Annotated in this window: 51 protein-coding genes and 1 pseudogene (2 of these 52 only partly in view); 21 read left to right on the forward strand and 31 right to left on the reverse strand. The window is 56.9% G+C overall.

What is annotated here, in order from left to right:
* The 4 genes from hxpB to C1N58_RS09150 all read left to right on the forward strand — a co-directional run.
* Positions 1-109, forward strand: partial view of a hexitol phosphatase HxpB gene (gene hxpB / locus C1N58_RS09135; RefSeq protein ID WP_394564815.1) — the final stretch only. 560 nt of this gene lie to the left of the window's left edge; the window shows 109 of its 669 coding nt (coding positions 561-669); its start codon lies beyond the left edge, outside the window; its stop codon occupies positions 107-109.
* Between the two features lie 130 nt (positions 110-239).
* A complete protein-coding gene (locus C1N58_RS09140; protein WP_394564816.1) occupies positions 240-830 on the forward strand; it encodes a metal-dependent hydrolase in 591 nt (196 codons plus the stop codon).
* A gap of 149 nt (positions 831-979) precedes the next feature.
* A complete protein-coding gene (locus C1N58_RS09145) occupies positions 980-2,371 on the forward strand; it encodes an L-cystine transporter (RefSeq protein ID WP_054687803.1) in 1,392 nt (463 codons plus the stop codon).
* Positions 2,372-2,564: 193 nt separating this feature from the next.
* Positions 2,565-2,975 carry a DUF6515 family protein gene (locus C1N58_RS09150; RefSeq protein WP_006118945.1) on the forward strand — a complete coding sequence of 137 codons (411 nt, stop codon included), beginning with the start codon at positions 2,565-2,567 and terminating at the stop codon, positions 2,973-2,975.
* Between the two features lie 53 nt (positions 2,976-3,028).
* On the opposite strand, the gene osmE is transcribed toward C1N58_RS09150, so the two are convergent.
* On the reverse strand, positions 3,029-3,364 hold the full coding sequence (gene osmE, locus C1N58_RS09155) for an osmotically-inducible lipoprotein OsmE (protein ID WP_006118944.1): 336 nt from the start codon (positions 3,362-3,364) through the stop codon (positions 3,029-3,031).
* A gap of 244 nt (positions 3,365-3,608) precedes the next feature.
* Between osmE and C1N58_RS09160 the strand changes: the two genes are divergently transcribed.
* From C1N58_RS09160 to cho, 4 genes and pseudogenes are all read left to right on the forward strand, one after another.
* Complete coding sequence (locus tag C1N58_RS09160) at positions 3,609-4,799, forward strand: multidrug effflux MFS transporter (protein ID WP_006118943.1); 1,191 nt, start codon at positions 3,609-3,611, stop codon at positions 4,797-4,799.
* Between the two features lie 128 nt (positions 4,800-4,927).
* Positions 4,928-5,752, forward strand: a complete 825-nt coding sequence (gene nadE / locus C1N58_RS09165; protein WP_033741113.1) for an ammonia-dependent NAD(+) synthetase — start codon at positions 4,928-4,930, stop codon at positions 5,750-5,752.
* 79 nt (positions 5,753-5,831) lie between these two features.
* Positions 5,832-6,408 (forward strand): annotated as a pseudogene (locus C1N58_RS09170) (EamA family transporter).
* A gap of 67 nt (positions 6,409-6,475) precedes the next feature.
* The gene (cho, locus tag C1N58_RS09175; RefSeq protein ID WP_006118941.1) at positions 6,476-7,339 is read left to right on the forward strand and encodes an excinuclease Cho; all 864 of its coding nucleotides are present in this window, start codon (positions 6,476-6,478) and stop codon (positions 7,337-7,339) included.
* Positions 7,340-7,538: 199 nt separating this feature from the next.
* Here cho and spy read toward each other — a convergent pair whose 3' ends face one another.
* From spy to C1N58_RS09205, 6 genes are all read right to left on the reverse strand, one after another.
* On the reverse strand, positions 7,539-8,027 hold the full coding sequence (gene spy, locus C1N58_RS09180) for an ATP-independent periplasmic protein-refolding chaperone Spy (protein ID WP_006118940.1): 489 nt from the start codon (positions 8,025-8,027) through the stop codon (positions 7,539-7,541).
* 290 nt (positions 8,028-8,317) lie between these two features.
* The gene (gene astE / locus C1N58_RS09185) at positions 8,318-9,313 is read right to left on the reverse strand and encodes a succinylglutamate desuccinylase (protein WP_283786984.1); all 996 of its coding nucleotides are present in this window, start codon (positions 9,311-9,313) and stop codon (positions 8,318-8,320) included.
* Between the two features lie 49 nt (positions 9,314-9,362).
* Positions 9,363-10,688, reverse strand: coding sequence for an N-succinylarginine dihydrolase (gene astB / locus C1N58_RS09190; RefSeq protein WP_058708706.1), 1,326 nt, complete (start codon positions 10,686-10,688; stop codon positions 9,363-9,365).
* Positions 10,685-12,154 (reverse strand): succinylglutamate-semialdehyde dehydrogenase, encoded by a 1,470-nt coding sequence (gene astD / locus C1N58_RS09195; protein WP_394549548.1) that lies wholly within the window; start codon positions 12,152-12,154, stop codon positions 10,685-10,687. The genes astB and astD overlap by 4 nt, the downstream gene beginning before the upstream one ends.
* Complete coding sequence (gene astA / locus C1N58_RS09200; protein ID WP_033741105.1) at positions 12,151-13,182, reverse strand: arginine N-succinyltransferase; 1,032 nt, start codon at positions 13,180-13,182, stop codon at positions 12,151-12,153. Before astA ends, astD begins: the two co-directional genes overlap by 4 nt.
* Complete coding sequence (locus C1N58_RS09205; protein ID WP_394564817.1) at positions 13,179-14,399, reverse strand: aspartate aminotransferase family protein; 1,221 nt, start codon at positions 14,397-14,399, stop codon at positions 13,179-13,181. The genes astA and C1N58_RS09205 overlap by 4 nt, the downstream gene beginning before the upstream one ends.
* Before the next feature lie 877 nt (positions 14,400-15,276).
* On the opposite strand from C1N58_RS09205, the gene C1N58_RS09210 reads away from it, so the two are divergent.
* Positions 15,277-16,368: a porin gene (locus C1N58_RS09210; protein WP_162285623.1), complete on the forward strand. Its 1,092-nt coding sequence runs from the start codon at positions 15,277-15,279 to the stop codon at positions 16,366-16,368.
* Between the two features lie 68 nt (positions 16,369-16,436).
* Here the strand turns inward: C1N58_RS09210 and C1N58_RS09215 are convergent, their stop codons facing one another.
* The 8 genes from C1N58_RS09215 to C1N58_RS09250 form a co-directional block, all read right to left on the reverse strand.
* Positions 16,437-17,342 (reverse strand): bestrophin family protein, encoded by a 906-nt coding sequence (locus tag C1N58_RS09215; RefSeq protein ID WP_033741099.1) that lies wholly within the window; start codon positions 17,340-17,342, stop codon positions 16,437-16,439.
* Positions 17,343-17,438: 96 nt separating this feature from the next.
* Positions 17,439-18,911: a YchO/YchP family invasin gene (locus C1N58_RS09220; protein WP_277284216.1), complete on the reverse strand. Its 1,473-nt coding sequence runs from the start codon at positions 18,909-18,911 to the stop codon at positions 17,439-17,441.
* Between the two features lie 164 nt (positions 18,912-19,075).
* Positions 19,076-19,870, reverse strand: a complete 795-nt coding sequence (locus C1N58_RS09225) for an SDR family oxidoreductase (RefSeq protein ID WP_283786991.1) — start codon at positions 19,868-19,870, stop codon at positions 19,076-19,078.
* Positions 19,871-19,882: 12 nt separating this feature from the next.
* Positions 19,883-20,950: an ABC transporter permease gene (locus C1N58_RS09230; protein WP_054633914.1), complete on the reverse strand. Its 1,068-nt coding sequence runs from the start codon at positions 20,948-20,950 to the stop codon at positions 19,883-19,885.
* A gap of 16 nt (positions 20,951-20,966) precedes the next feature.
* Entirely contained in the window at positions 20,967-22,493 is a 1,527-nt protein-coding gene (locus tag C1N58_RS09235) for a sugar ABC transporter ATP-binding protein (protein ID WP_058701713.1), read from the reverse strand.
* A gap of 10 nt (positions 22,494-22,503) precedes the next feature.
* Complete coding sequence (locus C1N58_RS09240; protein WP_058701712.1) at positions 22,504-23,115, reverse strand: DUF2291 family protein; 612 nt, start codon at positions 23,113-23,115, stop codon at positions 22,504-22,506.
* Between the two features lie 44 nt (positions 23,116-23,159).
* A complete protein-coding gene (locus tag C1N58_RS09245) occupies positions 23,160-24,095 on the reverse strand; it encodes a D-ribose ABC transporter substrate-binding protein (RefSeq protein ID WP_033741095.1) in 936 nt (311 codons plus the stop codon).
* A gap of 54 nt (positions 24,096-24,149) precedes the next feature.
* Entirely contained in the window at positions 24,150-24,947 is a 798-nt protein-coding gene (locus C1N58_RS09250; RefSeq protein ID WP_006118926.1) for a GolD/DthD family dehydrogenase, read from the reverse strand.
* Between the two features lie 343 nt (positions 24,948-25,290).
* On the opposite strand from C1N58_RS09250, the gene C1N58_RS09255 reads away from it, so the two are divergent.
* Complete coding sequence (locus tag C1N58_RS09255) at positions 25,291-26,103, forward strand: DeoR/GlpR family DNA-binding transcription regulator (protein WP_033741089.1); 813 nt, start codon at positions 25,291-25,293, stop codon at positions 26,101-26,103.
* Between the two features lie 34 nt (positions 26,104-26,137).
* On the opposite strand, the gene cobA is transcribed toward C1N58_RS09255, so the two are convergent.
* From cobA to C1N58_RS09295, 8 genes are all read right to left on the reverse strand, one after another.
* Positions 26,138-26,968, reverse strand: coding sequence for a uroporphyrinogen-III C-methyltransferase (gene cobA / locus C1N58_RS09260; protein WP_058701711.1), 831 nt, complete (start codon positions 26,966-26,968; stop codon positions 26,138-26,140).
* Positions 26,965-29,586, reverse strand: coding sequence for a nitrate reductase (locus C1N58_RS09265; protein ID WP_394564818.1), 2,622 nt, complete (start codon positions 29,584-29,586; stop codon positions 26,965-26,967). Before C1N58_RS09265 ends, cobA begins: the two co-directional genes overlap by 4 nt.
* Positions 29,583-33,656, reverse strand: coding sequence for a nitrite reductase large subunit NirB (gene nirB, locus C1N58_RS09270; protein WP_394564819.1), 4,074 nt, complete (start codon positions 33,654-33,656; stop codon positions 29,583-29,585). The genes C1N58_RS09265 and nirB overlap by 4 nt, the downstream gene beginning before the upstream one ends.
* Positions 33,657-33,666: 10 nt before the next feature.
* Positions 33,667-34,455 (reverse strand): ABC transporter ATP-binding protein, encoded by a 789-nt coding sequence (locus C1N58_RS09275; RefSeq protein ID WP_033741085.1) that lies wholly within the window; start codon positions 34,453-34,455, stop codon positions 33,667-33,669.
* 10 nt (positions 34,456-34,465) lie between these two features.
* The gene (gene ntrB / locus C1N58_RS09280) at positions 34,466-35,338 is read right to left on the reverse strand and encodes a nitrate ABC transporter permease (protein WP_006118920.1); all 873 of its coding nucleotides are present in this window, start codon (positions 35,336-35,338) and stop codon (positions 34,466-34,468) included.
* Positions 35,338-36,600, reverse strand: a complete 1,263-nt coding sequence (locus C1N58_RS09285; RefSeq protein ID WP_058701709.1) for a CmpA/NrtA family ABC transporter substrate-binding protein — start codon at positions 36,598-36,600, stop codon at positions 35,338-35,340. Before C1N58_RS09285 ends, ntrB begins: the two co-directional genes overlap by 1 nt.
* 260 nt (positions 36,601-36,860) lie before the next feature.
* Positions 36,861-38,084 (reverse strand): nitrate regulatory protein, encoded by a 1,224-nt coding sequence (locus C1N58_RS09290; RefSeq protein ID WP_039340692.1) that lies wholly within the window; start codon positions 38,082-38,084, stop codon positions 36,861-36,863.
* 645 nt (positions 38,085-38,729) lie between these two features.
* Entirely contained in the window at positions 38,730-38,927 is a 198-nt protein-coding gene (locus tag C1N58_RS09295; RefSeq protein ID WP_394549558.1) for a hypothetical protein, read from the reverse strand.
* Between the two features lie 109 nt (positions 38,928-39,036).
* On the opposite strand from C1N58_RS09295, the gene icmH reads away from it, so the two are divergent.
* From icmH to C1N58_RS09330, 7 genes are read left to right on the forward strand one after another with little or no spacing between them, the layout of a single operon-like run.
* The gene (gene icmH / locus C1N58_RS09300) at positions 39,037-40,254 is read left to right on the forward strand and encodes a type IVB secretion system protein IcmH/DotU (protein ID WP_033741082.1); all 1,218 of its coding nucleotides are present in this window, start codon (positions 39,037-39,039) and stop codon (positions 40,252-40,254) included.
* Positions 40,254-42,362: a type VI secretion system membrane subunit TssM gene (gene tssM, locus C1N58_RS09305; protein ID WP_033741079.1), complete on the forward strand. Its 2,109-nt coding sequence runs from the start codon at positions 40,254-40,256 to the stop codon at positions 42,360-42,362. Before icmH ends, tssM begins: the two co-directional genes overlap by 1 nt.
* A 13-nt stretch (positions 42,363-42,375) precedes the next feature.
* Positions 42,376-43,074, forward strand: coding sequence for a type VI secretion system-associated protein TagF (gene tagF / locus C1N58_RS09310; protein ID WP_394549559.1), 699 nt, complete (start codon positions 42,376-42,378; stop codon positions 43,072-43,074).
* Positions 43,075-43,108: 34 nt separating this feature from the next.
* Positions 43,109-44,236: a type VI secretion system-associated FHA domain protein TagH gene (gene tagH / locus C1N58_RS09315; protein ID WP_205951792.1), complete on the forward strand. Its 1,128-nt coding sequence runs from the start codon at positions 43,109-43,111 to the stop codon at positions 44,234-44,236.
* Positions 44,233-45,012 (forward strand): PP2C family protein-serine/threonine phosphatase, encoded by a 780-nt coding sequence (locus tag C1N58_RS09320; RefSeq protein WP_394564820.1) that lies wholly within the window; start codon positions 44,233-44,235, stop codon positions 45,010-45,012. Before tagH ends, C1N58_RS09320 begins: the two co-directional genes overlap by 4 nt.
* A 10-nt stretch (positions 45,013-45,022) precedes the next feature.
* Positions 45,023-45,964 carry a hypothetical protein gene (locus C1N58_RS09325; protein WP_394549560.1) on the forward strand — a complete coding sequence of 314 codons (942 nt, stop codon included), beginning with the start codon at positions 45,023-45,025 and terminating at the stop codon, positions 45,962-45,964.
* Between the two features lie 44 nt (positions 45,965-46,008).
* The gene (locus tag C1N58_RS09330; RefSeq protein ID WP_006118911.1) at positions 46,009-47,415 is read left to right on the forward strand and encodes a serine/threonine protein kinase; all 1,407 of its coding nucleotides are present in this window, start codon (positions 46,009-46,011) and stop codon (positions 47,413-47,415) included.
* 29 nt (positions 47,416-47,444) lie between these two features.
* Here the strand turns inward: C1N58_RS09330 and C1N58_RS09335 are convergent, their stop codons facing one another.
* A complete protein-coding gene (locus C1N58_RS09335; RefSeq protein ID WP_162835475.1) occupies positions 47,445-48,119 on the reverse strand; it encodes a gamma-glutamylcyclotransferase in 675 nt (224 codons plus the stop codon).
* A 427-nt stretch (positions 48,120-48,546) separates the two neighbouring features.
* Positions 48,547-48,777, reverse strand: coding sequence for a putative cation transport regulator ChaB (gene chaB, locus C1N58_RS09340; protein ID WP_006118909.1), 231 nt, complete (start codon positions 48,775-48,777; stop codon positions 48,547-48,549).
* Between the two features lie 365 nt (positions 48,778-49,142).
* On the opposite strand from chaB, the gene chaA reads away from it, so the two are divergent.
* Entirely contained in the window at positions 49,143-50,234 is a 1,092-nt protein-coding gene (gene chaA, locus C1N58_RS09345) for a sodium-potassium/proton antiporter ChaA (protein WP_394564821.1), read from the forward strand.
* A 65-nt stretch (positions 50,235-50,299) separates the two neighbouring features.
* On the opposite strand, the gene kdsA is transcribed toward chaA, so the two are convergent.
* The 6 genes from kdsA to hemA are packed head-to-tail and all read right to left on the reverse strand — an operon-like array spanning position 50,300 to position 55,638.
* Positions 50,300-51,154, reverse strand: a complete 855-nt coding sequence (gene kdsA / locus C1N58_RS09350; protein ID WP_054687807.1) for a 3-deoxy-8-phosphooctulonate synthase — start codon at positions 51,152-51,154, stop codon at positions 50,300-50,302.
* Between the two features lie 25 nt (positions 51,155-51,179).
* Positions 51,180-51,989, reverse strand: a complete 810-nt coding sequence (sirB1, locus tag C1N58_RS09355; protein ID WP_033741062.1) for an invasion regulator SirB1 — start codon at positions 51,987-51,989, stop codon at positions 51,180-51,182.
* Entirely contained in the window at positions 51,986-52,384 is a 399-nt protein-coding gene (locus C1N58_RS09360) for a SirB2 family protein (protein ID WP_039340706.1), read from the reverse strand. The genes sirB1 and C1N58_RS09360 overlap by 4 nt, the downstream gene beginning before the upstream one ends.
* A gap of 30 nt (positions 52,385-52,414) precedes the next feature.
* Positions 52,415-53,257, reverse strand: coding sequence for a peptide chain release factor N(5)-glutamine methyltransferase (prmC, locus tag C1N58_RS09365; protein WP_006118904.1), 843 nt, complete (start codon positions 53,255-53,257; stop codon positions 52,415-52,417).
* Complete coding sequence (gene prfA, locus C1N58_RS09370; protein ID WP_006118903.1) at positions 53,257-54,339, reverse strand: peptide chain release factor 1; 1,083 nt, start codon at positions 54,337-54,339, stop codon at positions 53,257-53,259. Before prfA ends, prmC begins: the two co-directional genes overlap by 1 nt.
* Positions 54,340-54,381: 42 nt before the next feature.
* Positions 54,382-55,638 (reverse strand): glutamyl-tRNA reductase, encoded by a 1,257-nt coding sequence (gene hemA / locus C1N58_RS09375; protein ID WP_033741057.1) that lies wholly within the window; start codon positions 55,636-55,638, stop codon positions 54,382-54,384.
* Positions 55,639-55,854: 216 nt separating this feature from the next.
* Here hemA and lolB point away from each other — a divergent pair, with 216 nt between their 5' ends.
* The 3 genes from lolB to prs form a co-directional block, all read left to right on the forward strand.
* Positions 55,855-56,481 carry a lipoprotein insertase outer membrane protein LolB gene (lolB, locus tag C1N58_RS09380; RefSeq protein WP_006118901.1) on the forward strand — a complete coding sequence of 209 codons (627 nt, stop codon included), beginning with the start codon at positions 55,855-55,857 and terminating at the stop codon, positions 56,479-56,481.
* Positions 56,478-57,335: a 4-(cytidine 5'-diphospho)-2-C-methyl-D-erythritol kinase gene (gene ispE / locus C1N58_RS09385; protein WP_324019882.1), complete on the forward strand. Its 858-nt coding sequence runs from the start codon at positions 56,478-56,480 to the stop codon at positions 57,333-57,335. The genes lolB and ispE overlap by 4 nt, the downstream gene beginning before the upstream one ends.
* A 136-nt stretch (positions 57,336-57,471) precedes the next feature.
* Positions 57,472-57,671 carry the 5' portion of a ribose-phosphate diphosphokinase gene (gene prs / locus C1N58_RS09390; protein WP_006118899.1) on the forward strand. The gene runs 748 nt beyond the window's last position, so the window shows 200 of its 948 coding nt (coding positions 1-200); the start codon lies at positions 57,472-57,474; its stop codon lies beyond the right edge, outside the window.

Here is a 57,671-nt window from a genome sequence, read left to right on the forward strand (position 1 = left end):
ATCAATTGTGATTCCGGCAGCCAGCCATCAGGATGATACCCGCTGGGCGCTTGCCGACGTGAAGCTGAGCAGCCTGACGCAGTTAACGCGGGAGCATTTGCAGGCTTAACCGCAAAGGCGCTGTAACCTGTTGCATCCCCTTAAAAATTAACGCTTCGTTACAGCGTCACAGGTTCTCATTTACTGGATAAATCCCTATACTGGATGCATTGACAGTTTCTTTTGCAGCCAGGTTTATCATGACGGCCGAAGGCCATATCTTTTTTGCAGTTGCCAGCGCCATTTTTGCGAAACGGGCCGAGCTCACCCCGGTGATGGCTCAGGCGGACTGGTGGCATTTAATTCCCGCCAGCCTGCTGACCTGCCTGCTGCCTGACATCGATCATCCTAAGTCCTTGCTGGGCCAGCGCCTGCGCTGGTTGTCGCATCCCATTGCCCGGGCATTTGGTCATCGCGGGTTCACCCACAGCCTGCTTGCCGTCGCGGCTGGCCTGTGGCTGTTCCAGATTAACGTGCCGAAAAGCTGGCCGGTGCCCGCCGATGTTCTGCAGGGCATGACGCTGGGTTACCTGAGCCACATTGTGGCCGATATGCTCACTCCGGCCGGCGTTCCTCTGCTCTGGCCCTGTCGCTGGCGTTTTCGTCTGCCCATTCTGAACAGCCAAAAAGGCAATCAACTGGAGCGCGCTCTGTGCCTGTGCCTGATGGCTTACGCGCTGTGGTTCCCGCTAGGGATGCCTGCGTTTGGCGAAAATGGCTGGCCCACTCAGGTATTTGATACCTTGCAAAACGGCGTCAGCCGCCTCCTGTCCGGGCATTCCGGCTCCTGAGCCACTGGCCGCTCAAGCAAAGTTATAAGCTATTCCATTTGGATATAAGATCGCACTAAATTCACCTGATACCATTTCCGGACACCTGTATGAACAATAACTACTTTTGCTTTCCTTACCAGGGGAATGCTGCATGATTCGGAGTTTCTATGGATATCCCTTTAACGCTTAATATCATTGCCTTTGTGGTGCTGCTGCTTCTGCTGTCACGCCTGAGCCGCGCCAACTGGAGTCTGTCAAAAAAAGTGCTGGTCGGGTTAGTGTTTGGCGTCGCGTTTGGCCTGGCGCTGCAGTTTATTTACGGCAGTAACAGCGATACGGTCAAAGCGTCAATTGGCTGGTTTAACGTGGTCGGTAACGGCTATGTCCAGCTGTTGCAGATGATCGTGATGCCGCTGGTCTTTGTCTCAATTCTGAGCGCGGTGGCGCGCCTGCATAACGCCTCTTCGCTGGGCAAAATCAGTTTCCTGACCATTGGGGTGCTGCTGTTTACGACCGCGATTGCGGCGCTGGTCGGGGTTTTCGTGACCGGGCTGTTCCATCTTAATGCAACCGGCCTGGTACAGGGTGCCCAGGAAACGGCGCGTCTGAGTGCCATCCAGAATAACTATGTAGGCAAAGTGGCCGATCTGACGGCGGCGCAGCTTATCCTGTCCTTTATCCCGAAAAACCCCTTTGCCGATTTAACCGGTGCCAGCCCCACCTCGATTATCAGTGTCGTCATCTTCGCAGCCTTTTTAGGCGTGGCGGCCCTGCACCTGCTTAAAGATGACGAAGTGAAAGGCCAGCGTGTCCTGACGGCGATCGATACGCTGCAGTCATGGGTGATGAAGCTGGTGCGCCTGATCATGAAACTGACGCCTTACGGCGTGCTGGCGCTGATGACTAAAGTAGTTGCCGGATCGAACCTGCAGGACATCATTAAGCTGGGTAGCTTCGTGGTCGCATCCTATCTGGGCCTGGGCATTATGTTTGTGGTACACGGTCTGCTGCTGTCCGTAAACGGCATCAACCCTATGCGCTTTTTCCGCAAAGTCTGGCCCGTGCTGACCTTTGCCTTCACCAGCCGCTCCAGTGCCGCCAGCATTCCGCTGAACGTGGAAGCGCAAACCCGTCGTCTGGGCGTGCCGGAATCCATTGCCAGTTTCTCGGCGTCGTTTGGCGCTACGATCGGGCAGAACGGTTGTGCCGGTCTTTATCCGACCATGCTGGCCGTGATGGTAGCGCCGACAGTGGGCATTAACCCGTTTGATCCGCTGTGGATTGCCACCCTGGTGGGCATTGTGACGTTGAGCTCAGCGGGCGTTGCCGGTGTCGGCGGTGGCGCGACTTTCGCGGCGTTAATCGTGCTGCCCGCGATGGGCCTGCCCGTCACGCTGGTCGCGCTGCTGATTTCGATCGAGCCGTTGATCGATATGGGCAGAACCGCGTTGAACGTGAATGGTGCAATGACCGCAGGTTCCCTGACCAGTCGCTGGCTGGGCCTGACAGACCGACGCGTTCTTGAGCAAGACGAACACCGTGAATTAGAGCACAGCTAATCACATCTGACCTGGCACCCGGTGCCAGGTCTTCTCCCTTTTCCCTGCCTGTTTCTCCTTATTTCCCCTCTCTCTTTACATTCACGTTAAGGAAACGTTAAGCGTGGTAAAGGGGCAATAATACGTGCGCTTTCTGCTTGTTTTTGGACGCTAAAAGGAGAATTCTGCAGCGAGTCACAGCAGGAGAATGCACATGAAAACGGTTATCGCTTCATTCCTCGCGTTAGCGATGATTACGCCCAGCGCAGTGTTTGCGCGCCCCGGCGACTGGGGGCCCGGCCCTCACTGGTACCGGCCCGGCCCAGGCTGGCATGGTCCTGCGCCACGCTGGCATGGTCCTGACCATTTCCACGTTCTGCCACTGGCGGCAACGGCGGTTCTGATTGGGGGATTAACCTACTATTTGCTGAATGGCAGTTATTATCAGCGACACGGTGATGAGTACGTGGTTGTTGAGCCGCCTGCTCCGACCTATGTCAGCAGCGTCGGCGGTATGCGGGTGCTGGATTTTAATGGCAGACGGTTCTACGTGCAGGACGGGCATTACTATCAGCGGGAGATTAACGGCAGCTACGTTGAAGTGCCGCGTCCGGCTGGACTGTAGAGATAAAAAAACGGCTCGCCATAAGCGAGCCGTTTTTTCAGGTCAGCGAAAATTTACTGCTTAACCTGCGGATCGGTATCGTATTCAGCACAGCTCTGGAAGCCGTAGTTCATCACGCGACCCATATCGTTATAGCTGACGAAGTAAGTCTGTGCTTTACCGTCACGCTCGCCAATCACATAGGTCTGACAGGTACCGCGCGCATGCACCATGGTGATTTCAGTTGAAGCAGGGCCAGCAATCTGACGGACCTGCTGGCGGGTCATGCCTTTTTTGACGTCCTTAACCACTGGCTTAGTCACGTAGCTTTCCGCACGATCGTAAGTCGTACAACCAGAGAGCGCAGCCAGCGTCAGCGCTGCAGCGATACATCCCATCACTTTATTCATCTTGTTGTTCCTCATTTTTTGTCCATGTGGTGAAAAGCCTGGAACATAAAACGGTTTTTATCAAGTTAATGACAGACTTAAACTCAATCTGTCTCGCGGGATTTGTTAAAATGCGCCAGAACAGACCAGGCATGCTGGCTCACTGCACCATTGCGTGTTGGCCAGTGCCGTTTTTACAGGCACAAAAGACGCGCTGAATGCACTTTTGTGACAACGTCACTTAAACATTATCATCAGAGGCCAAATGACGCTTTCCTCACCCAACCGGCTGGTTTACGCCATCACCCTGGGATTACTGGCTGCGCTGGGACCGTTGTGCATCGATCTGTATCTGCCCGCCCTGCCGCAGTTAGCCAGTGACCTGGCTACGCCAACGTCTACGGCACAGCTCAGCCTTACCGCCGGCCTGCTGGGACTGGGCGCCGGTCAGCTTCTGTTTGGTCCCATGAGCGACAAATTTGGTCGTCTGCGCCCTCTGACCCTGTCACTGACGTTGTTGTTTATCGCGTCGCTGGGCTGCGCCCTTGCCCAGACTATCGATCAACTGTTACTGGCTCGTCTGTTTCAGGGATTAGCGGGAGCGGGCGGTGCGGTGCTGTCACGGGCGGTAGCGCGCGATATGTACAATGGCCATGAACTGACGCGCTTTTTTGCGCTGCTGATGCTGGTTAACGGCCTTGCCCCTATTGGCGCCCCCGTACTGGGCGGAGCCCTGATGACCGTGCTGGACTGGCGCGGTATTTTTGTTGTGCTGAGCGGCATCGCCATTTTGCTCATCCTGCTGGCGCGCGGGAAACTGCATGAAAGTCTGCCCGTTGATCGGCGGAGTCAGGGCTCGGTTTTTGCTGCTTATGCTGCGCTGGGGCAGGTCATCACCCACCGTGCCTTTATGGGTTTCTGCCTGACGCAAGGGTTTATGATGTCGGGCATGTTCGCCTATATCGGCGCATCGCCGTTCGTGCTGCAGGAAATCTACGGTCTGTCGCCCCAGGCGTTCAGCTTTTGCTTTGCCGCCAACGGTATCGGTTTAGTGATTGCCTCGCAGACCAGCGCCCGTCTCTGCCCGCTGTGGGGTGAATATCGCGTCCTGAAAGGCGGCCTGATGCTGGCATTCGTGGCCTCCAGCGCGCTGCTGGCCGCCGGGTTAACGCACGCCCCGCTCCCGCTGCTGCTGGTTGCGCTGTTCTTTTCGATTGCCAGCAATGGTGTCATTGCCACCACCGCCGCCTCACTGGCGATGCAAAGTCAGGGGCAACGTGCCGGTAGCGCCTCGGCTGTCATTGGCGTGACGATGTTCACTCTGGGCGCACTCGCCGTGCCGGTAACCGGGATGGGCGGCACATCAGTAATCAGTATGACGTTGACGATATTTGGTTGCTTCATGCTGGCTATACTGACCTTTATCGTTTTGGCAAAAAAACCTCCGCTGAGGTAAAAATTGTCGGATTCAGACCAGCAAAAAGAAAACATCACCCGCTTTGGCTTGTTGTTTTCGGGGATGCGCGTTAGCTTTAAGACAGGCTTTGTATTGTGCCGGCTGGCTAAAGACTTAAGGAGATGTTGATGTCACTGCAGCAGGAAATCATTACCGCACTGGGTGTGAAACCCACTATCGATCCGCAGCAGGAAATTCGTACCAGCGTGGATTTCCTCAAAGCGTATTTAACGCGCCACAGCGGCCTGAAGGCGTTAATACTCGGTATCAGCGGCGGACAAGATTCTACCCTGACGGGCAAGCTGGCCCAGATGGCGATCACGGAGCTTCGCCAGGAAACAGGCGATAACGACTACACCTTTATCGCGGTGCGTCTGCCTTACGGCGTGCAGGCTGATGAGCAGGACTGCCAGGATGCGCTGGCCTTCATCCAGCCAGACCGCTCGCTGGTGGTCAATATTAAAGAAGCGGTGCTGGCCAGTGAGCGCGCGCTGAAAGACGCCGGCATTGTGCTGTCGGATTTCGTCCGCGGCAATGAGAAAGCCCGTGAGCGTATGAAAGCGCAGTACAGCATTGCCGGTATGACCAAAGGCGTGGTGGTGGGCACCGACCATGGCGCAGAAGCCGTCACGGGCTTCTTTACCAAGTACGGCGATGGCGGCAGCGATATTAACCCTATCTTCCGCCTCAATAAGCGCCAGGGCAAACTGCTGCTGAAAACGCTGGGTTGCCCGGAACATCTGTATCTGAAAAAACCGACCGCCGATTTAGAAGACGATCGCCCCGGTCTGCAGGATGAAGTCGCACTGGGCGTCACCTACGACATGATCGATGACTACCTTGAAGGGAAAACGATCGATCCGGACAGCGCGAAAATCATTGAAGGCTGGTATCTGAAAACCGAGCACAAACGTCGACCGCCTATCACTGTTTTTGACGATTTCTGGAAATAACGCCGCCGACCCTTGCCGCCCGGCAAGGGTTGCCTTAACTGCTGAAACCCCATGTCCGTAACGTTACACGAACGCCACCCTGACCGGGCTGAGCGCAATTTTACTCTGGAGTACGACCCTGGGTCTGCTGCGTAGCGTCAGTGAGGCTTTTGGCCCCACCGGCGGTGCCGCCCTGATCTATTCCATCACCGCCCTGCTGTTGTGCCTGACAAGAGGCCTGCCCGATCCGCGTGTCCTGCCCCGTCGCTATCTGCTGGTGGGCGGCAGCCCTGGCCTGGGCGCTTTATAACAATGTGACACGCCGTTATGCATGCGGTAGCAACGGTGTTTCACTGTTTTTTATCGTCACCGCGCTGGCGCGCTGGCTTAAATTTGCGTTCGGCACACAGCAGGAAGCGATACACGTCAGCGCAGCCGCGCTGGCGCAAGTGCTGTTCGTGGGTGCCTCTACCGCCGTGGCCTACTCTGCCTGGAACGACGGCATTCAGCAGGGAAATTTGCCCCTGCTGGCGACCGCCTCCTGTTTTACGCCCGTGCTGTCCGCCTTGCTGGCCACCTTATGGCTGGGCCTGACACCGCCCGCCAGCTTCTGGCAAGGTGTTGCCCTGATCACCGCAGGCTCGCTGATCGGCTGGCGGGCAACATACCGGTTATGAATCTGAGGCTGGCGATCATTTAACCTGCCTGTTATGCTGTATGGACAACCAGTATAGGGAGTTCGTTTTGGCAAGACGTGCAGCAACCCACCGCCTCGAATTTGATGCGGCAGCGATTTATGAATACCCGGAACATTTGCGTGAATGGCTGGAAGGCTTGCCCAACCTGCCCGGCGTGTATACCTTTCATGGCGAAAGCGACACGCTGCCGTTATACATTGGCAAAAGCGTTAACCTGCGTTCGCGCGTCATGTCTCATTTCCGAACACCTGATGAAGCCAAAATGTTGCGCCAGTCGCGACGCGTTAGCTGGATCCCCACGGCGGGCGATCTCGGCGCGTTGCTACTGGAAGCGCAGATGATTAAAACTCAGCAGCCGCTCTTCAATAAACGCCTGCGCAAAAATCGCCAGCTCTGCTCGCTGCAAATTACGCCCGAAGGGAAACCACAGGTCGTGTATGCGCGCGATGTCGATTTCAGTCAGTCGCCCAACCTGTTTGGTTTATACCGCAGTCGCTTCGCTGCCCTGGAACGGCTGAAACAGCTGGCCGATGAGTATCAGCTTTGCCACGGCTTATTAGGTCTGGAAGCACTGAGCCCCAGCCGGGGCTGTTTCCGCTCAGCGTTACGCCGCTGTGCGGGTGCCTGCTGTGGCAAAGAGTCCGTGAGCGATCATCAGGACCGACTGTTGGCGGCGCTGGAAAACGTCCGCGTCTTCTGCTGGCCCTGGCAGGGGGCGGTGGCGCTGGTGGAAGAAGGGAAACAGATGACGCAGATTCATGTCATTGACCACTGGTTCTATCTGGGCTCAGTTGACTCGCTTGAAGAAGCCAGACGGCTGAAACGGGGTAAAGGCGGGTTCGACCACGATGGTTATAAGATCCTGTGCCGTCCGGTGCTGTCCGGCCAGTATCCGGTCATTCCGCTCTGAACCGCCTGCTGACGGCACAAAAGGCGGACAGATGGCGACCTGCAGCGTAACCCTGAGTTGACCGCGTGACGCGACAGAACCGCCCTTTTCCTTAACCGCTTTCCCGCTGGCGCACGTGCATAAAAAAACCGCCGACACTGCCCACGCAACGTGGACAAGGCCGGCGGTCTCAGACCGGTTTTAGTGATTAACCCGAAGCTTATTCAGCAGGGGCCGGAGCCGCTTTGTCATGCATCGGGCGTTTTTCAGTCAGATGCTTTTCAAAATTCGCGTTGTACTGCTTTTTCTGCTCTGGCGTCAGTACGTTGTACAGTTTGTTCTGGGTTTCCATCATTGCCACTGCGTTCGCTTTGGCGTTGGCGGTCATTTTCTCCGCCTGGGCTTCGGCCTTCGCTTTGTCGAAGCTGTCAGAGGCGATAATCGCATGGTTAGCGCGACGCTCTTCGATTGACGGGCGCTGCATCTCGCCACGGCCCGCTTTCATAATTTCATGCATTTTTGTTTTTTGTTCTGGCGTCAGATTCAGTCCGCCAAACATCATGTCCATCCCACCCCGGTGCATCGGCTTGTGCATCGGTTTCTCACTGCCTGCTGGCGGTGGCGTCAGGTTATCCGCTTCGGCATGCACTACAGATGCCGCACCAAATGCCAGGGTAGAAGCCAGTAACAGAGAAGTCAGTTTACGCATAACAGTGTCCTTTTTTACTTGTTCACTTTCGTTACGACAGCGCGCTGTCGCGTCTTCGGAAACAAGCATACGACGTTGAACGTCAACTACTGCGAGTGAGCGTAAAAGCGTGAAAGCACAAAAGTCATATTTCAGCCGATCATGGAGGGAATAAGAAGAATGGCGTCAGGAATTGCAAAAGAGTATGAATAATCAGGAAATTTCGGATAAATCGTGGAGAATTGTAATGCCTTTAGCAGTAAAGCGGAAGGTCTCTTCCGCTCTTTTTTTAAACTGCGCGGTGAGACCGTTCAGAGAGGTAACGCCTGAGTCTGCTCGCTCTCTTCAATCAGCATTAAACCCGCCCGCAATCCCAGCGCGACATGGGGATTGGGAAAGAGCACGTATTCCCGCGCCTGCTGGACAAAGTAGCGCGTCTCGCCATCCTCAGCTAACAACGCCCCCTGCGGAAACGCGGTAAAATTTTTCGTGTCATCCGGCATATGCAGCTGAAACGCCTCACTTAAGCGCGTGATCTGCTGGCAGACCCGATAACGGCGCGGGCGACCGGCGGGCTCAGGCAATGTTTCACCATACAGCAGGGCAGCCAGCGCCTGAGACGCGGCGCTGAACTGCAACAGATCGTTTTCGCCAAACGGCCGCGCCTGCCCCAACTCCAGGGTACAGCTGGCTGCGCCAAAATGTTCACAGCTGAAATGGGTAAAGGTGCCCCCCGGCGAACGATGAAATACCAGCGCATCCAGGCCGGCTGCGCCCAGCCAGTGCAAAAACGCGTCCGGCCAGGGACGCGGATTATGCGGCAGTACGCCAAAGCGGGGATGGTAAGAGCCGCGCAGTGCCGTATGCATATCCAGGTGCCAGCGGGTTTCGTCACATGCCCCCCGCTGCCAGAAGTTTTCCAGCGTTTGTTCCAGCCGCAGCACCCGCCGCGCTTCATCGCCATCATCAATCTGCTGCCAGCGGCCACCAAACAGTCGGTTAATGTCACTGGTCACATAACGCTTCCCCGCGCGCAGTGCCGAAGGATTACCTAACACCACCAGCATACGCTGCTGAAGTGGTTTTTCGCCCCGGAGTAAAGGCGTGATGAGCTGATTAAGGATTTCAACCGGGGCGGTTTCATTTCCGTGAATGCCCGCAGAGAGTACCAGCGCCTGGTTAACCGGTGCCTTTGGCTCCATAAGCAAAAGACCATGGTATAACCACTGCCAGCGAAGATGCGCCGTCTCACCGCTACGCAAACGTGGCGCTTCACCCGACAGCGTTTGCTGCAAAAAGTCCTGCATCGTTTCTCCTTAAAAGCGGAAGCGGGCAACCCTGACGGCACCACCTGCTTCACTGCTGAAATGTATACACATTTCCTAAGTCTAGCAGCCTGGTCAATTCATCAAGGGCAACCCGCCCTTCTTCCAGTAATTGCGGATCGCCTAAATCGCTTTGCGTCAGCCTGTCGCGATAGTGCTTATCGACCCACCGGTTCAGCGTGGCGAACACGTGATCGTTCATCAGCACCGCCGGGTTAACGGCCTGGCGCTCCTCGGGGGTTAATACCACGCGCAAACGCAGGCAGGCGGGGCCGCCACCGTTGTGCATACTTTCCCGCAGGTCAAACACCTGCAGGGACTGTAACGGACCGCCGCCTTCCACCTGTTCACGCAGGTATTCCCAGACGCCGGGATGCTGGCGCGACTCTTCCGGCAGCACCAGCATCATGCTGCCATCCGGGCGCGTCAGCAGCTGGCTGTTAAACAGGTAGGTACTGACGGCATCCTGCACGGAGACCCGGGCTGTTGGCACCTCCAGGGCGACAAAACCCGGCACACGGTCGCGCAGTTGCGCCAGTAAACCGGGCTGATCAACAAAAGCCTGCTGATGGCAAAACAGCAGCTGCTGATTGCTCACGGCAATGACATCGTTATGGAAAACGCCCTGATCGATGACCGCCGGATTTTGCTGCGCAAAAATGACTTTTTCAGGCGAGAGCTGATGCAGGCGGGCGACCGCTTCACTGGCTTCACGGGTTTGCCGGGCCGGGTAGCGTCGGGGGGCCGTATCAGACTGGCCGTCGCGACCATAGATAAACAGTTGTACACCCGCGTCACCATAGTCGCCGCCCAGACGGTTATGGTTGGCCGCCCCTTCATCACCAAACCTGGCCACCTGCGGTAGCGCATCATGCACAACAAAATGTCGCGGATCGCGAAACAGCGCTCGCAGCAGAGCGGCCGTTTGCGGGGCTTCAATGGAACGGTGAAATTTGTTGTTGAGATTCGCGACGGTGAAATGCACCCGACGGTCAGCGCTGTCGGCTGAGGGTGATACCGTTGCCGCATTGGCCACCCACATCGCCGAGGCCGAGCTGGCGGCTGACAGTAACGCGGGGGCCGTTTTATGGGCTTTTTCCAGGACCTGCGCATCGCTGCCGCTAAAACCCAGCTGACGCAGCACGGCAATGCCGGGCCGCTCATGCGGCGGGATCACGCCCTGAACAAATCCCATGTCGGCCAGCGCTTTCATTTTCAGTAAGCCCTGCTTTGCCGCCAGCCGCGGATTCGACGGCTGGTGTTGATGGCGCGTCGAGGCTTCGTTACCGAATGACAACCCCGCGTAATGGTGCGTCAGTCCGACCAGCCCATCAAAGTTGGCTTCTGTGGCTTTCATGGGCGACCTCCTTGCGGTGAAAAATCCAGGCCCGGTGACAGTGTTGCCGGAAGCGTAAGCTGCGGCGATTCCAGCGAGGCCATCGGCCAGGCACAATAGTCTGCGGCATACCAGGCGCTGGCGCGATGGTTACCCGAGGCGCCAATCCCGCCAAACGGTGCCGTACTGGCAGCGCCAGTCAGCGGCTTATTCCAGTTCACAATACCGGCACGCGCTTCCAGCAACAGCTGGTCAAACTGCTCGCGGGAAGGTGAAATTAACCCGCACGCCAGGCCGTAACGCGTCTGGTTAGCCAGTTGAATCGCCTGCGGATAATCGTCGTAACGCATCACCGCCAGTAGCGGGCCAAATACTTCTTCATCCGGCAAATTGTCTACCGCGGTCACGTCAATAATGCCGGGCGTTAACAGCGCCTGTTGCCGGTTGGGCCAGCGCATTGCCAGCAGTATCTTGCCGCCCGCCGCGACGCGCTGCTGCCATTCGGCATAAATTTTTTTGGCAGCGGCGCAGGAGATCACGCTGCCCATAAAAGGTTGCGGATCGGCGTTCCAGGCGCCAGGTTGCAACCGCCCGGCTACCTCAACCAACCGTGTCAGGAAGGCATCACCGGCCGCGCCCCGTTTGACCAGTAAGCGGCGCGCGCAGGTACAACGCTGGCCTGCCGTGATAAAGGCCGACTGAATGGCGATATGCACCGCCCCGTCGGTATCCGCGGGATCGTCCACGATCAGTGCATTGTTACCGCCCATTTCCAGCGCCAGCATTTTTTCAGGCTGCCCGGCAAACTGGCGATGAAGCTGATAACCGGTATGTGCGCTACCGGTAAACAGCAGGCCGTCAATGCCCTGCTCAGCCGCCAGCGCCTGGCCGGTTTCACGTCCGCCCTGCAGCAGTCCCATGACGCCATCTGGCAGGCCCGCCTCCCGCCACAGCTGTACCGTTTTCTCAGCGGTGGCCGGCGTCAGCTCGCTGGGTTTGAACACCACACAGTTACCGGCGAGTAAGGCGGGCACAATGTGGCCATTCGGTAAATGGCCCGGGAAATTATACGGGCCGAATACCGCCAGCACGCCATGAGGACGATGACGCAGGGCATTTTCGCCCTGTTGCTGCTCCCCGGTGCGAGCGTGATAGGCTTTAACGGAAATCGCAATTTTGTTGATCATCGCGGTCACTTCCGTCAGCGCTTCCCAGCGCGGTTTCCCCGTTTCCTGCGCAATGCAGTCGGCCAGGGCGGTTTTGTGGTTCTCGAGCTGTACCGCGAAACGTTCAACGATGGCCTGACGGGCGGCAAAAGGCTGTCTTGCCCACGCCGGAAAGGCCGACCGGGCCGCCTGGCAGGCCGCTGTAACCTGCTCCGATGAAGCCGCGCACCCCTGCCACAGCGTGTCGCCGCTGACCGGGTCCTGTTTAGAAAAGTGATCTGACTCGCCAGCGAGCCACTGTCCGTTAATCAGGTGCGTCATGCCTTTTTCTCCTCACTACACAGCGTCACTACGCGCAGGCTGTCACCCGGCTGGCACTGCAACGCCTGTAACTGTTCGTCATTAAGCTGAATATGTTCAGCGCTCGGATCGACCGGTATAAGTGCGACACGAAACCGGTGATAATCGGTGTTGGCGACCAGACAAAGTGGCGCATCCTGCCGGGCCTCGCCTTTTCGTGCCGTCAGTAACCGGCTGTCCCGCACGGCGCGGATGTCATCAATGTCACATTCCAGCGTCGGCCCGCCATCAAAGATGTCAATATACTGGCGGTAGCGGAAACCCTCCGCCTCCAGTACCGCACGTGCGGGCGCGGTTTTAGGATGGACCTGACCAATGACGGCCTGCGCTTCCGGGGTTAAATAGTGCAGATAAAGCGGGTGCTTGGGCATGAGTTCCGCAATAAACGTTTTCTGCCCGGTACCGCTCAGAAAATCGGCTTTGCGAAATTCCATCGAGAAAAAGTGAATGCCCACGCTGTCCCAAAACGGGGAATGCCCCTGTTCATCGCTGACGCCGCGCATTTCGGCAACCACCCGCGCCATAAAGCAGTCGCGAAAGTTCGCCATAAACAGAAAACGGGACTTCGATAACAGATAACCGTTTTTACCGTCACGATAGTCGGGATCCAGAAACAGCGTGCAGAGTTCGCTACTGCCTGTATGGTCATTGCTTAATGACAGTGTCGGCAACGTGGCGTACACGTTCAGCTCTTTTGAGGCATGCACCTGTGTGCCGACCCGAAAGTTGTACCAGGGTTCCTGTAGACCTACAGCCACCTCAATGGCGCAGATCCCCACCGCGCGATTGTCCTGGCTGTCAGCCAGCACAAACACATAGCCCTGTTCAGCACGCGGCAGCGTGCCCTGCCAGGTATGCAGCGAGCGTTCAATTCGGGCCTGTAGCGTGGCGCTGTCAACCGGCAAGGAGGTCAGTCCGCCGCCTGTTTTTGCCGCCAGTGCCATCAGCTGACTCAAATCATCCCGCTCGACCGGACGAATCACCATCATGATGCCTGGCCCTTAAACAGCTGTTCACAGGCCTGGGCAAAGCGCGCCATACCGGTCTTTACTTCCTGTTCGCTGATATTCAGCGCCGGCGCAAAACGCACCACGTTAGCCCCGGCGATCAGTACCATAACGCCCTGTTCAGCGGCGGCGAGGTTGATCTGTTTGGCTTTCCCCGCAAAGTCGTCGTTCAGTACGGCCCCAATCAATAACCCTAACCCGCGCACCGTTTTAAACAGATGCAGACGTTGATTGAGGTCATTCAGCGCCGCCATAATCCAGTCATGGCGCATCTTCACGCCGTCCATCACTTCAGGCCGGTTAATCAGTTCCATGACTTTCCCTGCCACCGCGCCCGCCAGGGGATTACCGCCATAGGTTGTGCCATGTGTGCCCACGCCCATCACCTGCGCCAGGTCTTCACGCGTTAACATGGCACCAATGGGAAACCCACCGCCCAGCGCCTTGGCACTGGTCAGGACATCCGGCGTCACGCCATAGTGCATATAGGCGTACAGCGAGCCGGTCCGGCCAACGCCGCTCTGCACTTCATCGAAAATCAGCAAGGCCTGATGTTTATCGCACAGTTCACGCAGGCCGCGCAGAAACGCGGGCTCTGCCGGAACAACACCGCCTTCCCCCTGAACAGGTTCGACAATGACGGCACAGGTCTGATCGGAAATCAGTGCGGCAGCAGACGCAAGATCGTTAAATTCCGCGTGCTGAATATCTGCCGGAAGTGGCGCAAAATCTTTTGAATAGGCAGGCTGCCCTCCCGCAGAAACGGTAAACAGCGTGCGGCCATGAAAGGCATTTTTAAATGCGACGATGCCGCTTTTATGGTTACCAAACCGGTCATGTGCCACTTTTCGGGCCAGCTTCAGCGCCGCTTCGTTTGCCTCTGCCCCGGAGTTGCAAAAGAACACACGGTCAGCAAAGGTGGCATCGATCAGGTGTTTCGCCAGACGTAAAACGGGTTCATTGGTATATCCATTGCCTGTATGCCACAGACGTGAAGCCTGCTCCTGAAGCGCCTGCTGAAGCGCGGGATGCGCATGGCCCAGCGCATTAACGGCGATACCGCCGGCGAAATCGATATAGTCTTTTCCCTGCTGATCCCAGACGGTTGAGCCCTCTGCGCGGACCGGTACAAAACTGGCGGGTGCATAAACCGGCATCATCCAGTGATCAAAATCATGACGCGAAACCTGCAGTGGCATAGTCCTTCTCCTGTACCCCAGGGGTAATCTGTTTGTTTGTTAAATGTTAAGAATGTAAAGACTCGTCCTACGATAGATTGCAGATAGCGTGCCAGCCAAGGACTAAAATGCATAAAATGGAGCGCATAACCAATTATCAATAACTTACGAGTGGCGATCATTCATTTAAAATGCATAAATAGTGAATAACAGTCTGAGGGAGACGGGATAGTAGCGTTTTTTATAGCGGAATTATGCAAGGGCGATATGAAATATTGCTTTTGTGATCGCTGATAAATTATTTGTTTAAAAGCGTGCAAAGTGCGCCTCACAATGGGGCGCTTGCATGGTTGTTGTGCAAAACAAAAGAAAACTATTATGACCGGGATGAATTAACTCAAATAAAAGACAAAAGAATGAACTGGAATAAATCACTCCTGGTTTCATAATTTATAATTATTCATCTGTTTTTTTATTTTATTTCCAGGGTGACTATCAGGAATTTAATAACCTGTACCAGGCCAGAATTACAATTACTACGCAGACTAATGATATGAAATCTGTCCTTTTTAGATTATTTTTTAGTCATAAAAGGTTGATTATTTCACCACGGTCGCTAGCGCTTTCGTTTTTTTACTGGTCTGAACAGGTCACGTTAATGATATATATCAAATGACTGTTATATATGACATTTTCTTCTTTTTATTGCCAGATAATTCATAAGGAAAAACAATAACACCGGCCACAAGCCAGTCAGCAAAAGCGTTTTTATCGTTTAGTTCCCTGAAATACACATTTAGTTACACTTATTGCGCTAGGCTGAATTAACAATTTGTGTCATTTTCTTTTCACCCCACCAGAGGGGCAAATAATAAGACAACCACAGGGTAAATAATAAATGATGAAGCGCACTTTAGTGGCGGCATTAATGCCGTTACTGATCGGCCTGCCGACTGCTCAGGCCGCACAAATTTATAATAAAGACGGAAATAAGCTGGATTTAACAGGCAAGGTCAACGTCATGCGTCTTTTTTCTAAAGACGATTCGAATAATGGCGACTCCAGCTACACTCGTATCGGTTTCAAAGGTGAAACCGCCATCACCGATCAACTCACCGGTTATGGTTTCTGGCAGTATCAGTACAGTCTGTCTAACTCTGAAGGGTCAGATGCCAACAACACCAACAAAACCCGTCTGGGTTATGCCGGTCTGAAATTTGGTCAACTGGGTTCACTGGATTATGGTCGTAACTATGGCCTGGTCTATGATGCACTGGGCTATACAGACATGCTGCCGGTATTTGGTGGTGACTCCGCTAACACCGATGCCTTCCTGAGCCTGCGTTCAGGCGGTTTGCTGACCTGGCGCAATAAAGATTTCTTCGGTCTGGTTAAGGGCTGGAACGTCGCGGCGCAGTATGAAGGCAAAAACGACCGTACCAGCACCACGGATGCAGGTCTGGAAGTCCGTCGTTCGAATGGCGATGGTTATGCCCTGTCAACATCCTATGACTTTGACTTTGGTCTGAGCTTTGTCGGCTCCTTTGCCAGCCTGAACCGCATTACGGCACAGAACAGCGCGGCCTTTGGTCGCGGTGATAAAGCGCAGCTGTGGGCAACGGCCGCCAAGTACGATGCTAACCAGATTTACCTGGCCGCAATGTACGGTGAAACGCTCAACGCCACCCCAATCAAAGTGGGTAATTCTTCGGGCTTTGCGAATAAAACGCAAAATCTGGAACTCGTGGCTCAGTATCAGTTCCTGAACGGCTTCCGTCCTTCCGTGGGTTATGTCACATCGAAAGCGAAAGATGTCGAAGGGATTGGCGACGGCGATCTTTACAAGTACACCTCTGTGGGTGCCACCTACTACTTCAACAAAAACATGTCCGTCTATGCAGAGTACAAATTTAACCTGTTGAAGAAAAACAATGCGCTGGGCAGAGCAACAGACGATATTACTGGCGTCGGTCTGACCTACCAGTTCTAAGCGTTACCCCCTCATTGTTAAACGGCCCGGCCTGTGTCTGACGGGCCGTTTCTCTTTACCCCGTCCTCTCAGCTCAGGCGATAGTGACAGTCTGGCTGCATCGGTTGGGGCAGATCCTTCTCTCCCGACATTTCCCGCAAATTGATTTCTATGTTGATGCAGATAGCATCCATCGGCAGATGGTTATTCTTATAGCCAAACGGCATTTCCAGCTCTTCCGCCAGCGTATCGAGTGACAAAAAGGTGTAGGAAATAAACATCGACACCAGCGGCGTCATCGCATGCAGGTCCGGCGCCAGCGCAAACGGCAGCAACGCACAAAACAGATAAACGGTACGCCGTAGCAGCAAGCCATAGGCAAACGGCACCGGCATGCTGGCCAGCCGTTCACATCCTCCCAGTACTGCCGCAATCTGGTTGAGGTTGTTGTCAATCGTGCTCCAGACAATATCGCTGATTACCCCTATTTGTCGCTGCTTTGCCAGCCACTGCGACAATTGCAAATGCAGCATATTTGCCGCCGAGTGCTGGCCCAGCAGCACCTCGGCCTCGCTGCCCAGCAGGCGCGTCAGGTCGTCACGTGCATCCGTATGACGGAGTTGATGTTTCAGACTGGCACAGAATGCCAGCAGCATGGCCTGCACCCGCTCCGCATCTGCCGGACAGAAGGCAATAACCTGACGCAAAATATTACGGCAGGCAATCAGCAACGCCCCCAGTAACAGGCGGGCCTCGCTGAATCGCGCATAGCAAACGCTGTTACGGAAACCCAGAAAGATAGCGATGGAGACGCCCAACAGGCTGAACGGCGCCAGCGTGAGCTTAATGCCCAAAGTTTCATACCAGTCCAGCAACGCCAGGGCGAGCAGCGACATTAACAGGTTAAGAAACAGGCGGAACAGGATATCGGGCAGAACAGAGCCATGCCAGGCAAACAGGCGGATAAACCAATGGTTGGGTGGTCGAAGAATCATGGTGTGCAGATGAATGGATATTTTTGCCGATTCCTCGAGTGTGCATGTGCTTTTACCAGTGAAAAAGTGTGACAAAAATCACACTTTATTGTGACGTTAGTTACTGAAGCTCAGCGGATCGGTAACCGGCGAGCGCGCCTCCGCCTGTTCCGCGGGCGGCTCATCCAGCGACAACGGCGGCTGGACCCTGAGGGTGATCCAGTTGGACGTGACGCGCTGTTGTTTACTGTCTTCGACCGTAACCGACAGATGGTAAGTATTGCTGGCCCCCGGAGTGCTGTCCCACGGCGGCACAATCACGCTCCAGCCGTCCGTTGCACTGTTGTTCGGGGGAGCAGTCAGACTCAGCGCCGCCGTGTCGCCCTGCCAGCTCAGCCCCTTAATCGCATGACTGGCGCGTACCTGCAGCTTAAGTGGAACGCTCTCGCCCGGATTAAGCTGCCATGGCGGCGTCGCCAGAAACACGGAGAGGGTTTTGCGCTGCCGGTAAGCCATTACCGGCGTTTGGCTGCGCGTGACGGTATCGTAGCGACTGCCACGCAACGAACGCATCTCGGCGACGTTACTGGCATCCAGCTGGCGGCTTAAAGCCACGCCAAAACGATAATTCAGTTTCAGCCCAACCTGATCCTGGGTCTCGCCGGCACTGCTGGTTTTGTGGCTGGCCGTAAAGGTCACCAGCGGCACGGGCGTGTAAGACAGCCCGAGCGAGAGTGCCGCCGGATTGTGGTAGCGATTACCGCTGTTAAACAGATCAACCTTTTCACCCAGATACTGCTGATAACTGAATGACACGCCCAGCTGACGGTAAAAAGGCAGATAGCTTTGAGTGGTGATGTCGTAACCTTCGGCCATGCGGTATTGCTGGCTGCTGTCACGATTGCGCCATCCTGAAAGCGGATGATAGTAATTAGCGGAGAGCCGCAGGTTGTTGCTCCAGGCTTCCGTTCCCACCGATGCGCGCTGGAGGCCGCTGCGAAAACTGCGATCGATAAAACTGTTGTAGCCTAACAGCCAGTTGCCCAGATCCCAGCGCTGGCCCAGTCCCGCATTACCGACCACCCCTTCCACCGTATCGTGTAGACCAAGCTGACTAAACGTCAGATAGCGGTTTTCATCGGCCAGCGGACTAAACAGATTACCGCCGGTCCCGTCAAAATTGCCGTCCATGTCGACTTTCAGGTCGAACTCTGCATTGCCGTAGGGAGAGAGCAGCGACTGCCCTTCCGTTTCCACCCGCGTCGCAACTTCGTCACGCAGATGATTAAACGCCCACTGCCCGGCCTGCTGACCAAAGGTCACATCGCTGCTGCTTTCACTGGCTTCTGCAATGCTTTTCGCCGCCTTCGCCAGTTTTTCACTCCACTGATGATCCTCCTCGACATGCCCCAGCGACGGAAGATCGTCAAGCGACTGCCGAAAACGAGCGGGATCGCCAAATGGGGTGGCAGGAATCTGACTGTCGGCTTGCAGCGCACGAACAGGGGCGGCGGCGATGGCCGTCATGACAGTCAACGCGAGAAGAACAGGTCTGTAAATCACATCATCAGGTCCGGGCATAAACATTATCAGGTGGTTTCTCAACGAGAATGACAAAACCAGCGCAGACTATTTTAGCATAATGTGACCCAGATTAATGATTTGAAGCGATATTTGTGCTCAGAGAAGCGGCAAACCCCGCATGAAACGGGGTTAAGATAACCCCTCACCGACGTAACGCGCCGGGGAAAAGATCAGGAGAAAATCAATCCGCCGTCCACATTGATCGTTTGCCCGGTAATATAGCGCGCATCATCCGAGGCCAAAAACGCCACCAGCCCGGCCACATCCTGCGGCTGTCCGGCGCGCTTCAACGGAATCGTGTCGACCCACTCCGCCATCAGCTCGCCTTTGCCATAGGTTTTCTTATCGCTGCTGAGAATGGCTCCCCAGGCCCGATCGTTGTAATCCCACATTTCACTTTCAATAATGCCCGGGCAAAACGCATTCACGGTAATGTTCCAGCGCGCCAGTTCCAGTGCCAGACTTTGTGTAATACCGATTACCCCCATTTTACTGGCGGCGTAATGCGGCGTGTAGATAAAGCCTTTGCGTCCCTGGCCGGAGGACGTATTGATCAGGCTGCCGCCGTTTTGCTGCACCATGTATTTGGCCGCCTCACGACAGCACAGCCAGACACCGGTGGTATTGACGGCGAGCACGCGCTCGAAATCGCTTTTCGGCAACGCATCAAACGCATCAATGGTGATAACCCCTGCGTTTTGAATCGACACGTCAATGCCGCCAAAACGTTCTGCGGCCTGCCGGTACAGGCGTTGTACCTGCGCTTCATCCATGACATCCGCCTGCAGGGCCAGGATAGCGGCCCCGGTGGCGCGAAGACTGTCGGCCGTGGCAAATACCCGATCAGCGTTGGAGACCATCACAAGGTTTGCGCCGTCCTGGGCAAAGCGGGCGGCGATGCCGGCACCAATCCCGCGGCAGGCGCCGGTGATCACCACGGTTTTTCCACTAAAATTGCGGTTCATGCTGCTCCCCTGTTATCCATGACTGATATCAGCCCGTGGCGTGACCGGCTGCTTTTTTTCATGACGACGCAGCAGTATCACTTTGCTCTGCAGGCGCTGCTGGAACTGGTCAATCACCACGGCGGTCACTATCACCACGCCCTTGATCACCATTTGCCAGAAATCACTGACGCCCATCATGACCATGCCGTCGGCCAGAAAGACGATAACAAAGGCCCCGATGATTGAGCCGGAGAGACGACCGCGCCCCCCCGCCAGCGCGGTACCGCCCAGTACCGTGGCACCGATAGCATCCATTTCAAACATATTGCCGGTCATCGGATGCGCAGTCTGTAACTGGGAGGCAACGATCAGGCCGACCAGTGCAGCACACAGGCCCGAAAAGGCATAGACGAATACTTTCACTTTAATAATCGGCACACCGGCCAGCCTTGCGGCCGGTTCATTGCCGCCCGTCGCATAGATGTAGCGGCCAAGCGGCGTTTTACGGGTGAGATAAAGGCCAAGCAGCAGGAAGCCGATCATCAGCCAGATCGGAATGTACACGCCCAGGAAGGTGCCCGATCCTAACCACGCGAAGCCGGTGTTGCCCAACGCAGGCAGGCCCACCAGGTTGGCATAGGTCGCGCCATCGTTAAACAGCAGCGCCGCGCCGCGGGCGACATACATTACGCCCAGGGTACAGATGAAGGGGGCGACGCCCAACCGGGTAATTATCGCCCCGTTAAGGATGCCCACCAGCACACCAAACAGCGCTACCACCAGAATCACCTCCGGCACGTTCAGGAAGAGCCGGTTCCCGTCCCATAACGGGATGCCTGCGGTCAGCAACGCCCCCGCGACCATACCGCAGATACCGGCAACCGCGCCCACCGAGAGATCAATGCCGCCGGTCAGGATCACCAGCGTCATGCCAATCGCCAGCAGGCCGGTAATCGCCACATGCTGCGTCATGATCAGTACGTTAGAGGGCGTCAGAAAATTCGGCACCATGACGCTAAAGAAACCGACGACGATCAGTAAGGCAATAAAAGTACGCGCCTTGAGCAAATACATATAAAGCAGATATTTTTGGTTCATGGAGTTCTCCGGCACCTCAGGCTTGCGGGGTTGACGCGCTAATCAGTTTTTCGCGCGTGGCATCCGCGCGGGGAAGATCGGCAGTAATACGGCCGTCGGCCATCACCAGAATGCGATCGGCCAGCGCCATGACCTCATCCAGTTCAGACGACGAAAACATGACCGCCAGCCCCTGTTGCGCCAGCTGACCAATCAGGTGGTACACATCGGTTTTGGCGCCCACATCAATGCCGCGCGTGGGTTCATCGAGCAGGACGACCTGAGGACCGGTCATCAGCGCTTTGCCCAGCACCACTTTCTGTTGGTTGCCGCCGCTCAGCGAGGTGATGGGCAGTTCGCTGTCGCTGACTTTAATGGCCAGCTGCCGAATCATCTCATTCACCCGCTGCTGCTCCCGTTCAGGGTTTACGAGGCCCAGCGCGCGTCGAAACCCGCGCAGGCTGAGATCGGACAACGTCATGTTGGCGGTGATCGACATCAACCCCACGATGCCTTCGCCCTTGCGATCCTCCGGCACCAGCGCAATACCACGCCTGAGCCGCTGCTGAAAATTACAGGTATCCAGTCGCTGCTCACCCAGACAGATATGCCCGTCCTGACAGGGCTGTAGCCCGATCAGACCTTTAAACAGCTCCGTTCGCCCGGCACCCAGCAGACCATAAATCCCAATCACCTCGCCTTTGCGCAGACTAAAACTGACTGCATTCAGGCGGTAACCGCCGTTCTGATGCAGCGCCGTCAGCCCGTCGACTTTCAGTACCGTTTCGCCCTGTACGGCAGGCTGATAGTCGAAATGTTTTGTCTTGTCGCCCACCATTTGCGCAATGATCCAGGGCACGCTGGCCTCGCGCACCTCCCGTTCCGCAATAAAGCGCCCGTCCCGGAAAATGGTGATGTGGTCGCCAATTTCCATCAGTTCTTCCAGCCGATGGGAGATATAAATGATGGTGACGCCACGTCGCTTGAGTTGCTCAATCACGTTGAACAGCACTTTGACTTCCGACTGACTCAGGGCGCTGGTGGGTTCGTCCATGATCAGCACGCGCGTGTCCTTTGACAGCGCCCGGGCGATCTCTACCAGTTGTTGATGACCAATGCCCAACTCATCCAGCGGCGCACAGGGATCGACGTCCAGCTCCAGCCGCTCCAGCAGCGCCTGGGCCAGCTGATACTGGTACTTTTCATTGATGACGCCGCGCTGAAAGAATTCGTTGGCGATAAAGATGTTGTCCATCACGTTCATATTGGGGAACAGGTTCAGTTCCTGAAAAATAATGCTGATGCCCAACTTCTCAGCCTGATGAGTGGAACTGAGCGTAACCGGCTTGCCATCCAGCCAGATTTCACCTGATGAGGGCGTTTCAACCCCCGCCAGCATCTTCATCATGGTGGATTTGCCTGCGCCGTTCTCCCCGATCAGCACATTTACTTTGTTGCGATAGACCCGATAATTGACCTGATCCAGCGCGGTCACACCGGGATACACGCGTGACAGGCCACGCGTTTCAATAATGACGTCGTCTTGCGGTTGCGCTTCAGGCATGATCACCTCCTCACTGACGCGTAATCTGGGCTGGCGTGATAGCAGGAAGGGCGCGCGGAATATCCCAGCTACTGAACACCCCTACCACCTGGACGTGATCACCGGTTTTGATATGGCTGTCCTTCATCATGTTGACGGCCTGCTGATTAATGGCTTTGCCAAAATCACTGAACAGGTCCTGATTGTTGAAGTCCTGATAGCTGATGCCTTTATACGCATCCCGCAGCGCCGTACCACGAATAATCGGGCCCGTCTGAATAGTGACAGTGTCACCCGATGCATCTTTGACTTTCATTTTGCCGTTGCGCGAGGTGGTCTCCAGCGCCGTCACATCGCCGCTGACACTGACACTAAAGACACAGGGGTTTTCGCTTTGTGAGCGATAGCCGAGCGCCTTACAGGCGCTGTCCAGATCCTTCTCTGCCTGCAGCCGCTGCATCAACTCGCCCAGCGGTCTGGCCTGAGCGACGATCTGCGGAACCAGCTTCTGCTGCCAGAGGGCGTGGATGTTGGCCATGTGCGGATTGGGGGGATTCTTGAGATCGGCCAGTTCCTGCTGCGAGACAATACGGCAGCCACTCAGCGCGGCGACCACCACTATCAGACAGAGTCGGTTGTACATACATTCTCCCTGGCGCCCGTAAAGACGGGCGCAATACGCGTGAATTACGACTTGTAGTTAAAATCTTGTACGTTTTTGGCATTGTCTGGCGTGATCAAAATGCCGCGGAACATCACACGTTGTTTCTCCGGCTTGACGCCCTTCTGGATGTAGTTATCCAGGTCAGTCATGCCCTGCGCGGCAATCGCCTGGGCCTGCAGCATGACGGTGGCTTTTAAGGTCCCGGCTTTCACCGCATCACGCTCGTCATTGCTGCCGTCAATCCCGACCACGACCACATCGTTGCGGCCTGCCGCTTTTAGTGCGGCAATCGCGCCCAGCGCAACCGGACCATTACCGCAAATCACCCCTTTTACGTCCGGGTGGGCCTGTAAAATGCTGTCCATGATGCGTTTGCCGTCGATAAGCGTGCCTTTGGCATCCTGACGGGCGATGCTTTGCATATCGGGATACTGTTCCAGCACCTGGTGGAAGGATTTTGAACGGGTGACGCAGTTATTATCTGCGAGGTTACAGGTCAGCTCGGCATACTTGCCTTTCTCACCCATTTTCTCGACAAACACGTTGGCCACATCCGAACCGGCCTGAAAATTGTTATGGGTGATTTGTTCCAGCGCCACATCGTCTACCGGGATTTCGCGATTGATTAACACCACCGGTATCCCGGCGTCTTTCGCTTTCTTAATGGCTGCGACGCTGGCTGTCGAGTCCGCGTTATCCAGAATGATGCCCTGCACTTTTTTGCCGATGGCCGCATCGATCAGCTCGTTTTGTTTTTTGACATCCTCACCATGAGACAGCACCGAGGTTTTGTAGCCCAGTTCCTGCGCTTTCAGATTGGCCCCCTTCGCTTCTGAGGCGTAATAGGGATTATCCAGGGAGTTAACCAAAATCATGATGGTGCCCTTTTCCACGGCAAGCGCCGCGTGGGAAAACAGGCAGGCGGCAATCGAAGTACAGAGCAACGTCGTTTTTTTCATGGTGATGTCTCGCTATTATCGTTGTGGCAGGGAAAAGATGACGGGCCGGTCGCCTTACCAGATGGTGAATCCACCGTCGATCATCAGGTCAGCACCGGTGATCATGTCGCTGCCATTGCTGGCAAAGAACAGGACGGCGGCGGCAATTTCGTCGGTATAGGCAAAGCGGCCTAAGGGGATGAGTTTTTTCATTTCTGTGCCCTTCTCACCGCGCCAGGCTTTTTCGCCCATGGGCGTCAGTACCACCGTCGGTGATAAGGTATTGACGTTAATGCGGTGCGGGGCGAACTCTTTCGCCATCACCTTTGTCATACCCAGCAGGCCAGCTTTCGCCGAGGTATAGGCCACATGGTTGTCGATAGCGATGGAGGCCGCCTGAGAGGCGATATTAATAATCTTGCCGCCGTTGCCAGCCCGGACCATGCGTTTCGCCACTGCCTGCGAGCACAGAAAAGGCCCGGTCAGATTGACGGCGATCTGCTTTTGCCATTCCGCAAATTCGGTGTCCAGCACCGGCTGGAGCATCACATAGCCCGCGCAGTTCACCAGAATGTCGATATGTCCGTAGTGGTTTTCCACCTCCCCGAACGCCCGTTCAACGTCGGCAGGTTCCGTCACATCACAGCACACCAGTTGCACCGGCTGACCGGCGAACGTCTCACGCAGGTGTTCCGCTTTTTCGGCTTCAAAAGGCGGATAAAGCAGCGCCAGGCGAGCCCCTTTCTTCAACAACATCTCGTTACTGGCCATGGCAATGCCGCCCAGACCGCCCGTCACCACGGCTACTTTGCCGCTGAGATCCATGTTGTTGTCTACGCCATAACGCAGGTTAACGTCATATTCACTGCTCATCCGACTGTCCTCTCAGGTTTTTAATTCCCCACAATCATTTTCGAACAAAAATATATGCTATCGAATTGATGGTTAATGTGGCTAAGATCAAATTTCGCGAAAATGCCCTTCAGGCAGCGACAGCCCGTTAAAATCCCGTGATCCAGATTACAGATCCCGTGAAACAGGCGGTGCAAACGGTGACAGGGTGAGAGACAGGAGGCGACAATAAGTCACATTCATTTTCGTTCGAAAACACACAGAGAATCGGCGCTCACTCGCCAAAGCGAAACCGGCAAGGTAAACTCTTTCACAGCGCGTGAATGCACGAAGCCCGATGCAAGTAAAAGAGGGAGCATTTCGATTGAAAAGCAAAACTGAGCAGTTAGCTGAAATGCAGCAGCGGCGTGAAAAGATTTTAGAGATGATTCGGGAAGACGGCACGGTAACGGTTAAAGCGTTAACCCAAACTTTTGGGCTTACCGAGGCCACGCTGCGGACCGACCTGCGCATGCTGCAAAAACAGGGATTTGTACAACGCTATCATGGTGGCGCAACGCTGATGACCGGCAAGCAGAACACCGGCCTGTTGCAGCTTGAACGTCAGACGCATCTGGAAGAGAAAGACGCCATTGGTCGTCTGGCCGCGCAGCACATCGAAAATGGCGATACGGTGATTTTCGATTCCGGTACGACAACGACGGCGATTGCCGATGCCATCAGCCACATTCGCCGTCTGTCTGTGGTCACCACCGCCGTCAACATCGCCCTGAAACTGGGCGGTGAGCCGGGCATTAATGTGTTGCTGACAGGCGGCACCTTTAAGTTTCCGACGCTGTCAACGTCGGGCGAGAAAGCGGCCAGCTTTTTTGAAAATGTGCTGGCGGAAAAGCTGTTTCTCGCCACCGCCTGTATTTCGCCGCGGCTGGGCCTGAGCTTTCCCAGTGAAACCGATATTAAAGTGAAAATGGCGATGATTAACTCCGCCAGTACCGTTTATGTCGTGGCGGACTCCAGCAAAATCGACAAGGTCTCGATGTTTGCCCTGCCCTGCGACTGGAGCCACATCCACTATCTGATCACCGACAGTGGGATCAGCCCGTCGCATATTGCGGCCTTTGAAGCGCTGGGCGTCAGGGTGCTGGTTGCGCCCACTCCGACCCGCCGGTCAGGATAGTCTGTCCCTGATTTTTCCCCCGACGCCGTCATCGTCAGTGCGATGCCGTCACGCTCATCGCCGTCTCGCGCGATTGGGCAGCCATAAGATCGGCACGGTAATAGCGCACCACGTCGCCCACAATCAGTAACGACGGTGACACCGGTTTTTGCTGTTCGACCGTATCAGGCAACCCGGCCAGCGTGGTGATCAGCACCCGCTGGTCCCGGCGCGTACCGTTTTCAATGATTGCCACCGGCGTCGCCTCACTGCGGCCATATTCCCGTAACCGGGCGCTAATCACGCTGCTCCAGCTTAACCCCATGTAAAACACCAGCGTCTGATTGGTGGCGGTCAGCGCCGCCGCATCCAGCTGCGGTTCGCCGCTGCGCCCGTGCCCTGTGATAAAGCGCAATGACTGGGCGCAGTCACGGTGCGTCAGCGGAATGCCGCTGGCAGCCGCACAGCCCACGGCGGCGGTAATGCCGGGTACCACCTCGCAGGCAATATTCGCCTGCTGCAGGCTGACCATCTCTTCGCCGCCACGGCCAAAGATAAAGGGATCGCCGCCTTTTAACCGCACGACATTGCGCCCGCTGGCGGCCAGATCCACCAGCAGTTGATTGATCTGTGCCTGCTTCAGGCCGTGATGACCCGGCTGTTTACCGACGTCGATACAGAGCGCGCTGCTGGCGACTTCCGCCATCACCGCTTCGCTGACCAGGCGATCATAAACCACGACGTCCGCGCGTTGCAGCAAACGCAGCGCCTTGACTGTCAGTAGCTCCACATCCCCCGGCCCAGCCCCGACCAGCCAGACCTTGCCCGGGCTGGACGCGTTTTCCGGCGCCAGCAGTTTATCTAAAGCGTTGATCGCGATCGTCATTCTTCCTCCGGTACAGCAACGGAAAGCAAAAGGTGTTTTAGCTCCGGCAGACAGGAGCCGCAGTTAGTACCACAGTTGAGTGCGTTACCCAGTGCCTGGGTGCTGTGACAGCCCTGTTTAATCGCCTGTAAGATCGTGTTTTCTCCGACGCCAAAGCAGCTACAGATCGTCCGGCCAGCCACGGCACGTTGTGCCGATTGTCCTGCCAGCAGAGCATGCCGTTCCGCCGCATTCGCCGGCGCCTGGCGAAAAGCCTGCGCAACCCAGTCATGATCGATCGCGGGTAACGACGCGCCGGCATAAAAAGCCAGCTGCAGCTCACCGTTGCGCCAGGCCAGCAGGCGGTAATGCGGTTCCGCCGCGTGGGCGGTTTGCCGTTGCAGCCCGTCCAGCGGGATCGTTGCCGTGAGCCACTGTTCTGGCGAACCGTCTCCGGCCAGGCTAAAACGTTGCGCGCCCTCATAGGGTGTACGCGCCCAGTAGCGCAGTCCGTCAGGCGGGCTTACGTCGCGCTGCCAGAGCCAGCCCTGCCAGTGGGTGTGGAGCGGCTGGATACGTACGGCGGTTTGTTTAAAGGCAGGCTGCGCCGAGACCGGACAGCGGGTTGAGGCCACCAGCCCGCCGACCGTGCCCTGCAGACTGAACTGTCGGTTCCAGTGCATAGGGACAAAGATCTCACCGCGTCGCAGACCGCTGTCCAGCGTCACGCGCACCGTCATCCAGCCCGCGTCGGACTGCACCCGTGCCAGTGCCCCCGCGCACAGGCCATAGCGTTGTGCGTCCTGCGGATGCAGTGCTGCAAACGGCTCATCACAATGCTGCATGAGCCGGGGAACCAGACCGGTGCGTGTCATGGTGTGCCACTGATCGCGGATCCGTCCGCTGTTCATCAATAACGGATACGCCGCCCTGCACGCGACGGGCTGCGGCGTGGCCGGTGGCAACAGGCGGGCTTTACCATCAGGATGGTAAAAGTGCCGGTCGCTAAACAGCCGCGCGCAACCCTGGGGATAGCGGGCGTTGACCGGCCACTGCACCGGCGTCAGCGCATCCCACTGTGCGTCGCTCATCCCGGCCAGACCGCTGATATCAAACGCGCGCTGGCCGTTGTTCTCAAACCCCGACAACGCCGCGTGTTCGCGGAAGATGGCTGCCGGGTGCGTCCAGGCAAAGCCTTCATGAAAGCCCAGACGCTGGGCGACCTGGGCGAGTAACCACCAGTCCGGTTTCGCTTCTCCGGCCGGGGGCATAAACGCGCGCTGGCGGGAAATCCGGCGTTCAGAATTGGTCACGGTGCCGTTCTTTTCCCCCCAGCCCTGCGCGGGTAGCAAAATATGCGCAAAGGCGGTGGTATCCGTTTGCGCCAGTACGTCTGACACTATCACCAGCGGACAGGCAGCCAGCGCCCGGGCAATGCGATTGCCTTCTGGCATCGAAACCGCCGGATTGGTGCCCATAATCCATACGGCTTTGATCGCCCCGCGCTCAATGGCGTCGAACAGATCGACCGCCGTCAGGCCGGGCTGACGCGCCATACGCGGACTGCGCCAGAAACGCTGTAAACGGTCGCAGTCTTCCGCGGTGAAACTCATATGAGCCGCCAGTTGGTTGGCCAGTCCGCCAACCTCCCGCCCGCCCATCGCATTCGGCTGTCCGGTCAGCGAAAACGGGCCGCAGCCGGGTCGGCCTATCTTGCCGCTGAGCAGATGCGCATTGAGAATGGCATTGTTGTTGTCACTGCCGCTTTGTGACTGGTTGATGCCCATACACCATAAGGTCAGTACGCGCTCATGCCGGGTAAACAACCGGTAGAACGCGGCGATCATGTCGTGGCTGATATCACAATGGGCTGCCACCGTCGCACAATCCCACTGCCGCGCGGCCTGTAAGGTTGTGTCTACACCGTCCAGATGCGGCAGCATCGTGGCGTCAATGCCGCCATGCTGTTCCAGCCAGTGCAACAGGCCCGAAAACAGGGCCGGATCGCTGCCCGGCCGGAGCGGTAAGTGCAGATCGGCGAATTCACAACTGGCCGTTCGGCGCGGATCGATCACCACAACCTGCATCTCAGGGCGCTGCGTTTTTGCCTGCTTCAGGCGCTGAAACAGCACCGGATGAGCCCAGGCGGCGTTCGAGCCGACCAGGATAACCACCTCGGCCTGATCCAGATCCTCGTAACAGCACGGCACGGCATCCGCGCCAAACGCCCGTTTATAGCCCGTCACCGCTGAGGCCATGCACAGGCGTGAATTGGTATCGATATTGGCGACGCCGAGAAAACCTTTCATCAGCTTGTTCGCCACATAGTAATCCTCGGTCAGTAACTGGCCGGAACCGTAAAAAGCCACCGCCTCCGGGCCGTACGTATCGATAATCCTGCGCAGTCCGTCAGCCGCGGCATCCAGCGCCGTCTCCATGCTGACGCGCTGGTGATGAAGCTGAGGATGCAGCAACCGTCCGGCCTGTGTCAGGGTTTCGCCCAGCGCCGCGCCCTTCACGCACAGCCGCCCGGCATTCGCCGGATGACTGGCATCGCCCCGGACCTGAGCCGACGAGCTCTGCGACTGCGTGACCTCGACGCCGCAGCCCACACCGCAATAAGCGCAGGTGGTTTTCATGATGCCTGCGCCATCAGGTTAAGCGGACGGTTGGCGACCCACACCTGGCCGTCCTCCAGTTTGACCGGCCAGCAGCGCAGTTGATGCTGAGGGTTATCCAGGCTCTGTCCGTCCCGCAGGCGCACCCGCTGTTTGTAAAGCGGAGAGATCACCACCGGCTCCCCGGCAACATCGCCAAGGATGCCGCGTGACAGCACGCTGGCTTCGCTGCCTGGCTCACGATCCTCCAGCGCATAACAGTCATCACCCAGACGGAATAAAGCAATACGGACGCTGCCAAGTCGGGCCCCGATGCCGGCCTCTGGCGGGATGGCCTCCAGCGGACAGATTTCGCTCCAGGGTTCGGCGGGCAGATGCATCAGGGGAATACCGCTGGCCTTGTGGGGCTGGCGTTGTCCGCGCACGCGCGCATAGTGCAGCGTTTCATCCGGGTGATCGCTGTTCACTGTGGCGGTAAACAGCGCACGTCGCGAAGGATCGGCCAGCGTGGTCTGCCATTCGCACTGCCAGGTGTCTACCACCTGTTGCATGTCCTGTTCCAGCGTGGCGGCGATCCCCAGGCTGTCATGAATCACCACCTCACGCAGGTAGTCCAGCCCGCCCTCCATGTTATCCATCCAGACGCTGGTACGCTGCAGGCGATCCGCCGTGCACACGTAGAACATCAGAATCCGGTCGACGTACCGGATCAACGTGTCATCGTCCAGATCGCTGGCAAACAGTTCCGCATGGCGTGGCTTCATGCCGCCATTGCCGCAGACATACAGGTTCCAGCCGTTTTCCGTGGCGATGACCCCGATATCTTTACTTTGCGCTTCCGCACATTCGCGGGTACAGCCGGACACGGCCATCTTGATCTTATGTGGTGCGCGCAGGCCCTTATACCGGTTCTCCAGCGCGATGGCGAAGGCGGTAGAATCCTGCACGCCATAACGACACCAGGTCGAGCCAACGCAGGATTTCACTGTACGCAGGGATTTTCCGTAGGCATGACCGGTTTCAAAGCCGGCTTCCAGCAGGGTTTCCCAGATAGCAGGCAACTGGTCCAGTCGCGCACCGAACAGATCGATACGCTGGCCGCCGGTGATTTTGGTATAGAGATCGTAACGCGCGGCCACTTCGCCGATGGCGATCAGGCCCTGTGGCGTGATCTCGCCCCCTGGCACGCGCGGCACTACCGAATAGGTGCCATCTTTCTGGATATTGGCAAAGTAACGGTCGTTCGTGTCCTGTAAAGGTAAATGGGCCGGTTTCAGCAGGTAATCGTTCCAGCACGAGGCCAGCAGCGAACCCACCAGCGGTTTACATACCTCGCAACCACAGCCCCGTCCGTGGCTGGCCAGCAGCTCGTCAAAGGTTTTGATGCCATTGATACGGATCAGGTCATACAGCGCCTGGCGGGAATAGGCGAAGTGCTCACAGATGTCTTTTTTAACGGCGACGCCCTGGTTTTCCAGCTGAAACTCCATTACCTGTTTTACCAGCGCAGCGCAGCCGCCACAGCCGGTTGCCGCTTTGGTGCAGCTTTTAATACTGGCCATCTCGCCACAGCCGCTCTGCACCGCCTGGCAGATATCGCCTTTACTGACGTTATGACAGGAGCACACCTGGGCGCTGTCCGGCAGCGCAGCGACGCCCAACCCTTTGGCCGGCGCGCCATTTAATACAGGCAAAATCAGCGCTTCCGGTACTGCCGGCAGCGGCATGTCATTTAACATCGTTTGCAGGAGGGTGGCATAGTCGCTGCTGTCTCCCACCAGCACGCCGCCCAGCAGTCGTGTATTGTCGGCGCTCACGACGATCTTCTTGTAAATGCCTTTTGGTCCATTGGCCCAGTGGTAGCTCAGGCTGCCCGGCGTTTTGCCGTGCGCATCGCCAAAGGAGGCGACGTCTACGCCCAGCAGCTTCAGTTTGGTGCTCATGTCGGCACCAGTGAACTGCGCGGGTTCGGCCGCCAGATGCCCGGCCAGCACTCGCGCCATCTGGTAGCCCGGCGCTACCAGGCCAAAAATCTGCCCGTTCCACAGCGCGCATTCGCCGATGGCATAAATGTCGCTGTCACTGGTCTGGCAATGGTCATTGATGGTAATGCCGCCGCGCGGCCCCACGCTGATGTCGGCACTGCGGGCCAGCTCATCACGCGGACGGATACCGGCAGAGAACAGCACCAGGTCGGTGGCCAGCTCGCCGCCATCGGCAAAGTGCAGCACCAGACTGCCGTCAGGCTGGCTGGCAATTTGTTCGGTCTGCTTCGCGGTATGTACCGTCACGCCCAGCGCGTCGATCTTTTGCCGCAGCATCAGCGCCCCGCCTTCGTCCAGTTGCACGGCCATCAGGCGCGGCGCAAACTCAACCACGTGGGTCTCCAGCCCAAGCTGCTTCAGCGCGTTGGCGGCCTCCAGGCCCAGCAGCCCGCCGCCGATCACCACGCCGCGCTGACTCTGGCGGGCACAGGCTGCGATGGCATCCAGATCGTCCAGCGTACGGTAGACAAAGCAGCGCTCGCCGTCATGGCCGGGTACCGGGGGGACAAAGGCGCGCGAGCCGGTGGCCAGCACCAGCTTATCCCAGGCCAGCTCACGGCCCGCGCTGTCGCGCAGGCTGCGCTGCTGGCGATCGATCGCCTCTACCCGGCAACCGCTACGCAGTTCAATCGCGTTTTGGGCAAAAAATTCTTCGCTTACCAGCGACAACTGCGTGGCCGTTTTACCGGTGAAATACTCGGAAAGGTGAACCCGGTCGTAAGCCTGATAGCGCTCTTCGCCGTAAACCACCACGTGATAATGTTGATGCAGGTTACGATCGACCAGTTGCTCCAGAAAATGGTGGCTGACCATGCCGTGACCCACCACGGCTAATACAGGTTTCGTTTGGCTCATCACAGGGTTTCCTGCAGCCAGCGGCTGCGTTTCAGGTTCATCAAGGCCGAACAGCGTATTCACAGAAACCGGTCCGGCATTATGGAGTTGGTTCAGCAGCGCACCACTTTGCTGGCAGTCGCCATACAGCAGCACGCCGTTCAGCCGGCCGTCTTTGAGGAACAGGCGGCGATAGTGCCCGGCGATCGGGTCAAAACTAGTGACAGACGGGGCTTCGCGAACGTCACCGGCGCTAAACAGGGAAATGCCGCTGACTTTGAGACGGGTGCCCGTGGCCGCGCTGTAGAAATCCGCCTGAGGCCGATCGGCCAGTTGCGCCGCCAGAATCTTCGCCTGGGCCAGACAGGGCGCGACCAGACCGAAGGTCTCGCCGCTGATTTCACAACATTCGCCTACGGCATAAATTCCCGCGTGCGCACTGCGCAACTGGCGATCCACCAGAATGCCGCGCTGGCAGGGAATCCCGGCGGCCTGCGCCAGGGCGATTGCCGGCTGGACACCAATGGCCATCACCACCTGCCGCGCCGCCAGCACCCGGCCATCGTGGAGGATCACGCTATCCGTCCGGATCGCCGCAAGGCTGGTATTCAGTTCACAGCGAATGCCGCGCGCCCGGAGCTGAGCCAGCAGTAATTCCCCTGCCCTGGCGTCCAGCTGTCTGTCCAGCAAACACGACTGACGATGAATCAGCGTAACCTGACGCCCCTGTGCCTGAAGGCCGGCGGCCGCTTCAATACCCAGAAAGCCCCCGCCGACCACCACAACCGGACCCTGCCCCGCCAGCAAAGTGTCCACATCCTGCAGCGTGCGAAAGGTGCTGACATGCGGCAGGTCGCTGCCTGGGACAGACGGCCGGCAGGGCTGCGATCCGGTCGCCAGTACCAGGCGGTCCCAGTGCAGCAGGCGCTGGTCGGTGCGTAAGGTCCGCTCAGCGACATTCACCTGTTCCACCGTCTCTCCCGCCAGCAAGGTCATGCCGTGACGGTGATACCAGTCACGATCGTGGATCAGCGTTTGCGCAACGGTGGTTTCTCCGGCCAGCAGTGGCGACAACAGCACACGGTTATAGTTGCCGTGCGGCTCACTGCCAATCACGGTGATGTCGTAACGCGTCGGCGCCAGCTGCAACAGGGTTTCCACCATGTGCATGCCCGCCATCCCGTTACCCACAACCAGCAACCGTTGTCTCATGGTGTCGTCCTTATGCCGCCGAGGTTTGTTTTTCGTAGAGAAAATGCAGCACTTTCTGGCGCAGATGGTGATAACGCACGTCATCCGCCAGCGCCACGCGTGAACGCGGCCGGGCCAGGTCAATCGTCAGGATGTCGCCCACCTGCGCCGCCGGGCCATTGGTCATCATCAGCACCCGATCGGACAGCAACACGGCTTCATCCACATCATGGGTAATCAGGACGATGGTGGTGTTCAGCGCCTGCTGGATGCGCATGACGCTGTCCTGCAGATGCGCGCGCGTTAAGGCATCCAGCGCACCGAAGGGTTCGTCCAGCAGCAGCACGCGAGGTTTCATTGCCAGCGCGCGGGCGATGCCGACGCGCTGCTTCATGCCGCCGGAGATCTCGCCGGGGCGCTTATGCATGGCATGACTCATTTGCACCTGGTTGAGGTTGTGCTCGATCCAGTCACGCCTTTCGGCCTTGTTCATCTTGCCTTTGAACACCTGCTCGACCGCCAGCTCAACGTTTTGATACGCCGTCAGCCAAGGCAACAGCGAGTGGTTTTGAAACACAACGGCGCGCTCAGGGCCGGGGCCGGTAACTTCGCGGTTATCGCACAACAGGACACCGCTGGTAGGCCGGGTTAAACCGGCGATCAGGTTGAGCAGCGTGGATTTACCACAGCCAGAGTGACCGATCAGGCTCAGCGTTTCCCCCTGATGAAGATCAAAACTGACATTATCGAGCGCCAGAAAATCGCCGCCGGAGGTGGTAAAACGCTGGCTGACCTGCTGTACACGAATGATAGGTTGCATAGTGTTCCCCTTATTTATCCCAGCTAAAGCGACGCGCCAGCAGCATCAGTCCCTGCTCCAGTAGCAGGCCGACGACGCCAATCAGCAAAATGGCAATCAGGATGTTTTCAACATTGAGGTTGTTCCACTCGTTCCAGATCCAGAAGCCGATCCCCAGGCCGCCCGTCAGCATTTCGGCGGCCACGATCACCAGCCAGGCGATGCCAATCGACAGGCGGACCCCGGTCAGCACCGCTGGCAGAACGGCGGGAAACAGGATGCGGCGCAGGATGGTCCATTCCGACAGTTGCAGCACGCGCGCCACGTTGAGGTAATCCTGGGGAATGCGCTGTACGCCTTCTGCGGTATTGATAATCATCGGCCAGATGGAACAGATAAAAATGGTCCAGCTGGAGGCCGGTTCGGCCCGCTGAAACAGCAGCAGGCCGATAGGCAGCCAGGCCAGCGGGCTGACCGGGCGCAGTAGCGCGATAACCGGATTGAACATGCGTGCCACAAAGGTAAAACGCCCCAGCAGAAAGCCTGCGGGAATCCCCACCAGCGCGGCCAGACCAAAGCCGACAGCCACGCGCTGCAGCGAGGCCAGCACATTCCAGCCGATGCCCTGATCGTTAGGACCGTTGTTATAGAACGGATCGGCGAACAGGACTTTCGCCGCCTCCCAGGTGGCGTACGGGCCGGGAAAGCCTTTGCTGGAAAGCGCCGCGATCTGCCAGATCAGGAGCAGAAGCAGCACACCGCACAGCGCGGGAATGGCACGCTGCAAAAACGGACGCAGGCGCGCAGGTGAACGCATCTTTTTTGGCGTCACCTGAAGGGGCACCACGGTGGCGTGGGTGGGCAGCGTCTCAGGCTGCGCCAGCGAGCGAGTCTGGGTTTTCATCACGACCTCTCTTTATGGTTAATGGCAAAGCTGGCGGCGTAAGCGGCAGGATTCGATCCATCCCATACTTTGCCGTCCATCAGGGTGCTGCTGCGCATCTCACTGCCGGGCAACGTGACGTTGCCGACAGCGCTGGCAGCCTGTTTGTAGATATCGATCTGGTTGATCTGCTTTGCGACAGCCAGGTAGTCCGGATCCTGGGTCAGCATTCCCCAGCGCTTAAGCTGGGTAAGGAACCACATACCATCGGACAGATACGGGAAACTGACGCTGCCGTCATGGAAGAAGCGCATCGCATGCGGATCCTGCCATTTCTGTCCCAGCCCGTTTTCGTACTGGCCGAGCATGCGGCCTTGCAGAATCTCAGGTTTGGTGTTGATCCAGGCGCGCCCGGCCAGCACCTGCGCCGTTTCGCGGCGGTTATCATCGGAAGCATCGATCCAGCGTGCCGTCTCAAGGACAGCCGCCGTCAGCGCGCGCGCCGTATTGGGGTTCTCTTTCACCCACGCGGCGCGGGTGCCGAGAATTTTTTCGGGATGATCGGGCCAAATCTGCTGACTGGTGGCGACGGTAAAACCAATATCGTCGCTGATGGCGCGCTGGTTCCACGGCTCGCCCACACAGAAGCCACTCATATTGCCAATCTTCATATTCATCACCATCTGCGGCGGCGGCACGACGACGGTGCGCACGTCATCAAACGGATTGATACCGGCATTCGCCAGCCAGTAGTACAGCCACATCGCGTGGGTGCTGGTCGGAAAGGTATGGGCAAAAGTGAGACTGCCTTTGGCCTGGCTGTCGATGGTCTTTTTCAGGCTGGCGGCATCGGTAACCTTCTGCGCTTTCAGCTGGTTCGACAGGGAGATCGCCTGGCCATTATTATTGAGCGTCATCAGGTTCGCCATCGCATGCTGCGGGCCGGCAACGCCCAGTTGCAGGCCATAGATCAGGCTGTACAAAACGTGTGCCGCATCGAGCTCACCGGAGATCAGCTTGTCGCGGACGGCTGCCCAACTGGCTTCTTTACTGGGCTGTAGCGTCAGACCATATTTTTTGTCAAAGCCTTTCACCGAGGCCATGACGACCGGCGCACAGTCGGTCAGCGGAATAAATCCCACCCGCACGGTGGCTTTTTCTGGCGCATCGGAACCCGCCGCCCATACGGCGTTGCGCAATCCCGGCAACAGCCACAGCCCGCCAACGGCGGCGCTGGATAACAGCAGTTGACGACGAGACAGTGAAACTGGCGATTTGCTCATTTTTTGCCACCCTCAGGAAATAAAAAAAGGCGTCCTCTCCACTGCTTTCACAGGGAGATGGACGCCTTTATCCAAAGCACTCGCTTTACCGCCGTTGGCAAAGCAAATGCACACACTCAGTAAGGTAAAGCAAACCGCGTGCCAGCTTTGAAACGGTCCTGCGCGTGGCGCTTCAGGGTTTTCTCTGGTGAGTTTTTAACCGATTTTGCACATTGGTGACGCAGATCACGCACAAGCATTGTGCAGCTAACGCTTTCGAGTTACCTCTTCATCGTGGCGGCCACCGTGACGATCGCCTGAGCGATTTCCGGCAGCCGTTTGTTCTGATCCATCGCGCTTTTACGCAGCCGTTGCCAGGCGTGCTCTTCACTCAACCCATGCTGCTGCATCAGCCAGTTTTTAGCCTGGTCGAGCAGTTTGCGCTCTTCCAGCGTGGCGCGCAGAGTGGCCAGCTCATTGGCCTGATGCTGCAAACGCTGGGACTGCTCCGCGATCAACGACAGCAGCGAGCGACCGAGCTGGGGCGCCAGCCCGTCGCTGTTCAGCGCACCGGACTCGGCAGCCAGCCAGTCCGCCCCCGAGACATATAACGTAAAATTGCAGCCCGACTGTGCCACATGCAGGGGTTCAGCGGCCTGATGCTGTGCCAGTGCGATCGCCTCGCGGCAGCGCGACATCAGCGTGGCTGACAGCTGATCCTCCAGCAGTTTCATTTGATCGATACGCTGTGACAGCAGTGAAAACCAGTGCGGTGCGCCGCTGTCATCCCGCCGCCCGTCGGTACAGGCAATGCGCCGCAGTCGTTCAATCTCGCGACTGGCCTGCGCCAGCGGCTGCCAGTGGTGCAAAACCGCCTCATCGGCAAACTGCTGGAACGTCGAAAAACTTTGTTCCTGTGCTTCAATTAAGGCCACCATGGCGCTGCGCTGCTCTGCGCTGAACTGGCCGGCGGCAAAGCCGGCCGCTCCCAGAGCGCGTTCCTGTCCCGCCAGCTCTTTGCCCTGCATAAAGCTGAACAGCGCAATGAGCGCGCGGGTAATGTCAGGATGGCTGGCGGTGTCGGCGGCTTCAAAGACCAGGTTCAGTAAGCTACGGATAATTGTGTTGAATGCCGCAACGGCCTGCGCGTGCGCAATCTGTTGTTGCGTAATCTGCTGGCGCAACGCCGGTAACCCGGCCAGGGCCTGCAGCGCGGCGGCGATCAGGTTACAGAACCGGCTGTATCCCGGCTGGGCTTCGGCTTTGGGTAAGGCCTGGCAAAAATCCCGTTGGCAGCGCGTCACATCCTGCTCACTGGCGAGCCGCTGCTCACCGTAAAGCCGGCCTTCAGAACAAATCCACAGAGTGCTCGCCCCCCGCTCACGCTGAAGCTGATGCACCAGTTCGCTGACGGTGGTAATGAGTTTACCGGTCTGGCGAAGGCGTTGCAGGCTGGCAATATCGCTTTGCCGTGAGGCCTGCACCCAGCTCAGTGCGTCATCCATTGCTCATCCCCTTTTCGTACAAAAAAGGAGTCAAGCAAAAGCCGTGCCGTTTCCGCCCCGTCTTTTCTTAGCCTGACGGCTTGTGCCGCACGTTCCGCCCTTTCCGTTTCTCACTGCGGTGTAAAGTGGTTAACGCGGCTTATTCTTTTACCCAGGCCGCCGGGCCGTGGCAGGGATGGGATCACCCGCTTTTTTGAGGCGAAATGTCGCGAGTAATGCGCCCGATAATGCCCCGGAGGCGCCATCCCTGAAGCCCCTGCACAAGGAACGGGCTAAACGACCATTACCATGCTATATCATTGGGTGCAATGGTTTGAATTCTCAAAAGTCTTAGGTAGACTGAGCGCTGTAAAGAGTGACCATGAGCGGCCTTGTCTCTGAACAGATCACCTGCCCGGCTGTGCGCCTCCCGATGAGGAGGCGCGATACGTGTGATAAACATCGTGCAGGCAGAGACACTGACGTGAGGAAAAGGGTGAAAAATCATTTAGCGTTTTGCCCGTTAGCTGCACATTTTTTGTCCGGCAGCAAAACGCCCCCCTCCTCGGTCAATGCCGATTCGCCGGTGACGTGCAGTGGAACGTGCGCGCCCTGTTCGGGACATGCCCACCGCCCTTGCCTGAGTCAGGCCGCGCGGGCAAAGGCTCAACACAGCCCCGGTCCACCCCGACGTTGCCGATACGGATATGCCATTGCGGTGATGTCCGCGGGCAGGCTCCCGGCGAGGTTGAGCTGACCACAGGTGTGAACCATCGTCCTGACGGTGACACGCGAGGCAGCACGCATTTGCATGGCCAGATAACTTAACCCCTGTGCGTTGACGTGGGTGGCGACAGCAGACACTGCGGTCCTGTCACGACGGCAACCTGGATCATGAACTGATGAAATTTAACCCCTGCCGTCCTGCGCATGCTGCCGGACGCGCAACGCAACGCGGGAAGTACACACAGCCATGAGCGTGGAATCTTCACCGCGTGAGGTGACGACCTCTGGTCGCGAAAATTTGTTACTTAAAGCGGCCGCGCCTCTGCTGAATGCGGTGGTGCAAATTCGTCAGGCTGCTACCCACGATGACCCGGCAGGTTTACGTCAGTCTCTGATTGATGAAATCCGCCTGTTTGAACAACGCTGCAAGCAGGCAGGCCTGCCGTTTGAGATGATCATCGGTGCACGGTATTGTGTGTGCAGTGCCCTGGATGAAGCCGCCGCGCAAACGCCATGGGGCACGCGCGGCGTCTGGTCCGGCAACGGCATGCTGGTGACCTTCCATAATGAAAGCTGGGGCGGCGAAAAGTTCTTCCAGCTGCTTTCACGCATTTCACAAAGCCCTCAGCAGCACCTTTGGCTGCTGGAAATTATTCATTACTGCCTGCTGCTGGGTTATGAAGGGCGTTACCGGGGCAGTGAAAAAGGCCGGGCGCAGTGCGACAGCCTGCGGGCAAGGTTAAAAGCGCTGATCGACGAAACCCGTGCGCAGCAAACCACGGAGTCCACGCCGCTGGTGCAGGTACATCCGCTGGTTAATACGCTGGCCCGTCCGATGGTGCCACTCTGGGCCTGTGCCATGCTGGTGGCCCTGATCGGCTGCCTGATTTACAGCGGACTCAACTGGCGGCTCGGCAACGCGGCTGAGCCTCTGCTGCGCAGTCTGTATAATATGCCGTTGCCACAAATCATGATGAATCGTCGCCCTTCGTCGCCACAGGCGCTGCTCGACTTACGTCAGCGGTTAAATGACGTGATCGCCGCCGGCCAGCTCGAAGTCAGCGACGGTGCGTTTGGCAGCAAAGTGATTATCCCGGCAGACAAGCTGTTTGCCGAACAGGGCACGGTGATTAATCCGGTGGGCCGGGCGCTTCTGGCGCGGGTCTCCGCAGCGATGAAAGACGTCAAAGGCACCATTCTGGTGTCGGTGTTTACCGACGATCAGCCTGTTGACGGCAGTCGGTTTGCCTCAAACTATGAATTCTCTTTCGCCCGTGCCCGGGCGATTAGCCAGTTACTGCAGGTGCAACTGGCCGATTCACACGTGCTGCGGTCAGAAGGCCGCGGCGACAGCGATCCGCTGCTGCCCAACGACAGCAGCGAGAACCGTACCCGTAATCGCCGTGTTGAAATTACGCTGTTTGCCGCACCTGAAACACTGAGTACTCACCAAGGAACACCCTGATGCGCGCTTCTTTCCGCTTATTCTTAACGCATCGGCTGCTGTGGAGCTTTATTGGCGTCACGGCACTGAGTTGCCTGCTGTGGATGCTGGGACCGCTTATCGCGTGGAATGAAACCCGCCCGCTTGAACCCGCGCTACACCGCAAGATTGTGGTCAGTCTGCTTTATCTTCTCTGGATTGGTTTCCAGCTAATTCCTGCGCTGTACCGTGCCTGGTTCAACAGTCGCCTGCTTGACCGGTTGCAGGTCGCAGAGAGCGACGATCCGGCGGAACGGCAGGCCACTGAGGCGCTGCTCAGCCAGCGCTTTAGTGAGGCGGCCATGCGCCTCAAGCGCACCCATTTTGGCCGACGCCAGGGCAGCCTGTGGGCACGGATTAACGCCAATTACCTCTATCAGCTTCCCTGGTATCTGATGATTGGTGCGCCGGGTGCCGGTAAAACCACCGCTCTGCTCAATGCCGGCCTGAAATTTCCCCTGACCGATACGTTCGGCAACGAGGCCGTTCGCGGCGTCGGCGGTACCCGGCACTGCGACTGGTGGTTCACCGACAGCGCCGTGCTGATCGATACTGCCGGGCGCTATGCGTTACAGGAAAGCCAGCGGGCACGCGATGCCAGCGAGTGGCAGAGTTTTATCAATCTGCTGAAGCGCTATCGGGCGCGGCAGCCGATCAACGGCGTCATCCTGACCATCAGCGTCGCGGATTTACTCAGCGATTCGGCTGAGGCGCGTTACGAACAGGCGAACGCCCTGCGCGAACGGCTGAACGAACTGCATCAGCACACCGGTATTCATTTTCCCGTCTATGTCATGGTGACCAAAACCGACCTGCTGAAAGGCTTTATGAGTTATTTCGGCAGCATGGAGAAGGCCCGCCGCGATGCTATCTGGGGCTTCACGTTTCCCTGGGAAGCCGGTAAGCCACACAAGCAGGACTGGCATCTTCACTTCGAGGGGCAGTTTACGCAGTTAGAACAGCAACTGCAGCAGCAACTGGCCGGGCAAATGACCCATGAGCGCGACCTCAATGAGCGGGCAGAATGTTTTCTGTTTCCGCAGGAGTTTGCTTCGCTGCGTCCCCTGCTCAGCGAATACCTGGACAGCATTTTTTCCCCGCGTTCTGAGACCGTGGCCTGGAATCCTCGTGGGCTGTTCTTTACCAGCGGTACACAGGAAGGTTTGCCTTTTGACCGCGTGATGGGCGAGCTGAGCCGCAAACTGCAACTGCGTCAGGCGGGGGCTCACTCGATTGCCGCCTGGGATCGGGTCAACCGCAACAGCCCTATTCCCGGCAATAAAGGCCAGAGCTTTTTTATTCGTGATTTGCTGAGCAATCTGGTGTTTAAAGAAAGTGGTCTGGCGGGCAGCAATCGCCGCTGGGAATACCGTAATCAGCTCCTGCACTGGATTGGCTATGGCATGCTGGCCGGGGCGCTGGTGATCATGAGCGGACTGTGGTTGATCAGCTACTATCAGAACCAGCATTATCTGCAGCAGGTTACCGCGCGCGTACCGGCAATTTCTGCACAAAGTCAGCAAGTGATACATCAGCCCGCTGATAATATTTTCGATCTGCTACCCTTTCTGAATAACCTGGTGAAGTTACCGGTGTCCGACCAGTTTTCTCTCGATAATCCGCCGCTTACTATGCGGGCAGGCTTATATCGTGGCAATCAGGTCAGCGATGCCGCCTGGGCGCTTTATCAAAATGCGCTTAAGTCTTTACTGCTGCCCCGGGTCGCTCAGCAGATCACCAACCTGCTGCGTAACGATCCCGGTGATGACAATGAATACAGTCGTAATGCGCTCCGCGCTTATCAGATGCTGTATCAGCCCAGAAACTACGATGGGGAATTTCTACGGGCCTGGCTACTGCAAAATCTGCAGCGTTCGTTACCTGAAAAGGTCAGCGCGCGGGATTTGCAGCAGCTTGACTGGCACTTAAGCCAGCTACTCGATCAGCAAATTCAGTCTTCACCTTATGCGCGTGACAATGCGCTGATGATGCGCAAGCTGGCTGATAATTTGAACAATGCGGGGCGCGGCGGCGCGGTACTGGCGATTGCCCCCGCGAAGGCACAGCGCCCGACAACGCATAATCCATAATGGCGAGGTGAACATGTCTGTATCTCTGGCCCCTGGCTGGTTTGGCAAACTGCCCTCAACAGGGGACTTTATACATCATCGGCTCACTGAACAGGTCATCACGCCGTGGAATCACTGGTTTCAGCAGGGCCTCATTCACTGGCATCAGCTGGACGCGGCCGTGAGCGCCGATTTTCTGCGCGCGCCGGTGTGGAATTTTGTCTTACCGATCACGCCAACGCGTCAGCAGGTACAGATGGGCTGCCTGTTACCGTCATGCGATCGTGTGGGGCGCGCCTGGCCGCTGCTGGCCTTGCTGAGCTTTCCGCTCAGTCAGTGGCATCCGGCACAGTTAACGATCTCGGGGGACTGGTATCAGGATTTGGGGGCCACGCTGCTGAATGCCGTGACTCACGGTCTGAGCCCGGACCAGCTCGATCAGCACATCCAGGCCCTGGCTCCGCTGATGGTCCCGGTCCAGCAGCCGTCAGATATTATGGATGTAATCGGTTTCGCGGATTTGCCTTGCACGCTGAGCTGGCAGGACGTCGCCGAACATTTCGACCCGCAGCAACACATAAGTTACTGGTGGAGCAACCGCAGTGACGGTTTCGTACATGCGACACACAAGCATAGCGGTACCCTCACGGCAGAACTGTTCTCATTACTGTTTAATCCGGCAGCAGGTGCACAGCCGGGACGCAACGGCCTCTATCCACCGATGTTCGAGTGAGACGTTGCCTTTGTCCTTCATAACGGGATAGCTCATGCAATTTACCATCGTTCAATGCACGTCTGATGTGCCGGTGAAAACCGTCACGTTTCATCCGCCGGGCGGCACGATCGGCCGCAGTCAGGATAACGATTTGGTGTTACCGGATGAAGCCCGTTCTATTTCTCGTCTGCAGGCGCTGGTGCACCTGTCCTGTAACGGAGAGTGCCGCCTGACTAATCAGGGCAGCGTGACACCGGTCGAACACAACGGTGTGCCGCTCAGCCGGGGGATGCAGGTGAGCCTGAAACACGGGGATGCTCTGCGCATCGGCGACTATGCCATCGACGTACGTGACCCTGCGGTACAGGGCATCAACAGCGATCCGTTGGCGTTTTTTAGCCATACGGGCCCGCAGACGAATCCGCTGGATATCCCCGAATTTACTGAAGTCGAAGAGGTCGCTCAGGAACCTGTCGCCAGACGCCACGACCACCGGGGCGATGCCAGGCTGGCCATCGATCCCCAGGCCGGTGAGTCCCGATATGCGCCCTCGCCCGCCGCACACGATCACGACAACCTGGTCGCGGCGCTGCTTGACGGTATGGGACTAAGCAACGGCCACAATACGGTGATTAACGAAGAACAGATGCGGACCACTGGCCGCATGTTAAGTCTGTTTTCGCAGGGCACGGTGGCATTGCTGTCGTCGCGCTCTATCCTTAAACGGGGCGTCAAAGCGGAAATGACGATGATCCTGAACGAAGCAAATAACCCGTTCAAGATTCTGCCCTCGGGCAAAACCGTATTGATGCAGATGTACCAGAGCCAGATGCCGGGCTTTATGCAGCCTGAACAGGCGGTACGGGATGCGCTGGTGGATCTGCAGGCACATCAGTTGGGCATGATCGCCGGGATCCGCGCCATCATCGCCGCCATGTTGCAGTCGTTTAATCCGCAGGGGCTGGAGGAGCAGGCGAAGTCAGACGGTGCCGTGTCAAAAGTCCCGTTTACGCCTTATCAAAAAGCCGCACTGTGGGACTATTTCACTCGCCGCTATCAGCGCACTGCGGGTGAAATCGAAGACGATTTCCATACGCTGTTTGGTGAAGCTTTCCTTCATGCTTACGACATGGAGGTGAATCAGTACAAAGATTCCCAGACGCGTACGGATGATGCATGAATATCGCGTTTGCTCAGCGAAGTCAGCAAGGTCAGCGTGATGAACATGCGGATCGCACCGGTGTGGTACTGAATGCCCATCAGGCCAGCTTCGTGGTATGCGACGGCGTAGCGGGACTGCCCGGTGGGGAACAGGCGGCACAACTGGTATGCGACAGCCTGCTGACTCAGTTGCACACCTGTCCGCACCTTACCCTCGCCTTCACACAGCAGGCGATAGAAACGTGCCGCTCTGTGCTTGAAATCGCACAGGGTAATAATCCGAATTTTGCCACGATGTGCACCACGCTGGCGGGCCTGTTTATCGACCGCACCCGACAGTGCGCATGGTGGGCGCACGCGGGCGACAGCCGGGTTTACCACTTTCGGCATGGCGTGCTCAATGCGGTCACCCGCGACCACAGTCTTGTGCAAAAACTGAGCGAGGCAGGCTATGAAAATACCGGAATTAACAGTAATTTACTTTATAATGCGCTCGGCACAGAACCTGCCCATCCTGTGAGCTTTTCTGACGAAATACTGCTGGAAGACGGCGATGCGTTTTTAGTCTGTAGCGACGGGTTTTGGCTCAATCTGACCACCCGGGAAATGGAGCAGACCTTGCGCATGGTGAATGCCTGTGAAGAGTGGCTGACGTTGATGGAACATGCCGTGAGCCGTGAAGTAAAGAAAGATAATCTGAGTGCGCTGGCCGTGTGGATCGGCGAACCGCAGGAGGCCACGCTGCTTTATTCGCTGGCTGACTCAACCCGTTTTCTGCCCTCTCGTGATGGATGAAAGAAACGCTATGAAAGTGTGGTTGCCCGCTCTGGCTACCTTGTTGATGGCCTTTACTGCGCAGGCGGAAAATTATCGCGTGGTGTACTCACCCAGCCTCGAACTGGAAGTGTATATCGACAACGTTGAAGGCAAAACGCCCGACGACTGGTGCCAGGAGACACTGCCACTGCGTATTGTCTCGGGTAAGAGCCAGAATGCAGAGATCCTTAAATCGTTCCTGCCGCGCGTCGGGACACTGTTAGCGAATCAGTGCAATGAACTGGACGTTCTGCCCTGGCAAATGACCAACAGCCAGGGTAGCGTGCTGGCTTCCGGCAGCGCCAGTAAATTGCAGAACTGGCGTCTGATTGTGAACGCCGATGCCGCCACAAGCAGTAACGTTCCGGTTGTCGCGTCGCGGCCAGCAGACAGCACCCCGTTACAGCATTTTGCGTTACCTGATGGCTGCCGCTTTCGCACCGCATGGGACGAAAACGGATTGTCGATCTTTGTCCCGCAAGGCGGTCGGTTGCGCTGCTCGTCGGAAGGCTGGCTCGAAGGCAACAGTGATATTACCGTCAGTGGACACGGCCAACCGCAGACGCTTGCCGTCACGTTTTACCAGGGTTACCCGATCGCCAGTCTGGCCATTGCCGGTAACGCCCTGCAAATCGTTAGCGTCAATAAACAGCGCATGATTGTGACCCGTGCTGATGCGCCTGACAGCTGGCTGGTGCTGCCTTTCGACGATACGCAACATCTGTGGCGCTTTGAGGGCACCCTTCTGGTCAGAGCGGATAAAGCCACTGCGCAGCAGAATGCCAGCGCCCTGTCTGCACGGCTCGGCACGCTGCGTAGCCGGTGGGCAGGCAGTTTACCGTCACAACAGAAAGTGAATGTGTTACTTGTGGACACCTTGCGCGCGGATCAGGTTGATCCCGGCGCAGGTGCCTGGCGTAACATCCATTAATTATCGCGTTGCCTGGCAAGCAGGCCCAGTTCAGAGAGTCCACTATGTCGGCTAATGACAATCAGAAAGCAGTACCGAATGCCTTGCCTGACGGATATCGCTTTAACGAGTTCGAAATCAAAGAAGTGATTGGCGGCGGCGGTTTCGGCATTGTCTATCGCGCATGGGACCATCAACTTGAACGCACCATTGCCATTAAAGAATACATGCCTGTTTCGCTGGCGGTCAGGACGGCGGATATGTCGCTGGAATTGCGCGGTGAACGTTTTCAGAAGCTGTTTAATGCCGGTCTGAACAGCTTTATTCAGGAAGCCCGACTGCTGGCACGCTTCAATCATCCGGGCCTGTTGCATGTCCTGCGCTTCTGGGAACAAAACGGCACCGCCTATATGGGCACACTTTACTACAACGGCATGACGTTGAAAGAGTGGCAGTTAACCAGCCATGAGTCTATCACCGAAGACTGGATTCGCCGCTTACTGCCGCCCTTGCTGGGGGCTATCAATACCATTCATCAGGCTGGCTATCTGCATCGTGATATTTCGCTGGATAATATTCAGATTCAGGAAAATCAACTGCCGGTGCTGCTCGACTTTGGCTCTGCCCGCAAAGAGATAGGCAATCTCTCTGATGAAACCGAAATCATGCTGAAACCGGGTTTTGCCCCCATTGAGCAGTACAGCGAAGAAGGCGAAGGTGAACAAGGCCCGTGGACAGATATCTATGCGCTGGGCGCGGTACTGCACACGCTGATTACCGGCTCCCCGCCGCCGGTCAGCGTGGTGCGCTGCATTGAAGACAACTATCAACCGCTGGTAGTGCGTAAGCCTTCAGGCTATTCGCTGCCGCTGCTGCATGCCATTGACTGTGCGCTATTGATGAAACCGCACGATCGTCCGCAGAGCATCGACGTGTTTGCTGCCCTCATTGCCTTACCGGTCAGCGATGTGGAGGCGGTCGTTAACAGTCTGCAACAGCGCAATGACGCGCAAAACCAACTGGACGCAGCCGCGGCCGACACGGTCCCACCGGTGGTCCTGGCGATGAATCACGGGGCGACGATGGCGGAACCGCTGACCGGACGCACAGTGCGTCGTCTGTCACCGGGGCTTCTGGCGCTGGCCGCCGTTGCCGTTATTGCCGTCGGCGCGGTGGTGTGGGTTGAAAACTCGCAAACCGCTTCGGTGCCACAGGTGGCGAAACGCAGTGCTGCACCAGCGACCGGCACGGTGCCCGCGGGCCTGGCGATGGTTTACCTGAAACTGGCCGGTGATGAACAGGTGGTCCTGAACGGTCAGCCCGTGGCCTTGCACGCCAGCAGCAACGGTTTTGCCGTGCTGAACCTGGCGGCAGGCCAGTACCGCATTGATGTGCATGCCGGGAATACGACGCGCAGTCAGTCCGTGGTGATTGACAGACCGGGCACCTGGCTGATTAACCCAACTCAGTGACCGGATGCTGCTGGCCTGGCGGGCGCGGATTACGCCTGTCTTGGCCAGTGCTGCTGCAGTTCACGCACCTGGTGCGCCAGGCGGATCAAATCGTCCTCCTGCATCCCGCGCTTAGTCAGTTCTTCTTCCAGCGAAAACAGGTACTGGGCGTTCGAGCCTAACGGTCCACTGGCCGCTGCGATCAGGGGCGCAACCGCCTGAGGACAGGTATCCGGTTCATAAAGCGGATGACGCGGATCCATAATAAAAACCAGCGCCGTCACGCGGCGTTGATCGTCCAGCACCAGCTCACACCAGGTCGGCAAATAGCAGCCGGTGATCATTTCACGCTTCCACAGTAATGCCAGTTCGTCGTGCAGCCGTGATTCCGGCAGGCGAAATGCCAGTCCCTGCGTGATGCCGCCCTCTTTCAGCGCCAGCATGCGCCCCGGATGGGAAGCCGTGCCGCGCCCGGCTGTGAGGCGCAAGCAAAAGGCACGGTGCCAGCCGTGCAGCGAGGCCGATGCCACTTCATCGGCTTCAAATACCGGGTTCCACATCAGAGAACCGTAGCCGAAGATCCATACCGGGCTGTGATCGGGCCGACATGCCAGGGTTGCCGCCAGCGACGCCGCGCGCTGTTCACAACTCCACAGTAATGTCTCCTCAATATCACCAAATGATGTTTTACAATCCGCTTTTAATAAAAATTCCCGGGTAAGCAATGCGACCTCCTCGACTTTCACCACGTCCTGTGTAAGACACTCCTCGGTTCTGTTGCGTGAACATTCACAAATTTACGCTGTATTCATTAAACTGACATTAATTATTAACAAAATCAGTTTCAAGTAAGAGTGGGAATATCCGCTAAAAAATAGCCTTTATTTAACTATTAAAAGCGGCAGCTATAACACCGCAAAAAGGTGTTTTACAGCGCGTAAAACGGTAAGGGCTGATGAGTTTCTTCACGGCATCCTGGCGTTCAGGATAACCCCTGCTCGCGCAACGTGAAGTAAACATGCGTAACGTGGGCGCGAAAAGAAGCCTGAAACGTGGGCGATCAGAGGGAAGAAATGCGCGTGAGAACGGACATGATGCTGGCGGGACGGGACATATAAACGGGCCTGCTGTTCAGGCCCACAACGCAACACACTATTTTTTGGGATGCCATTTATCGTCATCCCCTTTTTCATAGTCATGTTTCACCGCTGACCAGGCCACTTTGTGGGCCACTTCCTCGCGTGATTCATTGCCTCGCCGGTCATCGGGATCCTTATATTGTGACCAGGCATTGTTAAAGGCCTGTTGATAGATATCCTGGGCATGCGCTGGCAGGACGTGCTTAACGCTTTCTGGCAGGTCGCTTCGCTTAGCATAAGGCATCGTTTATCCTCCTCTAACATGATGGTTTATAAGTCTGGCGCAGATAAGCCAAAATGCAAACTGTGGTTTCTGCGCCTCTCCGCTTGTTATTTCTCTGTTCCGGCATTAACGATCACCTTATTGGGATGTATTTTGCAATAATGCGGAAGATTATCGCGAAAGAGAATTTGCTTTATGACTGATTTATCGGACAAAAGCGGGAATAAATTTTTATAAACCCCTTTTCAGGCTGAATGTGTGTGAAAGTAAAAAGCGGTAAATTTTCACCTGCTGTTCGATTGAAAAGTTACACTGCCTGACTTATATATTTCCCTGTCAGGGTGGGTAAATGAATTGCCCCTTTTATTCAGCAGCGAGGAGAGTGAATGCCTTTACATGAAAAAACACGTCACAAAGAGTTTTCACTGATACTTCCCCTTATTGCCCTGGGTGTACTCTATTTTTTTGGTGCACAAACCTCACTCCCGCTCGTCGTCGGCATTAATTTACTGGCGCTGGTTGCTATTCTCAGCAGCGCGTTCAGCGTGGTGCGTCATGCGGATGTGCTGGCTCACCGCCTGGGCGAACCCTATGGTTCCCTGATCCTCAGCCTGTCTGTCGTGATTCTGGAAGTCAGCCTGATTTCGGCACTGATGGCCACCGGCGATGCGGCACCTGCGCTGATGCGCGATACGCTCTACTCGATCATTATGATCGTGACCGGCGGGCTGGTGGGCTTTGCCTTACTGCTGGGCGGCAGAAAGTTTGCGACGCAATACGTGAATCTGGCCGGGGTAAAGCAATACCTGATCGCTATTTTTCCGTTAGCCATCCTGGTGCTGGTGTTTCCGAATGCCTTGCCGGGCGGAAATTTCACCGCTGCGCAAAGTTTACTGATTGCCGCTATTTCTGCCGCGATGTATGGCGTTTTCCTGTTGATTCAGACCAAAACGCACCAGAGCCTGTTTGTCTATGAGCACGAAGATGACAGTGATGATGGCGATCCTCACCACGGTAAACCTTCTGCGCACAGTAGCCTCTGGCACGCCATCTGGCTGATCGTGCATCTGATTGCGGTGATTGCCGTCACCAAGATGAATGCTAACCCACTGGAGCATCTGCTGACCGACCTCAACGCACCGAAGCAGTTCACCGGCTTCCTGGTGGCGTTACTGATCCTCTCACCGGAAGGTCTGGGTGCCATCCGGGCCGTCCTGGTGAACCAGGTACAGCGCGCGATGAACCTGTTCTTTGGCTCAGTGCTGGCCACGATTTCGCTGACCGTACCGGCGGTCTCTATTATTGCAACGCTGACAGGCCAGGAATTGATATTCGGCCTGGAACCGCCGCAGATGGTTATTATGATTGCCTCTCTGATCCTGTGTCAGATTAGCTTCTCAACCGGCAGAACGAATGTGCTGAATGGTGCCGCGCACCTGGCCTTATTTGTCGGCTATCTGATGACCATCATGCTGTAATCTCACAAAACTGAGACGAAAAAAAAGAGCGAGAATTCGCTCTTTTTTTTCGTCTGCACTGCGGCTTATTTGCTGGTGTCCAGTTCCGGGAAACTTTTCACCAGATCGTCAATCGCCTTCATCTGCACCAGGAACGGTTCCAGTTTATCCAGCGGTAACGCCGACGGACCGTCGCATTTGGCGTTGTCCGGCTCCGGATGGGCTTCAATAAACAGGCCCGCAATGCCCACCGCCATACCGGCACGCGCCAGTTCGGCCACCTGAGCACGGCGTCCGCCTGAGGCTGCACCGAACGGATCGCGGGTTTGCAGCGCGTGCGTCACGTCGAAAATCACCGGCGAATTATTCGTCACCTTCTTCATGACGTTGAAACCCAGCATATCCACTACCAGGTTGTCGTAGCCAAAGTTACTGCCGCGGTCGCAAAGAATAACCTTGTCGTTTCCGCCTTCGGCAAACTTGTCCACGATGTTGCCCATCTGGCCGGGGCTGACAAACTGGGGCTTCTTGACGTTAATCACCGCGCCCGTTTTCGCCATCGCCTCAACCAGGTCGGTCTGACGCGCCAGGAAGGCCGGCAGCTGAATCACGTCAACAACATCCGCCACAGGCTGAGCCTGCGCCGCTTCGTGCACATCGGTGATGATTTTCACGCCAAAGGCCTGCTTCAGCGCCTGGAAAATCTTCATGCCCTCTTCCAGGCCAGGGCCACGGTAAGAGTGGATGGAGGAGCGGTTGGCTTTGTCAAAAGACGCTTTGAAAACGTAAGGAATGCCGAGTTTGTCGGTCACGTTTACATAGTGCTCGCAGATGCGCATCGCGAGGTCGTAGGATTCCAGCACGTTCATGCCGCCAAAGAGAACAAATGGCAGATCGTTTGCGACCCTGATATCACCAATACTGACAACTTTCTGTGTCATGCCCTTTCCTTATCTGGGGTGACGCTTAATGCAGCGTCACGCGTTTTTGTTCGATTGCGTGAATCTGGACTTTAATCATTTCGCTGACCGGATCCTCAGGACACTGTTCAACGAAGTAGGTTAAGTCCGTTAACGCGATATGATCGCACTCAAGCTGTGCATAGATTAATCCCCGATCGCGAATTTCATAGGGATCGTCCGGGTCAATGCGCAACAACACCTGGCTGACGTTCAGGGCCAGCTCCATCTGCTTCTCTTCCATCAGCGCCGCTTTCAGCGTATCCAGCATTTTGCGCATTACGCTGACGGTTTTGGCTTCGTCGAGATCGTCATCATACAGACGCGCCAGCGGGCTGATATTGCCTTTCAGCCATACTTCGAGCGTGTGCGTATCCAGGGTTTCCCCGTTGAACGGATTAATCAGCCACTTGTCGCCATCCAGCCAGTCGGCGCGCAGAATCAACTGCGTCGGGAAAATCACCGGCATCAGGGGCAGTTCCAGTTCCGCCGCAATATGCAGCAGAATCACGCCCAGTGACACGGCGGTTCCCTGACGGGTTTTCAGCACTTTATCCAGCCAGAGTGCATCAGACAGATTATACACGCCGCTGGCACCGCCAAATTTCCACTGCTTGTAAAACAGCTCCAGCAGCTTTTCGAGCTTTAAATCCGCATCCTGTTGGTCGCTGACGTAATCCCGGGCTTCAGCCACTAACGCCGCTAACTGTTGTTCGACCGACAGGGTCGGAAAATCGGTGCGAATGGCTTTGGTTGCACCCATCACCGCCTCACAGAGCGGTGTTTCACTGTAATCAAGTTGTTCGGTGGAGCTCATACTATCCCCAATAACGGCATTTTACTCAGTGCCAGCTTAATGATCGTCACCAGCGCGATTAAGGCGACCACAAAGGCCATCCAGCGGGTGCGATCAGAACGAGGGCGGCGGCTCAGCGCCACGGACCCAAGGGCAATATAGATAATAACGCCTAACAGCTTCTCCGTCAGCCAGCTTCCCTGAGGTGAAAACGGATAGAAGTGGGTCAGCATTACCAGCGCTGCGCCGCTCAGCAGCAGCAACGTGTCGTTGACATGTGGAAGGATGCGGACCCAGCGGCGTTGCAGTATGGCTGCGCCAACGCGCTGCCAGTAGAAGCGCAGCAGAAACAGCGAAACCGTGATCGCCACGGTCAGCAGATGCAGATTTTTTAGCAGTGGGTAATAAGTAAACATCATTCATCCCTGTGATTTTACGTTGCGGCACTATACCGGTATCGGCGCGGTCTGCCCAAATGTGACCCGGGGATTGCCACCGTAATCCTTCACCGTGTCCACCGCCTGATAGTGGTGCTGGCACATCAGTTGACGCACCGCCTCATCCTGCTGCCAGCCATGTTCCAGTAGCAGCCAGCCACCCGGCTGTAACCAGGCGGGTGACTGTGCGATCAGCCACCGGAGATCGGCCATGCCCGCCTCATCTGCCACCAGTGCGCTGCGCGGTTCAAAACGCACATCGCCCTCCTCCAGATGGTGATCGCTGGCATCAATGTAAGGCGGATTACTCACGATAAGATCAAATCGGGTCGGGGTGAGCTGTGCAAACCAGTGGCTGTGCACAAACGTCGCGTTAGCTATCGCCAGATGCGCAGCGTTATCCTGCGCCAGCGCAACGGCAGCAGGGACACGATCAACGCCGATCACGGTGCAATCGGGCCGTTCGCTGGCAATCGCCAGGGCAATGGCGCCGGTGCCCGTGCCGAGATCCAGCACGCGCGCAGGTGCGGCAGGCAATCGGGCCAGCGCCTGTTCAACCAGGATCTCGGTATCCGGCCGCGGGATAAGTGTGGCGTCGCTAACCCTCAGCGGGAGCGACCAGAATTCGCGCTCGCCAACTAAATGGGCAATCGGTTCTCCCCGTGCGCGCCGTGCCAGCAACGCCGTCAACTGTTGTAACTGCGCGTCACTGAGCAGGGTTTCATCAAAAGCCACCAGCCAGCTGCGGGGTTTGCCTGTGACATAACCCAGCAGGATTTCCGCATCACGCTTCGGGCTGTCGCCCCCACACAGCGTGGCAACCGCCTGTTTGAGCCAGTGGCGAATATCCATTAATCCTGACCGGCCAGCGCCGCCAGTTGGTCAGCCTGGTATTCCTGAACGATGGGTTCGATCAGGCTGTCCAGTTTACCTTCCATGGTTTCATCCAGACGATAAAGCGTCAGGTTGATGCGATGGTCGGTCACACGGCCCTGCGGGAAGTTATAGGTGCGGATACGATCGGAACGGTCACCGCTGCCCAGCAGGTTACGGCGGGTGCTGGCTTCAGCTTCGTGACGTTTTGCCATTTCGGCCGCATGGATACGCGCGCCCAACACCGATAAGGCTTTTGCCTTGTTCTTGTGCTGAGAGCGTTCATCCTGACATTCCACCACAATACCGGTCGGCAAGTGGGTAATACGGATCGCGGAGTCGGTGGTGTTAACGTGCTGCCCACCGGCACCGGAGGAGCGGAAAGTATCGATTTTTAAATCTGACGGGTTGATCTCGGGCAGCTCCGCTTCCGGCAGTTCAGGCATCACCGCCACCGTACAGGCAGAGGTATGAATACGGCCCTGGGATTCCGTCTCGGGTACGCGTTGTACGCGATGGCCGCCGGATTCAAATTTCAGTCGGCCATAGGCACCGTCACCCATAATACGGGCAATCACCTCTTTATAGCCACCGTGCTCACCGTCGTTAGCGCTGACGATTTCCACCCGCCAGCGACGTGACTCGGCGTAACGGCTGTACATACGGAACAGGTCACCCGCAAAAATGGCCGCTTCGTCGCCGCCGGTACCGGCACGGACTTCGACAAAACAGTCGCGCTCATCGTCCGGATCTTTCGGCAGCAGTAACAGCTGCAACTGTTGCTCCAGCGCGTCGGTTTTCTCACGTGCCGCCTGCAGCTCTTCCTGCGCCATATCGCGCATTTCAGGATCGTCGAGTAACATTTTAGCCGTCTCGATATCATCCTGGTTCTGCTGCCAGTCGCGGAAGCAGCGCGTGACATCGGTCAACTGAGCATATTCACGCGACAAAGCACGAAAGCGTTCCTGATCGGCAATGACGCCTGCATCGCCCAGCATCGCTTCCACTTCTTCGTGGCGCTCCTGCAGCGCTTCCAGTTTCGCAACAATAGAGGTTTTCATTTAACTGTGGGATTCCCGTAACAGAAGACGACAGCAGTGTGCCTAATCGAGACCCAGGCTGTCGCGTAAAATCTGCAGGCGTTCGCTGTCGCCGTCGCGCGCGGCCTGCTGAAGAGATTTGGTTGGTGCATGAATCAAACGGTTGGTCAGCTTGTGGGCCAGTTCCTGCATCACTTTTTGCGGATCGGCACCCTGCTGCAGCGCCTGCAGCGCACGGCCTTCCAGTTCAGCGCGGATATCATCCGCCTGAGCACGGTATTCACGAATAGAGTTGACCGCGCCCTGGGAACGCAGCCAGGCCATGAAATCGCTGCATTCCTGCACCACGATACTTTCGGCCTGCACCGCAGCGGCTTTGCGCTGGGCAAGGTTCTGCTCAATGATGGCCTGCAGGTCGTCAACGCTGTAGAGATAGGCATTCGCTAACTTGCCCACTTCCGGCTCTACGTCGCGCGGCACCGCAATATCCACCAGCAGCATTGGCTGGTTACGGCGCGCTTTGAGCGCCCGTTCCATCATGCCTTTACCAATGATGGGCAAGGGACTGGAGGTGGACGTAATGACGATGTCGGCATCGGCCAGGCGCGCGTCGATGTCCGCAAGGCCAATCACTTCCGCGCCCACTTCTTTCGCCAGCGCGTCCGCGCGTTCGCGGGTACGGTTGGCAATAATCAGTTTTTTGACCTGATGTTCGCTCAGATGACGCGCCACCAGCTCGATGGTTTCCCCCGCGCCAACCAGTAACACGTTGACGGTGGAGAGGGACTCAAAGATCTGCCGCGCCAGCGTACAGGCGGCAAAGGCAACGGAAACGGCGTTCGCGCCGATCTCCGTTTCCGTACGCACGCGCTTGGCAACCGAGAAGGTTTTCTGGAACATACGTTCCAGTTCACTGCTCAGTGCATGACCGCGCTGCGAATCGGCAAAGGCTTTTTTTACCTGACCTAGAATCTGCGGCTCGCCCAGCACCAGCGAATCCAGCCCGCTGGCGACGCGCATAAGATGACTGACCGCCTCATTGTCCTGATGCCAGTAGAGGCTGTTACGTACATCCTCTTCATCAAGCTGGTGATAGTCACACAGCCAGCGCACCAGACGTTCCTGCAGATCGACCTGTTGCTCTACACTCAAGTAGAGTTCGGTTCGGTTACAGGTGGAGAGCACGACGCCACTCTGCACCATGGGCTGGGATAACAGGCTGTCTAAGGCCTGTTCCAGCGACTCCGGCCCGAACGCAACGCGTTCGCGCAGAGCAATGGGTGCAGTTTTGTGATTGATTCCGAGAGCGAGCAGCGTCATGGCGATTTAGGTTGGGTTGTCCCAATAATGTCAGGGTTTTGTGAAGCGCATTCTACAAGATGCAGCAGATCAAGAAAAGCCATACAAAGGCTATGACTGTAATAAGATTAAGCCGATCATAGCGATTTTGCCGTATAACAGCATTGACGGTTAAAATGCGGATGGTTAGCGTTACCTGTTACCAATGAAAAATGAGTCCGAGGAGATGACCACTTGATGCTTACTTCCCCACGCAATCTGTTGCGCCTTTTACCCCTGGCCGGTGCTGTTCTGCTGGCTGCCTGTAGCATCAATAAACCACAAGGTCCCGGCCCGAGCGCCACTGCGCCCCAATGGCAACATCATCAGCAAGCGGTCAGTAAAGTGACGCAGTACCAGACGCGCGGCGCGTTCGCCTATCTGTCGGACAAACAAAAAGTCTATGCCCGCTTCAACTGGCAGCAGACCGCACCTGACCGTTATCGTCTGCTGTTAACCAACCCGTTAGGCAGCACAGAACTGCAGCTGGATGCGCAGGGTTCTGTGGTGCAGATCGTGGATAGCCAGGGCAAACGCTATGTCAGCAACGATGCGCAGAAGATGATCTCGCAGCTGACCGGCATGGATATTCCGCTGACCAACCTGCGCCAGTGGATGATGGGCCTGCCGGGCGATGCGACCGACTACCAGCTTAACGATCAGTATCAGTTGCGCAGCCTGAACTATCAGCATGATGGCCAGACCTGGCAGGTGACCATCGCCGGCTACGACAGCAACGTCACCCCTGCGCTGCCGGCCAGCCTGGAGCTGAAAGAAGGCGATCAGCGCATCAAGTTACGTATGGATAGCTGGACGCTGAAATGATCACCACCTGGCCTGCTCCGGCAAAACTGAACCTTTTTTTGTACATCACCGGGCGCCGGGCGGACGGTTACCATAACCTGCAAACCCTGTTTCAGTTTCTGGATTATGGCGACAGTCTGGAGATTGTTCCCGATCAGAGCGATGCCATTACCCTTCTCACGCCCGTGTCCGGCGTGCCGGATGCTGAAAACCTGATCGTGCGTGCCGCCGACATGCTTAAGGCGGCTGCCCGCGAGAAGGGAACGCTGCCGGCGCAGGCGGGTGCGCGGATCGCCATTGAAAAGCGTTTGCCAATGGGCGGTGGACTGGGTGGCGGTTCTTCTGACGCCGCTACGGTTCTGGTGGCGCTTAATCATCTCTGGAAAACCGGTTTTTCGCCGACGGAACTGGCACAGATGGGCGTGAAACTGGGTGCGGATGTCCCGGTGTTCGTTAAAGGGCACGCCGCCTTCGCCGAAGGGGTCGGCGAGGTGCTTTCTCCCGCATCGCCTGCCGAAAAATGGTATCTTGTTGCCCATCCCGGCGTCAGCGTGGCCACGCCGGTGGTCTTTAACGATCCGGCACTCCCCCGTGACACGCCCGTGCGCACTTTATCAGCACTTTTACAGGCCCCCTTTCTTAACGATTGCGAATCAGTAGTAAGAAAACGTTTTCGTGAGGTTGATGAGCTTGTTTCATGGCTGCTAGAATACGCGCCGTCGCGCCTGACAGGGACAGGTGCTTGTGTGTTTGCTGAATTTGACACCGAGTACGCTGCTCGCCAGGTGCTGGAACTTGCCCCGTCATGGGTGCGCGGTTTTGTAGCCCGAGGCGTTAACGTCTCGCCGTTACAGCGCACTCTGCAAGGCGATTAGCGATAGCGTGACTGTGTCACCCTGTTCCAGATACAGCACGTTTCGCACTCACATACCCGTGTGAACGATCACGACAGTATTCGCCGGTTACTGTCATGACGTTCATTCTCTGGACGCAAAGCCTGAGGTTCTTCTCGTGCCTGATATGAAGCTTTTTGCTGGTAACGCCACCCCGGAACTAGCACAACGTATTGCCAACCGCCTTTACACCAGCCTGGGCGACGCCGCTGTCGGTCGTTTCAGTGATGGCGAAGTAAGCGTACAAATTAATGAAAATGTACGCGGTGGTGATATTTTCATCATCCAGTCCACCTGTGCTCCCACCAATGATAATTT

The organism is Pantoea sp. SGAir0180, from assembly GCF_043546245.1.

Bases quoted from the DNA above. Each gene is read 5' to 3' on its own strand.
- lolB (WP_006118901.1), top strand. From the start codon at position 55,855: ATGCTTACTTCCCCACGCAATCTGTTGCGCCTTTTACCCCTGGCCGGT.
- chaA (WP_394564821.1), top strand. From the start codon at position 49,143: ATGCCTTTACATGAAAAAACACGTCACAAAGAGTTTTCACTGATACTT.
- C1N58_RS09290 (WP_039340692.1), bottom strand. From the start codon at position 38,084: ATGGATGACGCACTGAGCTGGGTGCAGGCCTCACGGCAAAGCGATATT.
- nadE (WP_033741113.1), top strand. From the start codon at position 4,928: ATGTCACTGCAGCAGGAAATCATTACCGCACTGGGTGTGAAACCCACT.
- C1N58_RS09285 (WP_058701709.1), bottom strand. From the start codon at position 36,600: ATGAGCAAATCGCCAGTTTCACTGTCTCGTCGTCAACTGCTGTTATCC.
- C1N58_RS09230 (WP_054633914.1), bottom strand. From the start codon at position 20,950: ATGAACCAAAAATATCTGCTTTATATGTATTTGCTCAAGGCGCGTACT.
- nirB (WP_394564819.1), bottom strand. From the start codon at position 33,656: ATGAGACAACGGTTGCTGGTTGTGGGTAACGGGATGGCGGGCATGCAC.
- C1N58_RS09235 (WP_058701713.1), bottom strand. From the start codon at position 22,493: ATGCCTGAAGCGCAACCGCAAGACGACGTCATTATTGAAACGCGTGGC.
- prmC (WP_006118904.1), bottom strand. From the start codon at position 53,257: ATGGATATTCGCCACTGGCTCAAACAGGCGGTTGCCACGCTGTGTGGG.
- osmE (WP_006118944.1), bottom strand. From the start codon at position 3,364: ATGAATAAAGTGATGGGATGTATCGCTGCAGCGCTGACGCTGGCTGCG.
- kdsA (WP_054687807.1), bottom strand. From the start codon at position 51,154: ATGACACAGAAAGTTGTCAGTATTGGTGATATCAGGGTCGCAAACGAT.
- C1N58_RS09145 (WP_054687803.1), top strand. From the start codon at position 980: ATGGATATCCCTTTAACGCTTAATATCATTGCCTTTGTGGTGCTGCTG.
- astB (WP_058708706.1), bottom strand. From the start codon at position 10,688: ATGAAAGCCACAGAAGCCAACTTTGATGGGCTGGTCGGACTGACGCAC.
- chaB (WP_006118909.1), bottom strand. From the start codon at position 48,777: ATGCCTTATGCTAAGCGAAGCGACCTGCCAGAAAGCGTTAAGCACGTC.
- C1N58_RS09160 (WP_006118943.1), top strand. From the start codon at position 3,609: ATGACGCTTTCCTCACCCAACCGGCTGGTTTACGCCATCACCCTGGGA.
- astA (WP_033741105.1), bottom strand. From the start codon at position 13,182: ATGATGGTGATTCGTCCGGTCGAGCGGGATGATTTGAGTCAGCTGATG.
- hemA (WP_033741057.1), bottom strand. From the start codon at position 55,638: ATGACGCTGCTCGCTCTCGGAATCAATCACAAAACTGCACCCATTGCT.
- tagH (WP_205951792.1), top strand. From the start codon at position 43,109: ATGCAATTTACCATCGTTCAATGCACGTCTGATGTGCCGGTGAAAACC.
- cobA (WP_058701711.1), bottom strand. From the start codon at position 26,968: ATGACGATCGCGATCAACGCTTTAGATAAACTGCTGGCGCCGGAAAAC.
- C1N58_RS09325 (WP_394549560.1), top strand. From the start codon at position 45,023: ATGAAAGTGTGGTTGCCCGCTCTGGCTACCTTGTTGATGGCCTTTACT.
- C1N58_RS09320 (WP_394564820.1), top strand. From the start codon at position 44,233: ATGAATATCGCGTTTGCTCAGCGAAGTCAGCAAGGTCAGCGTGATGAA.
- C1N58_RS09140 (WP_394564816.1), top strand. From the start codon at position 240: ATGACGGCCGAAGGCCATATCTTTTTTGCAGTTGCCAGCGCCATTTTT.
- tagF (WP_394549559.1), top strand. From the start codon at position 42,376: ATGTCTGTATCTCTGGCCCCTGGCTGGTTTGGCAAACTGCCCTCAACA.
- C1N58_RS09150 (WP_006118945.1), top strand. From the start codon at position 2,565: ATGAAAACGGTTATCGCTTCATTCCTCGCGTTAGCGATGATTACGCCC.
- prfA (WP_006118903.1), bottom strand. From the start codon at position 54,339: ATGAAAACCTCTATTGTTGCGAAACTGGAAGCGCTGCAGGAGCGCCAC.
- ispE (WP_324019882.1), top strand. From the start codon at position 56,478: ATGATCACCACCTGGCCTGCTCCGGCAAAACTGAACCTTTTTTTGTAC.
- C1N58_RS09210 (WP_162285623.1), top strand. From the start codon at position 15,277: ATGATGAAGCGCACTTTAGTGGCGGCATTAATGCCGTTACTGATCGGC.
- icmH (WP_033741082.1), top strand. From the start codon at position 39,037: ATGAGCGTGGAATCTTCACCGCGTGAGGTGACGACCTCTGGTCGCGAA.
- astD (WP_394549548.1), bottom strand. From the start codon at position 12,154: ATGACGCACCTGATTAACGGACAGTGGCTCGCTGGCGAGTCAGATCAC.
- tssM (WP_033741079.1), top strand. From the start codon at position 40,254: ATGCGCGCTTCTTTCCGCTTATTCTTAACGCATCGGCTGCTGTGGAGC.
- C1N58_RS09330 (WP_006118911.1), top strand. From the start codon at position 46,009: ATGTCGGCTAATGACAATCAGAAAGCAGTACCGAATGCCTTGCCTGAC.
- C1N58_RS09205 (WP_394564817.1), bottom strand. From the start codon at position 14,399: ATGCCACTGCAGGTTTCGCGTCATGATTTTGATCACTGGATGATGCCG.
- astE (WP_283786984.1), bottom strand. From the start codon at position 9,313: ATGCAGGACTTTTTGCAGCAAACGCTGTCGGGTGAAGCGCCACGTTTG.
- ntrB (WP_006118920.1), bottom strand. From the start codon at position 35,338: ATGAAAACCCAGACTCGCTCGCTGGCGCAGCCTGAGACGCTGCCCACC.
- C1N58_RS09245 (WP_033741095.1), bottom strand. From the start codon at position 24,095: ATGAAAAAAACGACGTTGCTCTGTACTTCGATTGCCGCCTGCCTGTTT.
- C1N58_RS09360 (WP_039340706.1), bottom strand. From the start codon at position 52,384: ATGTTTACTTATTACCCACTGCTAAAAAATCTGCATCTGCTGACCGTG.
- C1N58_RS09215 (WP_033741099.1), bottom strand. From the start codon at position 17,342: ATGATTCTTCGACCACCCAACCATTGGTTTATCCGCCTGTTTGCCTGG.
- C1N58_RS09240 (WP_058701712.1), bottom strand. From the start codon at position 23,115: ATGTACAACCGACTCTGTCTGATAGTGGTGGTCGCCGCGCTGAGTGGC.
- C1N58_RS09265 (WP_394564818.1), bottom strand. From the start codon at position 29,586: ATGAAAACCACCTGCGCTTATTGCGGTGTGGGCTGCGGCGTCGAGGTC.
- C1N58_RS09250 (WP_006118926.1), bottom strand. From the start codon at position 24,947: ATGAGCAGTGAATATGACGTTAACCTGCGTTATGGCGTAGACAACAAC.
- spy (WP_006118940.1), bottom strand. From the start codon at position 8,027: ATGCGTAAACTGACTTCTCTGTTACTGGCTTCTACCCTGGCATTTGGT.
- C1N58_RS09275 (WP_033741085.1), bottom strand. From the start codon at position 34,455: ATGCAACCTATCATTCGTGTACAGCAGGTCAGCCAGCGTTTTACCACC.
- C1N58_RS09225 (WP_283786991.1), bottom strand. From the start codon at position 19,870: ATGAACCGCAATTTTAGTGGAAAAACCGTGGTGATCACCGGCGCCTGC.
- sirB1 (WP_033741062.1), bottom strand. From the start codon at position 51,989: ATGAGCTCCACCGAACAACTTGATTACAGTGAAACACCGCTCTGTGAG.